Raw genomic sequence first — 56,906 nt, forward strand, 5'->3', positions numbered from 1 at the left:
GACGGCGGGTGACCGGGCGGTCGAGCGGACGGTCGCCGTCGACCCGAACGCGACGCGGCGGCTCGGGACGGCCCTCCGGGTCCGCCCGCGCAACGTGAGCGAACTCACGGCGCCGACGGCGACGGTTCGGCTCTCGAACCCGTGGAACCGGACCGCCCGCCGGACGGCCGCCGTCCGCGGCCCCGGCGACACTGCCGAGCGGGCCGTCGCGGTCGGGCCCGGCGAGTCGACCGCGTGGTCGGTCGCGCTCCCGCGGCGCCCGCGCGGGGAGTACGCCGTCACGCTGGCGCTCAACGGTAGCCGCGTCGACGGGACGACCTACCGGGTCGTCGGCGGCGACGGCGTCTCGACGGTCGCGCTGCGCAACGCCGACGTCGCCGAGGGCGGCGGGCTCGGCGTCGCGATCGCGACGGTGTTCGGCAACCTGCAGGTGATCGTCGCCGCGCTGGTCGCGCTGGCGGGGCTGATGGTCAGCGGGACGCTGGTCGCCGCCTTCGCCCGGACGATCCACGCCCGCGAGCGGACGCTGGGGATCCACCGCGCGACCGGCGCCTCGCCGCGCCAGGTGGTCGGCCTCCTCTGTCGGGACGGCCTGCTCGTGGGCGTCGCCGGCGTCGCCGCGGGCGTCGCCGCGGGCGCGGGGGCGCTGCTCGCGCTGTCGGCCCGGGGGATGCTCGTCTTCTTCGGGATCAGCGTCACCCCCTCGCTCACCCCGGCGCGGCTCGCCCTCGTCGCCGGCGGGGCGCTCGTGCTGGTCGCCGTCGGCGTCGTCGTCCCGGCGCTCGCTCTCGTCCGCCGCCCGCCCGCGTCGCTGTTCGGCGGCGACACCGGCGCCCCCGCCGACTCCGGCGCCGGTATCGCACTCCCGGGCGACGACGCCGTGGTCGGACCCGGTGACGACGCTGCGGTCGTGTCCGGCGACGACCGCGGCAGTTCGGAGGGGAGCGAGCCGTGAGCGAGCGCTGGACGCCCCGTCGGGCGGCCGCGGCGCTGGCGGCCGTCTTCGCGGTCGGGGTCGCGCTCCGCGCGCTCCCGCTGTGGCAGTCGCCGCTCCCGTTCAACCCCGACGGGCTCGTCCACGCGCGCAACGCCCAGCGGGCCGTCCGGACGGGCCGCTTCCCACTGGCGGTCATGGCCACCGACGACCTGGGGTTCGGCGCCCTCCTCGCGGTCGCCCAGTCGGTCACCGGCGTCCGCAGCGTCGCGCTCGGCCAGCCGCTGATCGCCGCCGTCGGGACCGTCCCCGCGCTGGTCGCCGGCGCGCTCGCTGCGCGGACGGGCCGGCGGCTCGGCCTGGCGCCCGCCCGCGCCCGGTTCGCGGGCGTCCTCGCGGCGCTGTTGCTCGCCGTCGAGGGGATCTACCTCTACCGGTCGATGCCCGTTGACGAGCAGACGCCCGGCCTGTCGCTGCTCGCGGTCGCCGTCCTCGCCAGCGCCCTCGCGCTGTGGTCGACCGACCGGCGCTGGTTCCTCGTCGCGCTCCCCGCCGCGCTCGTCCTCCCGCCGCTGCACAACCTCGAAGGGTTCGTCCTCGGCCTGTCGCTGCTGCTCCTCGCCGGGCTCGCGGCGTCCCCGCGGACCCGGGGTCGGGCCCCGGCGGGCGTCGCCCTCGCGCTCGCGGTCGGGTTCTGGGCGTACTTCGCGGCCTACAACGTCGGCCTCGCGCGGCTCACGCCGGCGGAGATCATCCAGACCGGACGGCTCACGGCCGCGCCCGGACTGCTCGTCGCGTGGCTGGTCCTCTCGCTGGTCGTCGTCGTGCTGCTGTCGCGGTCGCGGCCCCGCTCCCAGCGACTCCTCCTCGCGACCCCGTTTCTCGCGCTGTTCGCGCTGCTGGCCGTCAACCTCCTCGGCCCGGTGTTCCCGGGGACGCCCGAGACGGCGCGAGGGACTCTCCTGCCCGCGCTCCCGTTGCTCGTGCCGACGCTCGTCGCCGTCTGGGCCTCCCCCTTCCTCCGCCGTGCGCCGGACGCGAACGCCGCGGTGGTCGCGCTCACCGCCGGGCCGCTCGCACTCGTCGGGTTCGCCCTCTCGGCCGCGCTGACGCCGGCGTACCTCGACACGGCGGTCCGCACCCACTGGTTCCTGCACCTCCCGGTGCTCGCCGTCGCGGCGGTCGGCTGTGCCGTCGCCCTCCGGTCGGTCGCGCCCGACCGACAGACCCTGCGGACCGTCGCCGTGGTCGGGCTCGTCGTCGCCGTCGCGGTCAGCATCCCGGTCGCGTTCGCCGGCCTCTCGCTGCACCCCTACAAGGGCGTCACGACGACCGGCGAGCTCGCCGCCTCGACGTTCGCCCACGACCACGTCGACGGACCGTGGACGAGCGACAACCACCTCGTCAGGATCACCCGCTACCACGGCGCCCGGATCGACGGGACGGAGACGCCGCTGTACGACTGGGTCCACAACCCCGGCGCGGCGCCGCCCGGCTGCCCGGTCGTCACGAAGTCCACCTGGACCACGGTCGGCGCGCAGTTCTTCCCGCGGCCGCCCGCGACCGTCGCGGCCGACCGCTTCGCCGACCTGCAGCGGGGGTCCCACCGCGTGTACCACGGCGGGTCGACCCGGTCGCTGGCCGTGCTCGCCCCGCGGACGCCGGGCGGCGCCGACTGCTGAAGCAGGGTGACACCGGGCGCTGACGGGCGGGTGGCGCCAAGTGCCGACGGGCGGGGGAGTCTACCGGGCCGTCCACTCCCCGTCGTCGAACTCGAGGACGGTGTCGAACACCGCGCTCAGTTTCGCGATCGTCTGCTCGTCGTGGGCTTTCGGGTCGATGTGGTAGTGGGCGACGGCGTCCGTCGCCGCGCAGCGGTCGGTGACCGCGTCGAGGAACCCGACGGCGTTGTCGACGTCGACGTACTGCAGCAGCGTCGTGAGCGACTGGAAACAGACGGCGACCGTCTCGGGCGCGTCGTCCCACTCGTCGAGACAGCCCGTGACCCTGACCCCGAGGCGCGTCAGGTTGTGCGGCGAGTTGACTCGCTCGACCGCACGGTCGGTGTCCCCCTCTCCCCCGGGGTCGTCCGGCGCGTCGGCGCCACCCCCCTGACTTCCCTTCGAGGGGGCGCTCGCGTCGACGGTGACGATCCGCATCCGGGTCGGGTAGGCGCCCGCGAGCCGCTGCCAGGTGTCGACGTACTCGCCCGGTGACTTGGTGAACAGCACCGAGAGCGCGTACACGTCGGTCGATCCGTCGGGCGTCAGCAGGTCCAGGCAGACGCGCGGCTCGTCGCCCGTGAACGACGGGCAGCAGACGAGGACGTTGTCACCGGGTCGTATCGCCACCTCAGACTGTTCGGTGACGGAACACATGTGCGGGTGGTCGTTGGTACCCGGCTGTCGGTCATAAAGCTACGTGTCCCCGCAGCGAGCGTGGCCTGGTCGACCATGTTCGGGCGCCGGTCTCGCCGGGCGCGCGGTGTCGAACCCGTCCGGCCGAGCCGGTCGCCCCGGGCGGCCGCGCGGTCGCCGTCGACTCAGGAGTTGCGGACGAGCGGTTCGTACCACTCGCGGTTCGCCCGGTACCACTCGACGAACGCCTCGACGCCCTCGCGGATGGTGTAGGTCGGCTCGTAGCCGATCAGCTCGCCGGCCTTCGACACGTCGGCGTGGCTGTGGTCGGCGTCGACCTCGTAGGCGTCGGTGTACTCAAGGTCGAGCTCGGGCGCCAGCTGGTCGCGGATCTCCTCGGCGAGCGTCTCGATGTCGATGTTGTCGGTGCTGCCGACGTTCATCACCTCGCCGTCGGCGGCGTCGGTCTCGAGCAGCGTCCGGTTGGCCGCGAGGATGTCGTCGACGTAGGTCATGTCGCGGGTCTGGGAGCCGTCGCCGTAGATGACCGGCGGCTCGCCGTTCATGCAGCGCGAGACGAAGTTCGAGATGGCCATGTTCGGGCGCATCCGCGGGCCGTAGACGGTGAAATACCGCAGCGCGACCGCGGGGACGCCGTAGCGCTCGGCGTACACCATCGCGTAGCGCTCGCCGGCCAGCTTCGAGGTGCCGTAGGGGCTGATCGGCGTCGTGAGGTGGTCCTCGTCGTAGGGGAGATAGCGCGGCTTGCCGTACACCGACGAACTGCTGGCGAACACCAGCCGTTCGACCCCGTGGTCGCGGGCGGCGTCCAGCACGTTCAGCGTCCCGTCGACGTTGACCTCGTCGTACTTGCGGGGGCTGTAGTCGGTGCGGACGCCCGCCTGGGCGGCCTGGTGGTAGACGTACTCGGCGTCGGCGACGAGGTCGTCGACCAGCTCGGCGTCCCGCACGTCGCCCTCGACGAGTTCGTAGCTGCCGTCGCTCTCGGCGGCGGCCTCGCGGGCTGTTTCGACGTTGTGCTCCTTGATCCGCGTGTCGTAGTAGGGGTCGAAGTTGTCCAGCACGACCACGTCGTGGCCGTCGCCGGCGAACGTTTCGGCGAGGTGTCCGCCGATGAAGCCGGCCCCACCGGTGACCAGGATTCGCATTATCGTATCGCTCGCGCGACGGGAGAAAAAGTCATCGGCATGGTGCGGACCTGTACCGAAAGCCCGTCCCACCGACCCGTACTTTAGCTACCGCCGGTGGCCCGGTTATTAAATAGAGCCGACGCGTCAAATACACGTATGAAGCGCATCGGGGACCTCGATCGGGAGTCTACCGTTCCGGTCCAGCGGCTTCGGTCGCGGCTCGACGAGGCGCCGGTACGAGTCGCGATCCTGTTCGGTTCTCACGCGACCGGGCGCGCTCACGCCCGGAGCGATGTCGATATCGCAGTCGAGTTCGAGGACATCGAGCCGGGCGACACGGAGTACAACGAGACGTTCTTCGGTCTCAGTGCGGACCTGAGCGGGTTGCTCGGAACCGACGACGTCGATCTCGTCGATATCAGGTCGCTGTCGCCGTCGCTCGCTCGCTCTGTCTTCGATACCGGTGTGCTTCTGGTGGGGTCCGAGGAGCGGGTCGAGACACTGCGTGCGGCGCTGGCGAGCGACGACCCGGACGAGCGCTCACCGCACGAACGGTTCGACGACGCGCTTCGCCGGATCGACGAACACCTCGCATGAGCGGTGGGCTCCCCGCGGACCGTCTCCAGCGGATTCTCGACGCCGTCGACACCATCGAGGACTCGCTGGGCGTCCTCGCCCGGAAACGCCGGACAGTCGACCGCGAGACGTACAGAAACGATTCTGACACCAGAGATGTCGTCGAACGCCGATTCGTGAAGACGACCGAAGCCGCGCTCGACATCGGGACCGTACTCGTCGTCCACGAACGCGGTCACCCGCCCGAGAGCAATCCCGAGACGATGCAGGCCCTGAGCGACATCGGCGTCCTCTCGGAGGAGTTGGCCGTCGAGATGGCCGCCGCGGCGAGGTTCCGGAACGTGCTCGCGCACACGTACGGCGATGCCATCGAGGACGATATGGTGTACGACGCACTCGAAGATCTGGAACGGTACCGGTCGTTTCTGGTCTCCGTCCGAGAATATCTCGACGCGATCGGTGCGTTCGACGAGTAACCGGAGCGTCCGACAGAGCGCTTACTCCGCGGTGGCGTCGGCCTGGTCGGCGTCGCTGGTGTCGACGACGCCGGCCTCTTCGAGCCGCTGTTCGGCTTTGTCGCGGTCCTCGGGGTAGCCAACGTCGGTGCGCCAGCCGTCCATGCGGATGGCGTCGATGGTGCGGCCCGAGTGGATGAGCAGGTCGATCGCATCCGAGATCTCGTACTCGCCGCGGTCGGAGGGCTGGACGAGGTGGCAGGCGTGGAGGATCTCGGGGGTGAACGTGTAGAAGCCGGTCATCACGAGGTTCGAGGGGGGATCGTCGGGTTTCTCGACGACCTCGGTGATCTCGCCGTACTTGTTGGTGTCACAGACCCCGTAGCGACTCGCTTCCTCCCAGGGAACCTCCTCGACGAGGAAGGCGGCGTCGGCGCGGGACTCGGCCTGGCGGTTGACCACGTCCTGGAGGTTGGCCTGGAAGATGTTGTCGCCCAGCATCAGCATGAAGTCGTCGTCGATGTGGTCCTCGACGGTGAGCAGCGCGTGGGCCAGGCCCTCCTGCTCGCGCTGGTGGGCGTAGGTGATCGGGACGCCCTCGAACTCGTCCTCGTAGTGCTCGATGATCGCCTGTTTCTTGTAGCCGACGACGACCAGCAGCTCGTCGGCGCCCAGTTCGACCAGTTGCTCGAAACAGTGCGTGAGGATGGGCTTGCCCGCGACCTCGACCATTCCCTTGGGTTTGTCCTCGGTCAGCGGACGCAGCCGCGTCCCCTCGCCGGCGGCCAGCACGACGGCTTGCATACTACCGACTGGTTTGTCATCGCGTAAAACTCTTGCCTGACAGTATCCGGTTCGATACTGGGCGCTCCGTCCCGCGCCTCCGGCGAGTTCGCGCCGGGGAACGGCGCTCGCTCCCGCGCTCGCGCCGGGACCACGCAGTTTCCGGCACCAGCGCCTTCGGCGTCGACGGACAAACGAGGGCGATGGCTGGCCTCGACGACCCGGGCTTCGAGCGCTCGCGGATCGGCTGGTGGCTGTTCGTCGCCCTGCTCGCGGCCGCCGCGGCCTACGTCGCCTGGCAGTTCGTCGGGCTGGTCGTGCTCGGCGTGTTCGGCTACTACGCGACCCGGCCGATCAACGACCGCGTCGCCGCGGTCGTCGACACCGACTGGATCGCCGCGGCGCTCACCGTCCTCGTCGTCCTCGTGCCGGTGATCGCGCTCTCGCTGTACGCCGGCTACCAGCTCCTCCTCGCGCTCCAGGGGCTGGTGGCCGGGAGCGTCGACCCCGTCGCACTGCTGGGCCAGTACGTCGGCCTCGGCGAGGTCCCGAGCGCCGAGCGCCAGTCGCTCGCGAGCGCGCTCGAAGACCCCGGCGAGTCGCTCTCGAACCCCCGGCAGACGGCCACGACGGTACTCCGGACCGGTCGGACCCTCGTCTCCGCGGTGGCGGGCACCGCCCTGCTGCTCGCGCTCTCGGTCACCCTCGCATACTTCCTCCTCAAGTACGACGACGACATCGCCGCGGCGCTGGAGCAGCTGTTCGGCGGGAGCAACACCGTGGGCTACGCGTACGCGACGGCCGTCGACGCCGACCTGGAGTCGGTCTTCCACGGGAATCTCCTGTTCGTCGCGGTCATGGCCGTCGTCGCGGGCGTCGTCTACCTCGGGACGAACCTCCTCGCGCCGGCCGGGCTGGCCGTCCCGATGGTCGCCGTGCTCGCCTTCCTGACGGGCGTCGCGAGCCTGATCCCGCTCGTGGTCGGGAAGATCGTCTACGTTCCCGTGCTCGCGCTGCTCGCCCTCCAGGCGGTCCGGTCGAGCGAGGTCGCCCTCGCGTTCGTCGGCGTCGTCGCCGTCGTCTACTTCCTCGCGCTGGATTTCCTCCCGCAGACGTTCCTCCAGCCGTACATCTCCGGCCGCCACCTCGACGGGATCATGCTCATGTTCGCCTACCTGCTCGGGCCCGTCCTGTTCGGCTGGTACGGCTTCTTCCTGCTGCCGATCCTCTTCGTCGCCGTCCTGGAGGCCGTCCGGATCGTCCTCCCGGAACTGCTCCACGGCGAGCGGCTCACCCTCGACGCCTCGATGGGCGGGTCGGTCGGCGCCGACCCCCAGTCCGAGGGGGACGTGCCCGCCGACGAGTTCGCGAACAACCGCTTCGAGGAGCGTGACCCCCGGTCGTCCGACGACGCCGACGACGGCACCCCCTCCGACTCCTCGCCGAGCAACTGACCGCTACCTCGGTCGTTCGCTCGGCGTCACGGGCGGCTGTCCGCCCCGGTGCCCCCCCTCGACGGACAGTGCTCCGTACAGGCGGGAGCGGTTGCGGCGAGCGGTTGCGATGAGTGGTCGCGGTCGGCGTGCGCTGTCGCGGCCTCCGTGCCGCGACGGAATCGCGCGAGGGATGAAGGAGCGAGCGCAGCGAGAGAGCGAATCGGCTGGGGAGGCTCGTGGCTGTCTGCGGTACTGTACGGGGCGGTCGCGGTCCGTGCCGTGCGGTCGCGGTCCCTGGCGGACTGAAAGGGCGAGGCGCGCTCGCGCTCGTTCAGTCGTCTGAGCGACCCCTATCCGCGCGGGCTGTGCGGAGAGCGCGGATATGTCGCTCAGCGACCGCGAGCGCGGCGAGGGCTTTCAGCGCCTGCCGTCAGCTGCGGTAGACACGATAGCTAGCGAGTGGGCCGAGGGCTTTCAGCGCTCACGGTCGACTGCGGTCAAGACGACTGCTACCGAGAGCGATCGGTGTTCACGACCGACGACGAACGCGGGAGGAACGACTCCACGGGCTGTCTCGACCGGTGCGTTCAAGCGGTGACGGGCCTACCCGACGGTATGGACGGGACGCGGATCGCCGACGTGAGCGACCTCTCGACGGACGACACCTTCCTCTTTCGCGTGCGGTCGGTGGACGAGAACGCCGTCGCCAGCGGCGACGCCGCCCTCCGATCCGACGAGCGGACGGCCGACGCCGCCGACGAACGGGCGGCCGAGGCGGTCGACGATGCCGAGACGGAGACCGACGGCGGCGAGGTCCAGAACGACGCCACCAACGACGACGGGATCGCGATGCCCGACGACATGCAGGACGACGATGACGACGTTCGAGAAGCCATCCTCCTGAAATTGGGCGGCGAGGACGACGCCGCCGAGGCGGTCGTCTGCTGGCTGAACTACTGCCAGCACATGACCCACATCAAACTCGACAAGGGGTCGGGCGCGCCGGTCCGCGACGGCGAGGTGGTCTGCGCCAACCACGGCGCCTTGTTCGCCGCCGACTCCGGCGAGTGCACCTACGGCCCCTGCGAGGGCGCCTTCCTGAACGAGGTCGAGGTGCGGGTCGCCGGCGGCGGCGTCTACCTCGCCGACGACGAGTACGAGTACGTCGGTGAGGGGCCGGTCGAGAGCGACGACGGCGACCTGTCGTCCTCGTCGAACGTCATTCTGTAGCGGGCGGGGACACGACCGGGACCCGACGCCACCGGGGTCACTCGATGACGAACGAGGGTTCGGCGACGGCCTCGCTCTTGCACTCCGGGCAGCGCGCCGGGCGGTTGACCAGGTCGTCGAACTCCTCGAAGCCGCAGTCCTCGCAGGTCGGCGGCGCGACGAGCAGCGTCTCGTCGGTCGGTTCCAGTGACTGGGAGATGTGTTCGACGTGGTCGAGCGCGTCGGCCGCCCGCACGTCGAACTCGCGGGCGAGCGCGCTCGCGGGCAGCGGTTCCTCCCGCAGTCGGTCGGCGATCCGCTGGCGGGTCGTCCGGCTGGCCTCGCGCATACCGGACCAACGACGAGCGCCCACAAATCGGTTCCGCCGCCGGAGTCGGTGGTGACTCCCCGCCCGCGGCCGGCGACGCGACCTGTCGGCAGTCCTTGCAATGAAAAAGGCCTTCACGGGGCGCTGTGCAGGGAGTCGTATGGACGCAGTCGTACTCGCGGGCGGTTACGCAACGCGGCTCTGGCCGATCACGCGCCACCGGCCGAAGATGATGCTGCCGGTCGGCGAGACGACCGTCATCGACCGGGTGCTCTCGGAGCTGGAGTCCGACGCCCGGATCGACGACGTGTACGTCAGCACGAACGAGCGGTTCGCCGACGACTTCGAGCAGTTCCTCGCCGACCGCGACTACGAGAAACCGCGGCTGTCCGTCGAGGACACCACCGGCGAGGACGAGAAGTTCGGCGTCGTCGGCGCGCTCGGCCAGCTGGTCGACCGCGAGGGCATTGACGACGATCTGTTCGTCATCGCCGGCGACAACCTCATCAGCTTCGACGTGAGCGACTTCATCGACGCCTACGAGGCCAACGAGGCGACGACGCTGGCGGCCTACGACGTGGGCTCGCGCGAGAAGGCCAAGTCGTACGGCCTCGTCACGCTGGACGGCGACGAGGTCGTCGACTTCCAGGAGAAGCCCGCGGACCCGGCGAGCACGCTCGTCTCCATCGCCTGCTATCTCTTCCCCGCCGACCAGGTCCGCTTCGACGAGTACCTCGAAGACGGCAACAACCCCGACGAGCCCGGCTGGTTCATCCAGTGGCTCGTCGACAACGACGAGGTCTACGCCTACACGTTCGACGAGGCGTGGTTCGACATCGGCACGCCCGACAGCTACCTGGAGGCCGTCGCCTACTACCTCGACGGCGACAACCGCGTCGCCGACGGCGCCACCGTCGAGAACTCGACGCTCGGCGAGAACGTCCACGTCCTCGACGACGCCGAGGTCGTCGACTCCAGCCTCGACAACTCCATCGTCTTCCCCGGGGCGACGCTGCGCGACTGCGACATCCGCGAGTCGATCATCGACCGCGAGACCACGCTCGAAGACCTGGACCTCGCCGGCGCGCTCATCGGCGCCCACACCACCATCACCAACGGCGACGAGCGCTGAGGCCCGGGACGGTGAAGCCCGGGACAGGAGCGAGCGACTCGCTTCCGCCGTTTCTCCGCCGTGGCGGCACCGCTCAACAGCAGTCGCACTCGACAGCGGCCGCCCCGGTTCGGCCGTCCGGGTCGGCGTCGAACAGCGTCCCGGCCAGTGCCCGCGCGACCGCCACGCCGACCGCCGCGGGGACGGCCGTCGTCGCGGCGTCGACGCCCTCGGTCCACCGCTCGTACTCCGCCCGGTCCTCGAAGGTCTGGATGTAGCCGCAGACCTCCCGATAGACCGTCTCGACTGGGGCATCGTCGACCCGGTCGGGATCCGTCGACACGCCGATCGAGACGACGGCGTCGTCGTGGGAGACGGCCACGCCGTCCTCGCCGATCTCGAAGGCGACCTCCGTCCCGCGCACCGGCGTCGTCGAGCGGACGGTCCCGGCCTCACCCGTCAGGAACGGGTAGACCAGCGGGTCCAGCACGCAGATGTACGCCTGTTCCGTCTCCTCGCCGACGAACGCGTGGTCGCCGTCGGCGGTCGCACAGAGGTCGTCGACGGTCGGCGCCCGGCCGCGCTCGGCCTCGACCACCGCCCGCATCGTCTCGGTCCACTCGCCGACCGTCGCCGGCGGGTCGGTCCCGTACAGCCGTCCGAACGCCTCGCCCACGTCCGCCGGGAGCGACACGTCTGCGGCCGGTCCATTCTCTCCGCTATTGTCATAATCGCCTGCTTCGAGCCACATGCGTCTACGCTTTCGAGAGCAAAGTTATTAAGCTGTCAAGTCCAAAGCATCGAACAAGATGGGCGAATCCGAAGCGCTGGGCGAGGAGGGCTGTGCGTGCGAGGACCCGGCGTGTCACTGTCTGCTCGCGGAGCCGATGGCGCTGCTGGGCCGGAAGTACGTGATGGACATCGTCTGCGTCGTCGCCAACCACGGGACGGTCCGGTTCGGCGAGATCGAGGCCCACCTCCCCGGGGCGAGCACGTCGACGCTGTCGACGCGGCTGGACGAACTCGTCGAGGCGGGGCTGGTCGAGCGCGAACGCTACGCGGAGATCCCGCCGCGCGTCGAGTACGAACTCAGCAACGAGGGCGAGGAACTGGGCGAGCGACTGGAGCCGCTGGTCGAGTGGGCGATCGAGCGCGGCGCGGAGTGCTGTTAGCGGTAGTTGGAGATCTAATGTTTTGGTGTGGAAGGAAATCGAACAGCGGTGGCCGCACTCGCCGGTGAGCGTTGAAAGCCCTCGGCGCGCTCGCTACGAGTCGACTCGACCGCAGAGGACAGCGAGCGATGAAAGCCCTCGGCGCGCTCGCGGTCGCTGTCTCCGAAAATCGAAGATTTTCGGGATGACGAGAGAGCTCCGCTCTCTCGAACCAAGCGGGATATCCGCGCTCTCCGCACCGCCCGCGCGGATAGTGGCCCGCTCAGGCGACTGCACGAGCGCGAGCGCGCCTCGCCCTTTCAGTCCACCAGGGACCGCGACCGCACGGCACCGCGACTGCCCCGCACAGCACCGCAGACGGCCACATACCTCCCCAGCCGATTCGCGACACGCGAGTCGCGAATCCCTCGCGCGGCTATTTCGAGCGGCCCGCCAGGCGGCGGGCACGCTCGACAGCACGCGCCGACCGCACCGCAACCGTTCACTGCAACAGCTACTGCCTGTACCGAGCATCCGCGCCGAACGAAGTGAGGCACGGGTCTACCACGAGCGCTAGCGCTCGTGGCCTTTACCCATGTTTTTGCCGCGAGTGGTGCCCGCAGCGAGCGAGGACACGCGAGCGGGAAAATCATGGGACAGCGCGGTCGCTCGACGAGTCGAGACGGCTGAGGGGAGTAAGCCCCCTTCTGTTCGGCCCGGCATTCGGCTGAGCGTCCGCGCTTGCGTCCGGGCTACCTTGCCGCGCGGACTTGCACCGGTGAGGATTCGCCGTTCCATCCGTTCTCCACCGTCGGACGCGGAGCGCCCGACGAGCCCGCGAGTCCGATGGACTCGCGGATCCCGTCGACCCTCTGTGGGTTAGCTCCCCCTCGCTTCGGCGAGGCCTCGCTCGGGGTTCGCGCACGTCATCGGTCGGGGAGAGGGGTCTCGTTTCTGTTCCAGCGCCAGCGGTCTCCCGCTCCGGGTTTGCACCCGGTCACCTGCCCGGACGGTGGGGGGACTTTCCTCATGCCCCTGGCGCGCCGACGAGGTCGACGCGGGCCGGGGCACGGAGGCCGGGCTCCCTCTGCCGGTGAGAGGTAGCGGACACCGACGATTAAGCCCGTCGGTCCGCGCGCCGGCGTCCGCCGCCAGTGGGGCGATTTTTATGTCCGCCACCCCATGCTTCCGGTAGTCATGCGTTCCGCCCTCTCGGCAGTCGTCGCCGGGCTGGTGGTGCTGTCCGCGGTGGCCGCCGTCCCCGCCGCGAGCGCCGCCGACCCGGCCGACGCAGCGACGACGGACCGGTCCCCCACTACCGCGGACGCGTCGACCGCGAACGCGTCGACCGCGGACCGCGCCCAGAGCGACGACGCCTGCGCGCCCCTCTCGGAGGGGTCGCCGCCGGACAACCCCGACGGCGACCCGCTGGGCTGGGAGAACGGCTGCTGGTACAACGAGTCGATCGACGTGGACCGCTCGGACGGGCTCAACGAGACGGAGCTGGACGCCGTCGTCGCCCGCTCGATGGCCCGCGTCGAGCAGGTCCGCGAGCTGGAGTTCAACGAGACCGTCCCCGTCCGGGTCGTCTCCCGCGAGCAGTTCCGGGCGGGCAACGCCACCGGCGGGAACCACACCGTGAACAACACGCTGCACCAGAACGTCAAGTGGGAGGCGATGCTGATGGTCGGCGAGGACACCGACGCCATCTCCGTCCAGGAGCGGAACACCGGCGCGACCGTCGGCGGCTACTACAGCCCGCGCGAGGAGCGGATCGTCGTCGTCTCGGAGAACGCCACCGCGCCGAAGATGAACGAGATCACGCTCTCCCAGGAGCTGTTCCACGCGCTGCAGGACCAGCGCTACAACCTCTCGGCGTACGACCAGTACACCCGCGAGCTCCACAACGCGAGGGACGGCATCATCGAGGGCGACGGCAACCTCGTCGACCGGCTGTACAGCCAGCGCTGTGCGAGCGAGTGGGACTGCCTGATGCCCCAGACCCAGCCCGGCGGCGGGGGCGCGGCCTCGATCCACTACGGGATCTACTTCGTGACCTACCAGCCCTACAGCGACGGGCCGAAGTTCGTCGAGGGGATCTACCGGGCGGAGGGCTGGGAGGGGGTCAACGCCGTCTACGAGAACCCCCCGGCCAGCACCGAGCAGACGATCCACCCCGAGAAGTACGGCGAGGACCCGCCGACGAACGTGAGCTTCACCGACACGTCCGGCGAGGCCTGGACGGTCCCCCACCTGGAGAACGGCACCGTCGACTACGCCCAGTTCGGTGAGGCCGGGCTCGCGACGATGCTGTTCTACCCGACCTACGCCTCCGGCGGCGAGGCGTCGCCCGTCGTCGGCGTCCGCTCGTTCTTCAACTACACGGCCGCCGGGTCGCTCAGCACGTACGACCCGTTCAACTACACGACGCGGTACACCGACGGCTGGGACGGCGACCGACTCTACCCCTACGTCACCGACGACTCCGCCGAGACCAACGAGACGGGCTACGTCTGGAAGACCGTCTGGGACTCCGAGGGCGACGCGGCCGAGTTCGTCCAGGGGTACTCGATGCTGCTCGACTACTACGGCGCCGAGCCCGTCGACGACAGCGCGAACACCTACCGGATCCCCGAGGGCCCCTACGCCGACGCCTTCTACGTCAACCACACCGGGACGACCGTGACGCTCGTCAACGCCCCCAGCGTCGAGGAGCTGAGCGAGGTCCGCGCCGGCGCCGCCCCCGACGACAGCGGTGGCGAGACGGAGACGCCGACCGACACGGCGACCGACGAACCCGGTGACGGGGAGACCGCGACCGACACGGCGACCGACGAACCCGACGACGGGGAGACGCCGACCGACACCGCGACCGGCGAGCCCGGCGACGAGGGGACCGACACGGCGACCGAGACGCCGCTCCCGGCCGACGGCGATGCGGGCGACGGCGGTGACGACGGCAGCGACGGCGAGGCGACCGACGCGCCCGCCGAGACCACCGCGTCCGGGGGGCCGGGCTTCGGGCTCGCCGGCGCGCTCGTCGCGCTCGCGCTCGCCGGCCTTCTCGCGGGCCGGAGGGAGTGAGCCCCGTCGATGGACCGGCAGGGACCCGGCTCGCGCCGCCTGCGCGTCGCCGTCGCCGCGGTGGCCGTCCTCGCGTTGCTCGCGGGCTGTACCGCCCTGGAGTCTGGCGGCCACCCCGAGGGCGACCCCGCCAGCGACCGCCTCGGCTGGGAGAACGGCTACTGGTACGACGACCCGGTGAACGTGACCGCGAGCGACGGCTACAACGCCACCGAGCGCGAGGCCGTCGTCGCGCGCACGATGGCCCGCGTCGAGCGGATCCGCGAGCTGGAGTTCAACTCGACGGTCCCGGTCGACGTCATCAGCCGCGAGCAGTACCTCGCCAACCGGAGCGGCGGGGGCGGCAACGCGACGTACTCCCGGTGGAACGACCAGGTCTGGGAGTCGATCTTCGTCGTCGGCGAGTCGTCGTCGTACTCCAACAGCTCCGACGACACCCTGGGTCAGACCGTCCAGGGCTACTACTCGCCCGGCCGGGACGCCATCGTCCTCGTCAGCGACTCCGAGACGCCGACCATCGACCGGACGACGCTGGCCCACGAACTCGTCCACGCGCTGCAGGACCAGCACTTCGGCCTCGACGCCGACGGGGAGACCCAGGACCAGCAACTCGCCAACCGCGGTATCACCGAGGGCGACGCCCGCTACGTCGACATCCTCTACGAGAACCGCTGCGAGGGCGAGTGGCGCTGCATCCCCCCGCCCGACAGCGGCGACGGCGGCGGCGGGTCCGCGGGAGCCGACTACAACCGCGGGCTGTTCCTGACCATCTACACGCCCTACGCCGCGGGCTCGCAGTTCGTCGACCAGGTGCGCGCCCAGAGCGGCTGGGACGGCGTCAACCAGCTCTACGACGCCCGCCCGGAGAGCACCGAACAGCTCATCCACCCGCAGCTCTACCCCGACGAGGACCCCGTCGAGGTGACCGTCCCCGACCGCTCGAACGGCGAGTGGCGCCGCTTCGACGTCGACCCCGTCGCCGACACGGTCGGCGAGGCGTCCATCTACGCCATGTTCGTCCACAACGACGTCGTCGACCCGGAGAACCGCTACGGCTACGAGTCCGAGCCCTCCGCGGGCTGGGGCGGCGACAGCGTCGTCCCCTACACCAACGGGACCGCGGGCGGCTACGTCTGGGAGACCGCCTGGGACTCCGAGCGCGACGCCCGGCAGTTCCACGAGGCGTATCTCGACGTGCTCGACAGCCACGACGCCCGCAACCCCCGCGGGAACGTCTACGTCGTCCCCGACGGCGAGTTCGCCGACGCCTTCCGCGCGGTCCGGTCGGGTGACACGGTTCGGATCGTCAACGCGCCCACCGTCGACGGGCTCGACGCCGTCCACTCCCGGTCCGGATAGCCCGGGGGCGGCCGCTCGGTCACCGGTTGGCGGGCGACCGCTCGGTCGACGGCCGGCGGCGACTCTCGATCCGCAGTCGACACGTGGCCCGGTCCCGGTCCGGTCCCCGGGCGAAGCGAACGCGGACAGTTTTTGGCGCTCGCCCCGGAAGTCCACTCCATGACCGACGAGTCGGGCTTCGACATCGTCCCCCCGGAGGCCATCAGGGAGGGGCGGGCCACGGACGCCTACTTCGACCGGACGGTCGAGACGCTGGAACACGCCGACCGAAACCCGCGCGTCGTCGCCGAGGTGACCGCCGACCAGTTCCCCACCGGCGGGTGGGAGCTGCTCGCCGGCGTCAAGGACGCCGCCCAACTCTTCGAGGGCCGCGACGTGGACGTGGACGCGATCCGCGAGGGCCGCCTGTTCGACGGCGGACCAGTCATGCGCATCGAGGGCCCGTACCTGGAGTTCTGCCGGCTGGAGACCGCGCTGCTGGGCTTTCTCTCGCACGCGACCGGCGTCGCGACCGCGGCGCTGGAGGCCCGCCGCGCCGCGCCCGACTCGACCGTTCTGAGCTTCGGCTCGCGACACGTCCACCCCTCGATCGGCGCGATGGTCGAGCGGTCGGCGCTACTCGGGGGGCTCGACGGCTTCTCGAACGTCGCCGCGGGCGAGGTGATCGGCCGCGAGGCCGGCGGGACGATGCCCCACGCGTTGCTCATCTGCTTCGGCCGCGGCGAGCAGGAGGCCGCCTGGCGGGCCTTCGACGAGGCCGTGGGGCCGGACGTACCCCGGGTCGCCCTGGTCGACACCTACAGCGACGAGGTCGACGAGGCGGTGCGGGCCGCCGAGGCCGTCGACGCGCTCGACTCGGTGCGGCTCGACACCACCTCCTCGCGGCGGGGCGACTTCGAGCACATCGTCCGGGAGGTGCGCTGGACGCTCGACGCCGAGGGGTTCGAGGACGTGGGCATCTTCGTCAGCGGCGGGCTCGGCCCCCGACAGCTGCGCGAGTTGCGCGAGCACGTCGCGGGCTTCGGCGTCGGCAGCCACGTCAGCAACGCCGACCCGACGGACTTCGCGCTCGACATCGTCGAGGTGGACGGCGAACTCGCCGCCAAGCGCGGGAAGCTCACCGGGACGAAGGAAGTGTACCGCACCGACGACGGCGGCCACCACGTCCAGCTGGCCGACGCCGACGCGCCCGCCGACGGCGAGGCGCTGCTCGAACCGCTCGTCCGCGGCGGTGAGGTGGTCCGGGAGTTCGACCTCGACGCCGCGGCCGAGCGGGCCGTCGCCGACGCCGACGCCGTCGGGTTCGACGCGCCCGACGGCGAGTAGCGCCGCGTTCGGGCGATTCCGGCGGTCGCGCCGTCGGAAACGGTCGCGAGGATTTTTATTCCGGCGTCGCCTCCGTCGATCCGTGACAACCCTGGTCGTCTGTATCGACCGCGCGGGCGACCTCGTGGCCGGGACGGACCCGCCGGTCGTGGGTCGGGACGCCGTCGAGTCGCTCGTCGTCGACGTGGGGGTCGAGGACCCGGAGGACAGCCAGGTGAACTGTCTTCTCGAAGCGCTCCGCGTCTCCCGCGACCTGTCCGACGGCGGCGAGGAGACGCTCGTCGCGGTGCTGGCAGGGACCGACGACACCGTCGGCGCCGACCGCGCCATCGCCCGCCAGGTCGAACGGCTCATCGACGACCACGGCCCCGACTCGGCCGTGGTCGTCGTCGACAGCGCCGAGGACGAGCGGCTCGTCCCCATCGTCGAGTCGCGGCTCACCGTCGACGCCGTCGACCGCGTCGTCGTCCGCCAGGCCCGTGACATCGAGTCGACCTACTACCTGCTCAAGCAGTTCCTCGCCGACGAGGAACTGCGCAAGACCGTCCTCGTCCCCATCGGCGTCGCGCTCATCGCCTACCCGGTCCTCTGGTGGGCGGCCACCCCCGCCGTCGCCACCGGCGCCATCGTCGCCGTCGTCGGCCTCTTTCTCCTCTACAAGGGCCTGGGCATCGACGCCTACCTCGCCGCCCTGCCCGGCCAGGTCCAGCAGGCGCTCTACTCGGGCCAGGTCGCCCTGGTCACCTACGTCGTCGCCGCCGGCCTCTCGCTGGTTGGCGTGTTCGCCGGCGCCATCAGCGTCTCCGAGCTCGGCTCGGAGGGCACGCTCATCCTCGCCAGCCGCTTCGCCTTCGACGCCATCCCCTGGCTGACCGGCGCCGCGCTGGCCGCCAGCACCGGCCGCCTGCTCGACGAACTCATCCGCCGCGAGGGGGTCCGCAGCGCCTACCTCAACCTCCCGTTCGGCGCCGTCGCCGTCGGCCTCGTCGTCCGCGGGTTCTCCGCGTACTTCCTCGAACTCGCCGACGTGTTCGAGCCGTTCCGCGTCCGGGCGTTCGAGGCCGGCCCCGTCGCCTTCGAGGGCGCCACGCTCGAACCCCCCGGGACCAGGCTCGCGCTGTTCATCCTCGCCGGCGTCCTCGTGAGCCTCGCGGGCGTCCGGTTCGCCGCGTACTTCAGCGGGACCACCGTCGAACAGGAGTTCGCCCACGGCCGCGAGGGCGGGGACTAGCTGTCGTCTCCCGCACTCGACTCGATCGCAGGAGACAGCAGGCGCTGAACGCCCTCGGCGCGCTCGCGGTCGCTGTCTCCGAAAACCGGAGATTTTCGGGATGACGAGAGAGCTTCGCTCTCTCGAACCAAGCGACATATCCTCGCGGCCGGGGCCGCTTCGGATAAGGGTCGCTCAGACGACTAAACTGGACGCGAGCACACCTCGCCCGTTCAGTCCACCAGGGACCGCCTCACACAGCACCGCAGACGGCCACGAGCCTCCCCAGCCGATTGCGCTTCTCGGCCTGCGGCCTGCGATGGCTCATCCACCGTCGGAGCACGCTCTGACGAGCCTTCGGTCGCACGCTCCCGAAGACCTCGCGCGATGTTGTCGCGGCACGGAGGCCGCCAACGGCAGAGCAAGCGCTGACGACCCATCGGAATCGCAAGCGATCCCGAGACGACAGCGCGCGCCGACCGCACCGCACTGGTCGTGTCGTCCGCACTGCACTCGCCGTGTCGTCCGGACCGGTTCCCGTCGCGTCGGAGCGCCGAGACTTAACTGGTGGGCGTTCGTCGTCGGGGACATGACGAAGACGGCGCTGATAACCGGTTGCTCGTCGGGGATCGGGCGGGCGACCGCCGTCGACTTCCTGCGGCGGGAGTGGACGGTGTACGCGACGGCCCGGGACACCGACGACGTGGCCGACCTCGCGGAAGCGGGGTGCGAGACGGCCGAACTCGACGTGACGAGCGACGCCGACGTCGAGCGGGTCGTCGACCGGATCCTCGAGGAGACGGGGCGCATCGACTGCCTGGTCAACAACGCGGGCTACGCTCAGTACGGCCCGGTGGAGGACGTGCCCGTCGACGCGCTGCACGACCAGTTCGACGTGAACGTCTACGGGCCCCAGCGGCTCACGAGGGCCGTGCTCCCGAACATGCGCGAGCGGGGGACGGGGACGGTCGTCAACGTCTCCAGCGTCCAGGGGCGGATCGCCACCGCCGGCTCTGGCGCCTACAGCGGGTCGAAGTTCGCCCTGGAGGCGATGAGCGACGCGCTCCGCCAGGAGGTCGACGACAAGGGGGTCGACGTGGTGCTGGTCGAACCCGGCCCCGTCGCCACCCAGTTCGGCGACCGCGCCGACGACGAGGTCGACCGCCTCGACCGCTCGGCGGGCTACGGCGACCTGTACGCCCTCTTCGAGGACACGGATGTCCTCGCCAGCGGGAACGACTTCGGCGTCCACCCCTCGGAGGTGGCGGCGGTGATCGCCGACGCGGCCTGCGCCTCCGACCCCGACGCCCGCTACCCCGTCGGCACGCTCGCGACCGCGATGATCGCGACGCGGCACCTCCCCGACCGGTGGCGCGACGCCGGCTACCGGCTGGTGCGGTGGGTGCTGTCCTGAAGCGCGTGGACGACCCGACCGCCAGGGGACTACCGGCGGTCACACGGCCGGTAGCTTTTCGTCCCGTTCGCGGGAATCGTCGGTGATGACCGATTCCCTGGGAATCCTCGCCTTCGAGGGGTTCGAGGAACTCGACGCCGTCGGCCCCTACGAGGTGTTCCAGCAGGCGCGAGCCGCGGGCGCCGACTGGACGGTCGAGTTGCTCGCGACCGCCGAGACCGACCGCGTCGCCGCCGCCTACGACCTCCGGATCGAACCGGACGGCGTCCTCTCGCCCGACGCGGACCTGGACTACCTGGTCGTCCCCGGCGGCGGCTGGAACGACGGCGACGAGCGAGGTGCCCGGGCGCTCGCCCGCGACGAACGAATCCTCGACGCGCTGCGGACGCTCCACGAGGGCGGGACGACCCTCCTCTCGGTCTGCACCGGCGCGATGGTCCTGTCGGCCGCCGGGCTACTCGACGGCCGACCCGCGGTCACCCACCGGAGCGCCCTCGACGAGTTACGCGGGACCGACGCCGAGGTGGTCGACGCCCGCGTCGTCGACGACGGCGACGTCGTGACCGCCGGCGGCATCACGGCCGGCATCGACGCCGCGCTGTGGCTGGTCGAGCGCGAGTGGGGCGTGGGCGTCGCGGCCGCCGTCGCCGAGACGATGGAGTACGAGCGCAGTACGGACGTGTATCGAGCCTGACGCTGCGCGGTCACTCCTCCAGACACGCGGCGACGACCCGCAGCGTCCGCTCGCCCTGGACCTCCTCGGCGAACAGCGGGACGCGGCGCACGTCGTGGCCCCGGAAGACCTCCTGGGAGCGCGCGAGCGCGTCCCGTTGCACGTCCCAGCGGCGCTGGCAGAACTCGCAGTCCTCCAGATCCGGGGAGACGAACCAGTCGGCGTCCACGTCGGCCACGTCCGCGAGATCCTGCATCACCCGGTTGACGACGACCGTCCCGACGGGCACGTCGAACTCGTCGAGCCGGCCGAGCAGCCGCTCGGATTCGAGCACCGACAGCTCCTCGGGCACCATCACGACGCGGAAGTCCGTCTGTGCGGGGTCCTGCAGCACGTCCCGCAGTTGCTCGATGCGGACGGAGAGCACCCGCAGGTCGTCCAGCCCCTCCTCGGGGTCGACCTCCTCGTCGTCGCCGCCGAACATCCCGCCGAGGTTCTCCATCATCCCGCCCATCCGCTCGCGCATGGCGAGCACTTTCCCGAGCATCGAGTCCATCACGTCCGGGAGTTCGAGCAGCCGCAGCGTGTGGCCGGTCGGGGCGGTGTCGACGACGACGCGGTCGAACCGCGGGTCGTCCATGTAGCGGATGAGCAGCCTGATGGCGGCGGCCTCGTCGGCGCCGGGCATCGACCCGCCCAGCGGGTCGACCATCTCCTCGCCCGCACCGCCGAGCACCTCGCCCAGGCCGCCGAGCGCCCCACCGGCGCCGCCCATCCCGCCGCCGCCCTCCGCGAAGGGACCGTCCTCCAGCGCGGCCTCGGGGTCGATCTCCGCCGCGTAGAGTGGCACGTCCTCCCGGATCTGGGCCGGCTCGGCCGGGATCTCGGTTTCGAGGGTGTCCGACAGCGAGTGGGCCGGGTCGGTGGAGACGACGAGCGTCGCGGTGCCGTCGCGGGCGCTGGCCAGCGCCGTCGCGGCGGCCATCGTCGTCTTCCCGACGCCGCCCTTGCCCCCGTAGAGGACGTACTCCGGCGCGTCGACCCCCGTCGGGACCGCCTCCTCGTCGATGTCCTCGACCGCCTCCACGTCGATCTCGCTCATGCCTCCACCTGAAGCCGGCGGGCGGATGTATCCGTCGGACCGCCGCTCGCGCTCGGACGCTCCCGCAGTTGCGACGGTCGTCACTGGGTGAGCGGGTGCGGTCGGCGCGCGCTAGAGCGCGCGTTCATGCGCGCGACCGTAGCCGTGCGAGGGATGAGCACCGCAGCCTGCGAGGAGCGCAAGAGGCTGGGGAGGTGTGAGGCCCGCTGCGGTGTGGGTGCGGTCGTGGTGCTGTTGCGGTCGCGGTCCTGGCGGACTGAACGGGCGAGGCGCGCTCGCGCTCGTGTAGTCGCCTGAGCGACCCCTACCCGAAGCGGCCGTAGGCCGCGAGGGAATGTCGCTCAGCGACCGCGAGCGGGCCGAGGGCGTTCACCGCTTGCTGTCCCCTGCGGTCACAGTCACTGTGAGCGAGCGCGCCGAGAGCGTTCGACGTCTGCCGTCGAGTGCGGTCACCCGGAACGCGCAGACGAGTGCGGCGGCTGTCGAGCGGCGGCCACACCCCACGAACGGCGATCGATCGACCGTCCCCCCGGACGGCCGGCACGAGCGGTGGACAGGCGCGATGCCTATGACCGCGACGACCGAGCCTCGCGCACCTCGGCACCGTCGCGGAGTTTGTCTTCGCAGAACGGACAGACGCGGGGGCCGGTGTGACCGTCGGGCGTGAATACGCGCACGTACGCCTCTGTCACGAACGACCCACAGTTCTGACACTCTGGCATCCCTTGAGTAACTGTAATCATCCGCCATATGCTTTCCGGCCGTCGACGGCGGTATAGACCGATTAACTCCCCCTCCCGGCTCGGCAAGGCACCGCTTCTGACGGGTACCACCGCGCTACCAGTAATACGACTGATACAACGCGGCGACCGCTAGACGGCGAGCCGACCGGTACCGACGAGACGGCGATCCGACGGGTGTCGAGGGCGGTCACGACGACCGCGGGTCACTGCGACCGATCTTCCCAGAACCGGTCGAGCTGGCCGTCGAGGAACTCCGCGGTCATGCGGACGAACTCCTCGCGCTCGGCCGGCGAGAGGTACTCGTGGACCGAGCGGGGGGCGCCCGCCGTGTACCGGCGGTCGGCGAACACGCGGACGCCCACCTCGTCGGTCCCGCGGATGACGCGGCCGATGGCCTGGCGGGCCCGCCGGACCGCCGGGACCGTCAGCGCGTACGCGAAGGCGTTGTCCTCGCCGAACTCGTCGGCGTATGCCCGCTGGACCGCCCGCACGCGGGGCGAGCCGACGTTGACGAGGGGGACGCCGATCACCAGCGCCGCCGCCAGCTTCTCGCCGTCGTAGTCGACGCCCTCGGTGAGCGTCCCGCGGGTGCTCGTGACCAGCACCTTCCCGCCGCCGCGGAAGAACTCGGCCTTCAACTGTTCGGTGGCCTCGTTGCTCGAACTCTCGTCGACGAGGACGGGTTTGTCGACGGCGCCGTCGAGGTAGGCGCCGGCCCACTCGGCCTCCCGGTAGTTGGGCATCGCGACGAGGACGTTCCCCGGCGAGCGGGCGACCGACCGGAGGACGTGGGCGTACTCGTCGCGGGTGCGGTTCCAGCCGTCGCCCAGCGGCTCCATCTCCGCCGGGTTCCCGCGGTTCCGGGCGGTGAACGGCTCGGCGTCGACCGTCCAGCTCGCGCGGTTCTCCTCCGGGAACCGCAGCGGGTAGCTCTTCGCCTCGACCGGCCGCCCGTGGTCGCCGTCGTCCGGCGTCGGGCCGGGGTTCGGGTCGCCCTCGCGCAGTGATTCGAGGCCAGAGACCTCGGTGAACACGTCGAGCGGCGAGAGCGTGGCGCTCATCAGCACGCCCCCGCCCAGCGAGTCGAAGATCTCCTTCAGCGACTCGGCGGGCATGCAGTCGAACAGGACCAGCCCGGGCGTGTAGACGCGCTGGTAGTCCCTGTCTACGGCGTCGGCGGCCTGCCCCGTCTTCGGGGCGTACTCCAGTTCGATCTCCCGGAGGTAGCGGTCGTGGCCCCGCTCCCACCAGTGGCCCATCACGGCGCCGACGGCGGCGCAGACCGGCTGGCGAGCCAGCCCGAGGCCGTCGATGGCGTCCTCGACGGCGGCGCCGACGGTCGCCAGGGTCCGCCACACCTCGCCGTCGTAACCCTGCCGCTCGGCCCAGCGGGTGAGTTCGTCCGGTTCGGGCTCCTCGGGGTCCCGCAGCGGCACCTCCACGTCCCGCTCGGGGACGCTCTCCGTCGGGTCGCCGACGCGCCAGTCCCGCTCGACCTCCTCGTCGAGGTAGCGCTCGACGCGCTCGTCGAGCCACCCCAGCAGGTCGTCGTAGAACTCCCTCGCCTGGTCGAGTGCCGACAGGGGCACGTCGTGGCTCGCGAGGCGGTCCCGGACCTGCTGTTTCCTGTCCCGGCTCTCCCGCGCCCGCGAGAGGAGGTGGTTGCAGTCGTTGCGCGCCCGCTTGATCGTCGAGCGGCCCACGCGGTCGGAGAGCAGGTCGCGGACCCGCTCCTCCAGCCGGTGGGCCTCGTCGACGACGAGGAAGGTCGAGGAGTCCAGCGCCGCGGAGACGAGCGGGCGCGATCCGGGGTCGAAGACGTGGTTGTAGTTGCCGACTATCACGTCGGCGTGTTCGAGCATGACGCCCATCGCCCGGTGGGGACAGGTCCCCCGCTCGACGCTGGCGGGCAGGTAGTCGTCGGCCGTCACGACTCGCGACTCCCCCACCGAGAAGTCGACGGGCGAGCCCTTGTTGCGGGCGAACCAGTCCGCCTCGAAGGGGCAGTACAGCGGCTCGTCGTCGCCGGCGGTCATCGACTCGGGCGCGCTGGGCTGGCTCCGCGGGTAGGGCGACTCGGCGCCCGCCGTCTCCAGCGCGCTGTCGAACGTGCGGTAGGTGTCGGCGTCCATGCGGGCCTCCCGGACGAGGTCGCTCGCGAGGCTCGGGTCCCACCACACGTCCTCGGGATCGGCGGCGAGCGCGGCGTCGGCGGCTGGTTCGTCGCCCGACCGGCGGTCGGCCTCGACGAGGTCCGCGGTGGTCTCCCGGAGGTCCTCGCAGCGGTCGTGGGTCGAGGCGTCGTCGGGGAACGCGCCCTCCCGGCCGTAGGGACAGAGGTCGCGCTTCCCGACGAGGGCGACGCCGTCCAGCGGGTCGGGCCGGTCGGGGTCGGCGGCGAGGCGGGCGTTCATCGTCCGCAGGTCCTCGACGAACTGGAGCCGCTGCTGTTTGACCGGCGTGACGACCAGCACGCGGTCGTACTTGCGGGTCGTCCGGACGAGCGTCGCGCCCGCGGTCAGCGCGGCCATCGTCTTGCCGGTGCCGCAGGGCCCCTCCATCGCGAAGTAGCCGCCCCGCTGGCCCACCTCGATCGCCGTCTCGATCGCGTCCGTCTGGCTCTCGTAGGGCTCGGCGAAGCCGAACACCTCCCGCCAGGTCTCGGCGGGGTCGCCCGTCGACCACTCCTCGGGACCGGCACTGTCCGGGGCGCCGCCGTCTTCCGACTCGTCGCCGCTCCCGGCGGCGGACCCGCTCGCGGCGTCGACACTCCTCCCGGCGTCCCCCCCGCCGTCGCTCGCGGCCCGGTCGTCGGCCATCGTCGATCCCTGTGTCGTCCTCGCCTATGAACGCACGGATGCCACGACGGGCACGGGGGACGCACGGACGCCACGACGGGGCGGGAAACGCACGGACGCCGCGGTCGGTCCGGGTCGGCCCGACCACCCTCCGCCGCGTTTCCGCCCGCCGTCCGGCGGTCAGCCGCCCGCCGCCGCGGGAGACTTAAGTTGGTGGAGACTGCACGTCCGGCACCACGGTCGATGACACGGGTTGTCAGGGGAGTTCGACGGCGGGAACCGCGGGGGTCGGAGAGATGACGGCGTCCGACCCCGACGACCCCACCGACGGGGACGGCGCGGACACGGGTGAGGACGGCGGCGAGGACGACGGGCCGGTCGTCCGGGTCGTCCACTACGACCCCGACGAGACGGTGCTCTCGCGGCTGGACGCGGAGACCGGCGAGGCCGACGGGGTCGACTACGAGGGGGCGAGCGACCCCGAGCCCGCTCGCGAACGGATCGAGGCCGGTGACGCGGACGTGTTCGTGGTCGAACCGGACGCGCCGGCGGACGTGGCGGACCTCGTCGAGGCGGCCGACGCGGCCGACGCTGCGGTCGCCCTCTACACGCACGTCGACCCGGGGGACGTGGACCCGGCGGTGTTCGACGCGGTCGACACGCTCGTCGAGAAGTGGACCGCCGAGGAGGGGCTGGACTTCGTCGTCGAGAAGCTGCTGCGGGCGGCCCGGACGCCCGACGCCGCCTCCCGGTTCGCCCGCGCGTTCGAGCGGACCGACCCGGACGCCCGGTCGTCGACCTCCTTTCTCGTCTACGAGGACGGCACGGTCATCTGGGAGGCGACGCCGCTGGACGAGTACTTCGAACACCGCGAAGTCACCGCCGCCGTCCCCGAGACGCCGAACTTCTACCGGCAGCTCACCGCCGCGCTCTCGCAGGACCCCGACGCCATCCGGACGATCCGCGGCCCCGACGTGCCCGACGAGCCGACGGAGTTCGCCGTCCCGACCGCGAGCGGGGAGGCTCGCTTTCGCTACACGGAACACGAGTTCCCCGAGACGGTCGGGCCGCTCCGGCTGGTCGTCGTCGAGGACGTGACCTGGTCGACGCGGTCGAACGCCCGGCTGGAGCTGCTGAACCTGCTCGACCGTCACGTCCAGGACGGCATCTCCGTCGTCGACGCCAACGGCCGCGTCGAGTACCACAACGAGTCGTTCGCCGACCTGCTGGGCTACGACGACATGGTCGGCGAGCACACGGCGGCCTACATGGCCGAGGGGGAACTCCAATCGGGCCAGCGGACGCTCCAGCAGCTCCGTCGGGACGACCGCGACAGCGCCGTCATCGACATGACCTTCGAGACGGCCGACGGCGAGGAGCGGACCCTGGCCGTCCACTTCTCGGTCCGCGACGGCGAGGACGGCTACGAGGGGCTGGTCAACGTCGCCCGCGACGTGACCGACCGCCGCGACCGCGAGCGCCGGCTCGAACAGTACCGCCGGCTCGTCGAGAGCGCCGGCGACCCGATGTACGTCCTCGACGCCGACGGCCGCGTCGAGATCTGCAACGACGCGCTCGTGGAGCTGTTCGACGCCGACCGCGCGGCGCTCGAGGGCACCCCGCTCTCCGAACTGCTGCCCGGGACGGCCACCGAGCGGATCCGCGACGCGCTCGACCGCGCGACCGCGAGCGGCGCGAGCGGGACCTGCGAGTTCGACCTCGAGACCGCGGCGGGCGAGGTCCGGCAGTTCGAGGCCACCGTCGCCGGGCTCGACGCGGCCGACGACGCCGACGGCTCCGTGGGAATCCTCCACGAGGTGACCGCCCGCGAGCGCCGCGAGAGCGAGCTCGACCTGCTCAAGCAGGTGCTGACGCGCGTGCTCAGACACGACGTGCGCACCGGCCTGACCGTCGTCCGCGGGCAGGCGGAGGTGCTGGCCGAGCGGACCGAGGGCGAGCAGCGGCGGATGGCCGAGACCATCGTCGAGCGCAGCGAGCAACTCGTCGAGACGACCGAGAAGGCCCGCGCCATCGAACGCGTCATCGACAGCGACGAGGGCCGGGTCACGCTCGACCTCCGCTCGGTGGTCAACCGCTGTGTCGCCAACGTCGCGGCCGCCAACGGCGACGCCGAGTACGACGTGCGCATCACCGAGCAGGTGCCGGTGCGGGCCCACCGCGCGCTCCCCTACGCCGTCGAGAACCTCGTCGAGAACGCCGTGGAACACAGTTCCACGAGCCGTCGGCTGGGGGCCGACGCCGTTGAGCACGGCTCGACGAACCCTCGATCGCATGCTCGCGAGGACACCGACGGAGCAAGCTCCGTCGACCCTTCGGGCGCTGATGCCCCCGAAGACGCCGCGGAACACGGTTCCGAGAGCCCCGATTCGCAGGCTCGACCGGACGCCGTCACCCAGGACGCGGCGCCGTCGGTGACGATCACGGCGACCGACGACGGCGAGGGGACCGTCGAACTCCGGATCGCCGACGACGGCCCCGGCATCTCCCAGGCGGAACTGGACGTGCTCGCCGACCGCGAGGAGACGCCGCTGAAACACGGCACCGGCGTCGGCCTCTGGCTGGTCTCGTGGGTCGTCGAGCGCTCCGGCGGCGAACTCGACTTCGACACCGGACCGGACGGGACGACCGCCACCGTCCGCCTCGACGCCGGCGACCCCGCCGACCTCGGCTGAGTCGCCCGCGACCGGACGGCGCCGGTCCGGGAGATCCCCGGACCCGCCGACCCGCGCCTTTTTCCCGCCGTTCGTCGTCGGTCCGGCAATGACTACCCACCGAATCGCCGTCGCCGGCGTCGGGAACGCCGCCGGCACCCACATGCGCGCCTACGAACAGCTGGACGACGCCGCCGTCGTCGCCTGCGCCGGCCGCGAGGAGTCCCGGGTCCGGTCGTTCGCCGACGAGCACGGCTGCGACCCGTTCCTCGACGTGCCCGGGATGCTCGACGCCGTCGAACCCGACGTGCTCGACATCTGCACGCCCAGCGGCGCGCACCTCGACCCGGCGCTGGCGGCCGCCGACCGCGGCGTCGACGTGTTCTGCGAGAAGCCTCTGGAGATCACGACCGAACGGATCGACCGGATGATCGACGCGGCCGACGAGGCGGGGATCCGACTCGGCGGCGTCTTCCAGCGGCGGTACAAGCCGGTCGTCCGGACGGTCCGCGAGGCCGTCGCCGAGGGGCGGTTCGGGCCGCTCGCCGTCGCCTCCGCCGCGCTCCCCTGGTGGCGCGACGACGGCTACTACGACGGCACCTGGCAGGCCGAGCCCGACGTTGCGGGCGGCGGGGCGGTCATGAACCAGGCCATCCACAGCGTCGACGCCGTCCAGTGGATCGTCGGCGCCGGCATGGACCTGGCTCCCGACGCGAATCCTGTCGCCGAGGTGTCGGCGTTCACCGGCGTCCGCGGTCACGACGCAGGTCTCGACGTGGAGGACACGGCCGTCGCGACCCTGCGCTACCGCGACGGGACGCTCGGGCAACTGCTGGCGACGACGGCCACCTACCCCGGCGGGGAGATCCGCTACGAACTCGGCGGCCGCGACGGCTCCGCCGAGGTCCGCGGCGAGGAACTCGCGGCCTGGCAGTTCCGCGAGGAGCGCGAGGCGGACGCGGCGGTCCGCGAGCGCTTCTCGGGCCCCGACGCCGGCGCCGACGAACCCAGCCCCCTGGAACTCCCCAACGTCCGCGAGTTCCTCGACGCCCGCGCGAGCGGCGACCCGTTCATGCTCGACGGCTCCGAGGCGCGGAAGGCCGTCGCCATCGTCGAGGGGGTCTACGAGTCCGCCGAGCGGGGCGAACCCGTCGCGGTGGAGTGACCGGGTGCGACCGTCGCGGTGGAGCGCTCAGCCGAGGTAGTCGGCCAGCCGCTCGGCCGCCTCGTCGACCCGCGGCGTTACGAGGGCGAACCGGATCCACTCGGCGCGGGACTCGCCGAACGCCTCGCCGGGCATCCCGGCGACGCCCGCCTCGTCGATCAGTCGCTCGACGTTTTCCATCGTCCCCGGGAACCCGTCGAAGCGGGCCATCACGTAGAAGGAGCCGCCCGGCGTCGTGTACTCTGCGCCGGCCCGGTCGAGCGCCTCGGTGAACCGGTCGATGCGCTCGCGGAGCCGCTCGCGGTTGCGCTCGTAGTACTCGGGCGGCGTCTCCCGCAGCGCCCGCAGCACCGCCGCCTGGGCCGGCCGGCTGCCGGTCACGTTCTGGATCATGTGCCGCGTCCGCGCCCGGTCCACCATGTCGCCGAGCGGGCCGTCCTCCGGCGGGAAGACGGCGTAGCCGACCCGCAGGCCTGTGATCGCCAGCGTCTTCGAGAAGGAGTTGGTGGCGACCACGTGGTCGGACCCGGTCGCGAGCGCGCTCTCGAACGCGCCGGTGAAGTCGTAGTGGTCGTACACCTCGTCGGCGACGAGGACGGCGTCGTACTCCTCGGCGATCCCCACGATTGCCTCGACAGTCTCCGGCGGGTAGACCGCACCCGTGGGGTTGTTCGGGGAGTTGACGACGATGGCGGCCGTCTCGTCGCTCGCGGCCGCGCGCACGTCCGCGGGGTCGAGCTGGCCCGTCTCGTCGGCGGGGACGTACGTCGCCTCGGCGTCCAGCAGGTTCGCCCGGCCGGCGTAATAGGGGTAGACCGGGTCGGTCATGGCCAGTTCCGACCCGCTCCCCTCCCGCTCCAGCGCGCCCGTCGTCGCGAGGTGGTTGGCCTCGCCGGCGCCGTTGGTGACGAGCACGCGCGAGCGGTCGACGCCGCGGCGCTCGGCTATCTCGGTCCGCAGCTCCGCGAGGCCGACGCTCGGCGGGTACTGGAACTCGCTCACGTCGCCGTCGGCGTAGTCGCGCAGCCCCTCGCGGAGCGCCCCGGGGGGCTCCCAGTCGGGGTTGCCGCTCACCATGTCCACCACGTCGCGGTCGGCGCGGGCCGCGTACTGCATCACCCGGAAGAACTGCGGCGTCTCGTAGTCCATCGATTACCGGCCGTTGGCCGCCCGCGACGTAAACCCTGGCGCTCGGCGAGGCCGGCGGGCCGGCCCCGTGGCCCGGCCGCCAGCCCCCTCAGAACAGCTCCGCGACCCGCCGGTGGGTCGCGGCGAGGGCGCCGGAGTTGTCGACGGTGGCGTGGTCGCGTTCGAGCGGTTCGAACCGCTCGCGGGCGTTCTCGTAGACGGACACGTCGGCGTCGCTGGGGTCGTCCTCGCGCTCGCGGATCCGCCGGCGGGCCACCCCGCTGTCGCAGACCACCCGGACGAACCGCAGGTCCGCGCCGACCTCGTCGGCGAGTTCGGCCGCGTCGTCGCGGTGGGTCCGGCGCTCGAAGGTCGCGTCGAGGACGACCGACTCGCCGTCGGCCAGGGCCTCGCGGGCCCGCTCCAGCATCGCCCGGTAGACGCGGTCACGCTCGGCGCGGCTGTAGGTCGGGTCGTCGACGACCTCCCGACGGACGGCGTCGCTGCGGATCCGCTCGGCGCCGAGGCGGTCGGCGACCGCCCGCGCGACCGTCGACTTCCCCACCCCCGGCAGCCCGCACTGGACGACGAGTCGCGGCGTCATCTACCCCCATCTCGAACCCCCCGCCTCATCAACGTGGGTGTCCCGCCGTCGCCGTGTTTCCCCTTCCGACAGATTTTTATAGAACCGCGAACAACGATCTACCGAGCCGAGGTGAGAAGCCATGGCTCTCCCGGATCGACCAGTCAGTTCGTGGTTCCAGGGTATGGACCTGCCGAACAGGCTGTTCGAGACCGGCGGTAACGACTACGAGCTCTACGAGGAGGACGAGGAGTTCGTACTGAGCGTCGAGCTGCCGGGGTTCGACCCCGAGGAGATCGACGTGACGTGGCACGAGGGCGTACTCAACGTCGCCGCCGAGCACGACGACGAGACGCGCGGCACGCGCCGGACCTACCACCGGCGGTTCCGCTTCCCGAAGGGCGTCGACGACGAGGAGATCGCCGCCGAGTACCGCAACGGCATCCTCGAAGTGCGCCTGCCCATCTACGAGGGCGCCACCGCTCGCGGCACGCAGATCGAGGTCCAGACCTGACGACGGTCGAAAGACTGTCAGGCTTCCGCACGCGACCGTCGTCGGTACCGTCGCTCGCGCGACGCGAGTTTTTTCCTGCCCCGCCCGGTAGCGGCGGGTATGTCCGACGACTCGCGGACGCTCTCGCCGGACGAGGCCTTCGAGGTCCTCGGGAACGAGACGCGGGTCGCCATCCTCAGCGCGCTGGGCGGCGCCGACGAACCGGTGTCGTTCTCGGCGCTGCGCGACCGCGTCGGGATGGCCGACTCCGGCCGGTTCAACTACCACCTCGACCGGCTGACCGGCCACTTCGTCCGCAACCGGGAGGCCGGGTACGAGCTCCGCAGAGCCGGCGAACGCGTCGTCGAGGCGGTCCTCTCGGGGGCGGTCACCGCGGCGCCGGTCCTCGAACGGACCGAGATCGACCACCCCTGTCACTTCTGCGGCGCGCCGGTCGCCGTCCGCTTCCGCGAGGAGCGCGTCGAGGTGTTCTGCACCGAGTGTCCGGGCACCTACAGCCGGACGAGTTCGCCCGATGACTCCGCTGACGCGGGCAAGGCGGCGGCCGACGGCTATCTCGGCTACCACCCGCTCCCGCCGGCCGGCGTCGCCGGGCGCGACCCGGCGGCGGTGTTCCGCGCGGCCTGGACCTGGGGCCACCTCGAACTGTTCGCCGCCGCCGCGGGCGTCTGTCCCCGCTGTTCGGCCGCGCTCGACCGTCGCCGCCGCGTCTGCGAGTCCCACGACGCCGACGCTCGTGATGCGGATGCTCGCGACGCCGACGGCGGCCTCTGTGACGCCTGCGGCCGCCGCTACGCCGTCGCCGTCGACCTGGACTGCTCGAACTGCATCTACGAGGAGAGCGGCGCGGCCGTCGTCGGGCTGGCGGACTCGCCCGCCCTCCTCGCCTTTCTCCTCGACCACGGCCTGAACCCGCTGGCCCCGACCGACGAGACGCTCCCCGCGCTGTCGGCCGCGTACAACGACTTCGAGGAGTCGGTCCGGTCGACCGACCCCTTCGAGGCGCGGTTCACCTTCGCCGTCGACGGCGACGAACTCGCGCTCACCGTCGACGACGACCTGCGGGTCGTCGACGCCGAGCGCCGGTGAGCGGGTCCCCTGCGTTTTTCCGGCGGCCGCCCGTCCGGTCGGTATGCGCGAGTTCGCCGACGACCCGCCGGTCGAGGAGCGGGTCGGCGACCTGCTGGGGGAGCGCGCCGAAACCGTCGCCGTCGCCGAGACCGCGACCGGGGGACTCGTCGGGGCGCTGCTGACGAGCGTCCCCGGCGCGAGCGACTACCTCGACCGCGTCGTCGTCCCCTACGACTACGACGCGCTCCGGACCGTCCTGGCGGTCCCCCGCGAGACGCTCGACGAACACGGCGCCGTCAGCGAGCCGGTCACCCGCGCCCTCGCCCGCGCGGCCCGCGACACCGCCGACGCGACCTGGGGGGTCGCCACCGCCGGCGTCGCCGGCCCCGGCGGCGGCACCGAGGAGAAACCGGTCGGCACCGGCTTCGTCGGCGTCGCCCACGCCGCCCCCTGGGAGTCGGGGGACTCGACCGCCAGCGTCTCCCGCTACGCGTTCGACGGCGACCGCGGCGCCGTCCGCGAGCGGCTCGCCCGCCGCGCGCTCCGGGACCTGGAGACCGCGGTCAGCTCGCACGACTGACGCCGCTCCCGGTATCGCGAGCCCCGCGGGGCTCGCCGCTGGGTGATCACCGACGGGGTTCGCCGGTCGCCGAAGGGCAACACTTGTGACCCGCGGGTCCATCGCATCGCTCCATGGACAAGCGCGGACACGTGTTGAACGCGGTCTTTCTCGCCGTGGGCCTGGGGTTCATCCTCGAACCCGCGGGCGACGTGGCGACGTTCCGGACCATCGCCGCGGTGTTCGTCCCGCTGGTGCTCGGGGCCCTGTTCCCCGACGTGGACACCCACTTCGGGAAACACCGCAAGACGCTGCACAACCTTCCGATCCTCGGGATCGTCGCCGCCTATCCGATCTACTTCGGGAACCTTCACTGGGTGTGGCTCGGCGTGCTCACCCACTACGTCCTCGACGCGCTCGGGACGACCCGCGGGATCGCCCTCTTCTACCCCCTCTGGGACGAGGAGTTCGGCGCCCCCATCGGCGTCCCCGTCAGCAGCGACTACGCCGACGCCATGATGCTCGCCGTCACCGCCTTCGAACTCGTCGTCGCCGCCGGCCTCGTCCACGTCCTCCCCGCCTACCTCCCCGAGGGCGTCACCCTCCCGTTCTGAACCGATTTCGCCCCCCGTTCTCCCGGTGTGATCGAAGTGAACGGTGCTGTGCAGTGCGGTCGGCGCGTGCTGTCGAGCGTGCCCGCCGCCTGGCGGGCCGCTCGAAATAGCCGCGCGAGGTATTCGTGAACTGTGTGAACGAAGGCTCGTCGGAGCGTGCTCCGACGGTGGATGAGCGACGCCAGGAGCGAATCGGCTGGGGAGGTTCGTGGCCGTCTGCGGTGTGGTGCCGTGCTGTGCTGTCCTGGCGGACTGAACGGGCGAGGCGCGCTCGCGCCGACAGTCGCCTGAGCGACCCCTATCCGCGCGGGCGGTGCGGAGAGCGCGGATATGTCGCTCAGCGACCGCGAGCGGGCCGAGGGCTTTCAGCGCATGTTGTCCGGTGCTGTCGATCCAATTCAGAGCGAGCGGGCCGAGGGCTTTCAGCGCCTGCTGTCGAGTGCGGTCACGATAACTAGCAGACGTGATCAGGAAGTCACGCGAGGGGGGAGGGGGAACGTTTTTACAGAGCGGCGGGCATGACTCGGGTATATGGCCTCCTGGGAGTGTGCGATCGACGGCGACGACGAGCAGTTCGACCGGGTCGAGGACCTGATCGTCCACCAGTCGACGGCACACGAGCGCATCGAGTGCAAGGTCTGCGGGACCGTCCTCCCGGACGGCTACTTCGCGATCCGCCACGCCTTCGACGAGCACAGCCGCGCCGAGTACGTCCGCGCCTACGACGCGACCGCCAAGGAGGTCCGGCGCCGCGAGAACGTCAAGGAGAACATCGAGGAGGAGGCCGACATCCGCGAGGTCATCGACCGCCTCGAAGGCGGCAACGGCGCTATCTGAGGGCGTCTTTTCAGCTATCGGTCCCCTGGCGGTAGCGTCGCGGATCCGCCACCGAAAGAACCGCACGAGAGCGACCCTACTTCGAGGAGAGCAGGTAGCCGCCGACGCCCATCGAGAGGACGGCGAGCAGCACCGAGGCGAGCCGGATCAGCTGCGGGGTCGCGCCCAGCGGCGGCTCGCTCGTGGCGGTCGCCATCGCGTCGTAGCGCTGGGTCGTCTCCGCGCGCCGTTGTTCCTCCTCGCTCGCGTTCTCTCCGGGCCGCGGACCGAAGTTCGGTTCGTCTGCCGGCGGGAGGTCGCCGCCGTCCTCGGGGCGCTCGATGACGACCGCCCGGACCGCGCTCACGTTGTCGTTCTCGAAGGCCTGTCGGCGCTCGGTCGCATTGAGGTAGCTGAACTCCGGCGCGCCCTCGCCGACGGGGACGCGGTACTCGCCGTCGTTCTCCAGGGTCGTCCGGTACAGCTCCTGGCCGCGCGCCGAGAGGTTCTCGTAGGCGATCACCTCGTGGCCTTCCTCGCGGAGCTCCTCGGGGGTGCCGGTCGCGTACGACCCCGTGTCGTGGACGAGCATCGCCTGGACCGGGAAGACGGCCGGGACCGTGAACAGGACGGCCGCCAGGACGACCAGCGCCGTGCCGACAGCGTTGCGTCGGTTCATTCCAGATCAGCCCTCTCGAACAGCAGATAGCCGACCAGCAGCGGTACCACCAGCCAGAACGCGAGCACGACCAGCGAGAACTGGTCCTGCAGGTAGACCGGGAGCGCGTCGTTGGCCCCGGCCGGCTCGAACCGCAGGTCCTCCGGCAGGCTCGACCGGAAGACGTTCTGGCGCATCTCCGTCGGCATCACGAGGTTGACGGCCTTGCGGTAGGCCAGGTAGGGGCTGGTGTACTGGACGGCGTTGTACAGGTCGGGGTTGGCGTCGGCGCCCAGCAGCGTCGTGTGGAGCCAGCGGGCGATGTCGCCGACCGACGCGACCGGGAAGACGTACAGGATGACGAGCACGAAGTACGTCCCGAACGCGCCCGCGATGGCGCGGCTCCGCGACGCGGCGGCCGACGACATCGCCAGCGCGATGCTGACGAACGTCGACCCGTAGACGAGCGTCACCAGTAGCGTCCCGAAGATCACCGCGGCCGGGAACGCGCCGTGACGGGCCAGCGCCGTGCTGACCGCCGCGACGTACATGAACGCGACGCCGCCGGCGACGATGCCGTTGCGGCTCAGCAGCTTCCCGACGAAGACGCTCCGGCGCGTGTTCGGCAACGAGAGCAGGAACTTGATCCCGCCGCCCTCGCGCTCGCCGGCGATGGCCAGGTAGCTCGCCACCAGCGCGACGATGGGGAGGAGGACGGCCAGCAGCATCGTCAACACCCGAAAGAGCGCACGCACCTGCTCGGCGTCCGGCCCGGGCGCGCCGCCCGAGACGTAGCCGACGAACGCCGCGATGAGTCCCAGCACGACCGCCGCCGCCCACAGCAGTTTCGACCGGCGCGCGGCCTTGAAGTCCTTCTTCGCGACCGTGACCGTGCTCATGCCGACGCCTCCCGGGAGTCGTCCAGTTCGACGCTCTCGCCGACGGTCCCGTCGGCGTCGCGGCCGCCGCCGGTGAACTGGTTGAACAGCTCCTCCAGCGAGGTGTTGTCCGCGAGGATGTCGACGACCTCGGCCCGCTCGTCGACCCGCCTGACCACGTCGACCTTCGCGCTCGGGTCCGAACACTCCGCGACGAGCGTCGTGTCGGTCACGTCGACCGCCGAGACGCCCGTGATGTCGCCGATGCCGTCGACCCGCGGCGGCTCCGCGCACTCCAGTTCGATGGTGGCCTGGCCGGTGGCGCTCTCGCGCAGCCCCTCGATGGAGTCGACGGCGACCAGCTCCCCCTCGTTCATCACGCCGACGCGGTCGCAGACCGCCTCGACCTCCGAGAGGATGTGGCTGGAGAAGAAGACGGTCGTCCCGTCGGCGGCGCGGTCGCGGATGACCGACCGCATGTGCTGGATGCCGTTCGGATCCAGCCCCGTCGAGGGCTCGTCGAGGATCAGCAGGTCGGGGTCGTCGGCCAGCGCCATGCCGAACGCGAGGCGCTGTTGCATCCCCTTGGAGTAGCCCGACGCGACGCGGTCGGCGTCGTCGGCGATCCCCACGAGATCGAGCAACTGCTCGGGGTCGTCGTCGGCGTCTTTGGTCTCGACGGCCCACTCCATGTACTCGCGGCCGGTGAGGTAGTCGTCGAAGCCGTACCCTTCCGGGAGGACGCCGATGCGCTCGCGGATGGCCGCACACTCGCGCTGGGCGTCCATGCCGAACACCTGCGCCGACCCCGCGGTCGGCCGGATGAAATCGAGCAGCATGTTGATCGTCGTCGACTTCCCCGCGCCGTTGGGCCCGAGAAAGCCGAATATCTCCCCCTCCTCGATGGTCAGATCGAGGGAGTCGACGGCGACCACGTCCTCGCCGAAGGTCTTCGTCAGTCCGTTCGTCTGGATGGAGGGCATCTGTCGTACTCGTCCCCCGGAACACGGGGCCGATGTAAGTGTCTTGTCGTTGGGGAGAGAGCCCCCGACGGCGGACCCGGACCACGCCCGAAGCTAAGTGCCTCGGCGCACAGGTCGGCGTATGCGACGGCGCTGGCCGGTCACCGCGGTCGCGCTCGCGACAGTGGCAGTCGCAGTGCTGCTCGCCGGACCGGTCGCCGGCGGCGGGTCGGACCCGGTCGCCGGCACCGCGACAGCGAGCCCGGCGGACTCGCTCGACCGCGACGCCGCGGCCCCGTTCGACCCCGGCGCCGCGGCCCCGTCGGCGGAGCGGCTGGTCTCGCCGGTGGAGGTCGAGGGGGCGGTCTGGCCGTACACGAGCAAGCGCCGGTCGGTCGCCGGCCGGACGCTGGCGCTGAACGTCGTCGTCCGCGGCGACGCCGACCGCGTCCGGCGGGCCTTCGAGGACCGCTCGGGCCGCAACTGGACGAGCGTCGACGGCGAGGGGAACGTGACCGAACCCGTCTGGGACGGGGGCGACGTTCCGGGGCCCGAGTGGGGACGGGCCCGCGGGAGCGCCCGCTACACCTACGTCGCGGCGGCCGACGGCCGTCGCGGCCAGTGGGTCGAGTCGACCTACCAGCTCGGCGTCGGCACCTACCTCGGTCAGCGGACCCACGTCCGGGCCTACCCCGCCCACGTCGGGAACTGGACGGCCCTGCAGGCCCACACGGAGTACTGGGACTGGTACCGGCTGCGCCACACCGTCACCGGCGTCGAGGCCGGCGCCGAGGTTGTCGAGCGCGACCTCCGCGACGAGCGGTTCGTCGACGGGCTCACTCGCGAGTACCACGGCCACGGCGGCGGCGGGAGCGACGGGTGGATCACCGTGGTCGAGTTCGCCCCCGCGGTCCTCGTCGGCGCGGCGCTCCCGGTCGCCGTCCGCCGGCGCCGGCTCCCGCTGGCCGAGACGCTGATCCCCGCCGCGCTCGCGGGGGCCGTCCTCGGCGTCCGGAGCGCCGGCGTCGCCGCGGAGCTGCTGTTCCCCGCGGTCGACCCGAACCTGATCGCCGCGGCCCTGTACCCCACCCTCGTCGCCGGCCCGCCGCTGGCCGTCCGCGCGCTCGGGCGCGACCGCGACCCCGACCGGGTCGCGCTGCTCTCCGCCGGCGGCCTCGGCGCCGGCTTCCTCCTCGACTTCGGGCTCGTCAGCGTCCAGGTCGTCCCGATCCGCCTCGTCGTCCACCGGCTCGCGCTGCTGGGGGCGATCGCCGTCTTCGCGTACGGCACGGCCCGCGGCGACCGCCGGACGGCCGCCATCGGAATCGTGACGTGGGTCCTCGGGCTCGCCGGGGCGGTGCTCGGCGTCTTCTGAACGAGCGGCCGGGACCCGACGAACTCTGTTTCCGACCGGGGCCTTTGAATATCAGCCGACCACTGAACCGGAGTTCTCGTCGCACTCCACGACGCCGTCTGTCGGTCCCGATATCCCGTCGTGAGACGGTCGTTCGGGTCATCTCTGCGGCGACTGCGGGCTGTGAACACGGTACCGTCGGTACCAGACGGGAGTGTCGGACCGATGCGGCGTCACACTACCGTTCGTCGCCCGATCGACCGCGCTGGTCCGGCACTCAGAGAGCGACCACCGCCGCGACGTACGCCGGGGCCAGGAGGAAGACGCCGACCTGTACGATTCTGAACTGCTTCTGATAGTCCCGCGGGAAATCGAGCGCTTCGATGGTGTTCTCCACTTCGAAGACTTCCCACTTGTCGCCGAGGTACTCGTACTGTGCGACAGTGACCGGTATCTTTCTGGTCTCCTCCTGTTTGCGGTACAGACCGCTCTTGCTGGGATTTCTGTCCGTGTCTCTGCTGACTCGCTTCCCGTCCGCGTCGGTCAGTAACTGCTTCGGGACGCTCTTGGTCCGGTAGGAGACGTCCGAATCCGGGGAGTACGACCGCTCGACGTACTCATACTGAACGAGTTTCCCGCTGCCCTGACACTGCCCGCAGGTGTGTTTCCCGCTGCCGGAACAGCTGTCGCAGGTGACCTTCCCGCGGCCAGCGCAGGTGCCACAGTCCACCTCGCCGTAACTGCAGTCCGGGCAGTTGTGACTCTCTTCGGTGTAACCGTCGCCGCCACAGCTGCTACACCAGACGCCCTGTTTGCTCTCGCCGCTCCCGCCACAGACACTACACTTGCGGGTCTCGATGATCCGCCCTTCCCCGCTGCACCGTCCGCAGGCCGCTTTTCCGTTCCCGTTGCAGGACCTGCAGGTCACGCGACCGCTCCCCGAGCAGGACCCACAGGTCAGCGTTCCCGACCCCCGACAGTCGCCGCACGTCTGCTCGGCGCGGGAATTGGGAACGAAGAACGTGTACGTCTTGCTCTCGAATCCGCTCGGCGCGACCTCGCTCCGGCTGTTGTAATCCGTCCGGTGTTTCCGCTTTTCGTCTCGGTAGGCCGGTTTCGGAACGGTCTTCTCATAGAGCGTCTCTTCGACCCAGAGCCCCCTGACGATGTCTCGGAACGGCTCGATCGTCCGCGTCCGATCGATCTCGCTCCCCGTCGCCAGATCGTCCGGCGTCATCCAGGACTGTTCCTGAAATGACTCCAGTATCGACTGCCCCTTCGAATCGCTGACCTCGGTCCCCTTACTGGCTCGCGTCCGGATGTGGGACTGCGATTCATCCTTCTCTCCCTCGCGCTTGGACTCCTGCTTGTACTCTTCGCACTTGACCGCGTACCCGTTGCCGGCCATCGAACCGAGGAGGAAGGGCAATCCCGCACGCAGCAGGTACTCCGGAGACCCGACCAGGCTAGCCGCACGGTACCGGAAGACCGCCTGTAGCAGACCCGCTGCGACGAGGACGTAAGCGACACCGATAGCGGTCGCGTACCCGGTCCGCCTGAGAAACGCTCGGTCGATCCCCTTCGCGTGATACAGGTATGTGACGACGCCCGCGCCCGTGACGAGCCCGAGTCCGAGCAACACCCCGTCCGCCGGGGCCGCCATGGTGGGCACCGCGTAACTCGCCACCACTCCGCCACCGAAGAGGACGAATCCGTACACCACCGCTGGAAACCAGAAGTCCGCCTGCAGCCCGGGGACCGCCGTCATCGGCGACTGATCGAACCACGTTTCACCCTCCTCGTTTCGGTGCCGCAGGTACAACAGCGGATACAACGTACTCATCGGTAGTAACAGAATCACGAGCCCGACGCGTCGCAACACGCCCGTCGGTGCCCCGTTTTCTCCACTCGCGACAGATGTGATCCGTTCGAACATTGCCCGACGAGACAAAGTGGTATTATCTGTCAAAACAGTTCCGCGGCTTTTCACTGAGTGATAACGCCGATCACGTGTTCGATTTCAGTCCGATCACGTGACTACCCGTGGTGGTTCGGTCCCTCACCACTGATTTCGGCCGTCGCGCGTCCTTCGGGGACCCAGACGCGTTCCGAACTAGCCGGACGGATCACCGTAACCGACCGCCCGGTAGACGACGACGCCGTCGGTTTCGTAGACGCGCGTCCAGCCGTCGGCGACCGCGAAGGAACGTTCGAGCGTGCCGAACTGGACGACGGTCTCCCCGCGGACGGTGTACCGGCCCTTGGGGACGAGGACGTACTCGGGGTCGGCGTCGACGGTCGCGGCGGCCGCCTCGACGCAGGCCGCGCTGTTGCACGTCGAGGCGTCCTCGAACGCCGTCAGTTGCCGGTCGTACGCGCCGGCGCTGGCCCACTCGACGCCCCACGGGCCGACGGCGATCGACCGCCCCGACAGCGCGGGGAACCACTCGGCTGCGTCGCCGAGCACGAGGAACCGGGCGTCCGCGGGCGTCTCGGCGGCCGCCCACTCGGCGGCCGCGACCGACTCGTCGTCGAGGAACGAGGGCGTGGTCCCGTCGGTCGTCGAGGTCGTCTCGGCGGCGAGATACGCGCCGCCGACCGCGCTCGCGAGGACGACGAGGGCCGCCGCGGCCCCAGCCCGCCGCCGCGGCGAGGAGAGCGCCGCGGGCCAGCCGCCGGCGGCGACCCGCTCGGCGGCGCCGACGCCGGCGACCGCGAGGGCCAGCGCGCCGACGGCGTAGGGGAACCGCAGCTGGAAAAAGAGCAGCGTCGCGGCGACGGTCCAGCCGGCGACGACGGCGTCGCGGCGGGCGGCGAGCGCCGCGGCGGCCGCCGCGAACGGGGCGAGCCGGTAGACCGAGGGACTCTCGACGAGCTGGTCGAGCCCGCCGCCGATCCCGCCGTGGGTCCCGGCCGCCGCGGTGAACACCCCGGGGCCGTGGGTCGTGACGACCCACGCGAGCCAGGGGCTCGCCAGCGCGAGCGCCCCCAGGCCGACGGCCAGTCCGCGCGCGAGCCCCCGGATCGACCGGTCGAGCCCGGCCCAGAACACGAGGTAGCTCGCGACGACGAACAGCGCGTAGGTCGGGTGCGTGAGGCCGGTCAGCGCGACCGCGACGGCACCCGCAGCGATCGCCCGCCGGCCGTCGCCGGTAAAGACGTGGTAGCCGGCGTAGACCGCGGTCAGGGCGTAGAGGAACGCGAACCCGCGGACGACGCCGCCCGCGGAGACGTGCCACTCCAGCACCTGCGGGTTCAGCGCTATCAGCGCCGCGGTCGCGGTCCCGGCCGCCCGCGAGCCGGTGTAGTCCCGCCCGAGCAGGTACGCCGGCACCAGCCCCGCGACGACGGCGACGGCGGGCAGGAACCGGGTGACCGTCAGGGGGCCGAGCCCGAGGTCGAGGGCGAGCGCGAACACGTAGAACTGCAGCGGCGGGTACGCGAAGGGGACGGGGAGGGCGTATCCCGGGACGGTCGCCGGCGGCGCGTACCCGTTCGCGGCGATCTCGGCGGCGATCTGTGCGTACAGCCCGCCGCCGTAGGCCGGGTAGGGGTTGGTCGCCAGGTAGACGACGACGGCGACGACGCCGGGGAGGACGGCCAGTCCGAGCCAGCGCGCGTCCCGCCCGTCCAGCGGCGCGGTGCGCCGCAGCCAGCGGACGGGCGCGAGCGCGATCGATCGGTCCCTGGCACCGCTCGCCGTCATTTCCGGTCGATCCGGAGGGGGTTACGGACCCCGACGGACACGTCCGACCAGCGGTACTCCAGGCGCGCCCAGAGCGGGACGGCGACGACGAGCGCGAGGATGGCGATCCCCTCGACGACGCCGACCCAGCGCGGGAAGACGTAGGCGATCCCGTTGGCGACCGACGGCGGCAGCGCCGCCATGACACGGCCCGACAGCGACAGGTTCCCCGGCTCCGGCTCGCGGCTCGGCAACTCGAGCGCGGCCGCGCTCTCGCCGTCGGCGCTCTCCTCGCCGGTCCCCAGCCGCTCGGCCTCGTAGGGGAACCCGATCGTGGCGGTCCAGACCACCTCGCCCGACCGATCCACCTCGAACACCCGGTCGCCGTTGGAGTCGGTGACCAGCGTGTGGCCGTTGGGCAGGCGGTCGGCGTCGCGGGGCCACTGCATCCGCGCGTCGCTCCAGGTCCACGACCGGTTCCAGGTCCCGTCCTCGCGCTGGTACTCGACGACGCGGCCGTTCTCCGAGTCGGCGACGAGCAGCGCGGGCCCGCCGTGCTCGGGCGGGATGTAGTCGGGGTTGTGCTGCTCGTAGAGGGTGTCGTGGTCGCCGTCGGACCCGAGCGTCCACTCCTCCAGCAGTCCCCGCTCGAAGTCGATGAACGCGACCTGGTCGTGGTTGCGGAGGCTGACCATCGCGGCGTCGCGGCCGTCGATCTCGACGTGTTCCACGTCGTTGAGGTGCGTCCAGTCCTCGGGGAACGGGCCGCCGCTGTCGACGTCGAAGGCGGCCTGAGCCGACCACTCCCAGGTGATCAGCTCGGTCGTCGTGTTGACGACGAAGACGCGGTCGCGGTCGATGTCGGCGACGAGCAGCCGCTCGTCGTCGATCCGGTCGACGTCGTGCCACCGGGTCGAGTGCTTGCCGGGCGTGACCCGGCTGTACACCTCGGTCGACTCGCCGGTGGTGAGGTTGACGCGCTCGACGCCGTTGCGCGTGCAGACCGAGCCGTCGCACTCGTCGGCGTCGAGGTGGTCGGCGTAGACGAACTCGACGGTCGATTCGGTCCCCGCGACGGGGTCGACGTCCCAGTAGCGGGTGTGGTCGTTCTCGTGGTAGTAGATCCCCCCGTCGCGGGCGAAGGCGACGAGTTCGGCCTGGGCGCGCGGGCCGTCGTTCTCGTCGCTGACGAAGGCGTTGGAGTCGGTCGCGACCACGGTGCGACCGTCGCGCGGTCCGACGACCGCCCCGCGGTCGCCCGAGCGCAGCGCCTGTTCGACCGACGGGTCGCCGGTCACCCGGTCGTTCGACCGCTCGGCCGCGACGTAGCCGACCGCGACCGTCGCCGTCGCGAGGACGACGACCGCGGCCAGCAGCAGGCGGAGGTTCCCTCGGCGTGACACGGTCGGTGAATCGGGTCCGCGGTACATAGGGTGATCGTTGCGCCGGTCGTCGCAGCCGGTCGGCGCCGCCCGCGTTCGACGGACGCCGCCCGCGCTCGCCGACGCGAAGGTAGTCGCGGTCGCCGGACGACGGTGATCGCGACCGCCGAACGGCGGCGGGTCCCGCGTTCGCCCGACGGCAGCCTTTCCCAACAGATAATGCCGTCGGTGCCGAACTGGCGGAGAGATGGGGGATCGACCGGACGCGCCGCCCTCGAACCGGCGGCGCAAGCTGCTGGGTTCGCTCGCGGCCGGGGCCACCCTCGGGACCGCCGGGTGTATGCGCCGGCTGCGCGCGGCCACCGGCTGGGAGTCGGTGTCGCCGGTGTCGGTCGGGATCAAGACGCTCCCGGCCGACGCGGACCCCTACGCCCTCCGGGTCGCCCAGTCGGTCGCCGGGTGGTTCCGGGCGGCCGGCCTCGAAGTGTCGGTCACGCCGGTCGCCCCCGAGGAGCTGTACCGCCAGGTGCTCATCCGGAACGACTTCGACGCGTTCGTCGGCCGGATCCCCGCCCGCCTCCGGGACGGCGACGGGCTCTACCCGCTGTTGCACTCGCGGTTCGGCTCCGAGCCGGGCTGGCAGAACCCGTTCGGCTACGCGAACCTCGACGTCGACGACCGGCTGGTCGAGCAGCGCACCGCGACCGGCGAGGCGCGACGCGAGGCGCTCGCGGCCGTCCAGCGCAGCGTCGCCCGCACCCAGCCGTTCTCGCTGGTCGCGTTTCCCGACGAGATCCGGGCCGTCCGCGACGGCCGCTTCGACGGGTGGCACGGGATCGACTTCGAGTCGCCGCTGGGCTACCTCTCGCTCGACGAGGGCTCCCGGGAGGCCTCGCGCGCGACCGCCACAGCGACCGCCACGGCGCCCTCCGACGACCCCGCGACGCTACGCGCCGTGATCACCGACCGGCGACCCACCGAGAACCTCAACCCGCTCGCCGCGGAGTTCCGGTGGACCGGCGTCCTCACCGGACTGCTGTACGACTCCCTGGGCTACGAGGCCGAGACCGGCGGGGTCGAGCCCTGGCTGGCCGACACCTGGGAGTTCGAGACGGTCGACGGCCGGCCGCGTGCGCGCGTCCGGCTCCGCGACGGGCTGACCTGGCACGACGGCGAGCCGCTGACGGCGGCCGACGTAGCGCTCACGTACGCCCTGCTCTCGGACGTGACGCTCGGGCGGACGACAGCGGGGACCGACACCGCGACCGAGGACGACGCGGCGGTGGCCGCCCCCCGGTTCCGCGGCCGGAGCAGCCTCGTCGCCGACGCTGAGGCGCTCGACTCGCGGACCGTCGAGATCCGGTTCACCGAGTGTACCGCCGGGGTCGCGGCGCGCGCGCTCACGGTCCCGGTGTTGCCCGACCACGTCTGGCGCGAGCGAGCGAGTCCGGCCTCCGTCGGCGGCGTCGACTTCGGCGCGACCTCCGAGGCGCTCGTGACCAACAACGTCCCGCCGGTCGGGAGCGGACCGTTCGCCTTCGAGCGGAACGTCCCCGGCGACCGCCTCGTGCTCGAACGCTTCGACGACCACTTCCTCGCGGCGGACCCGCCGGCGGATCTGCCCGCCGACGTGGACGGGCTCCCGCCGTTCGAACGGGTGGACGTGACCGTCGTCGGCACCGACGAGACGGCCGTCTCGATGGTCGCGAGCGGCGACGCGGACGTGACCGGGACCGCCGTCGGCGCCGGAACGATCCCGCGGATCGGCCGGTCGGAGGGGGTCGACCTGGTCGTCGGCCGGTCGCCCTCGCCGTACGTCGTCGGCTACAACGCCCGCCGGCCGCCGCTGACGAACCCGCGGTTCCGGAACACGCTCGGCCACCTGGTCGACCAGCGGGCGCTGGTCGACGACGTGTTCGACGGCTACGGCTGGCCCGCGGCGAGCCCTCTGGCCGGGACCGACCTGGTTCCTCCGGACCTCCGGTTCGAGGACGAACACCCGGTGACGCCCTTCTTCGGGTCGAACGGCGCGGTCGACGTCGACGCCGCGCGGGACGCGTTCCGCGAGGCGGGGTACGAGTACGACGACGGGGCCCTCGTGGAGCGTGACTGATGGGGCTGGCAACCGTCCTCGCGCAGGTCGCCGCCGGCGTCGTCGCCCTGCACCTGCTCGGACTGGTCGCGGTCGTCGGCCGCGACGGCCTGGCCGGCGCCCCCGGACGGGTGCGGGCGAACCTCCGCGCGGTCGCGCCGACGCTGGGGCTGCTCGTCGTCGTCCTCGCCGTCAACGGCGTCGTCCGCGACGTGGGCGTCGAGCTCTCCTGGCTCATCGGCGTCAACATCACCGGCGCGATCCACGCCCTGGAGGGCGGGTTCGTCGCCTGGGTCCAGTCGCTCGCGACGCCGCCGCTGACGACCTACTTCAGCGCCGTCTACGTCTTCGGCTACGCCTTCCTGCTGACCTTCCCCGTCGTCGCCTACCTCGCCTGCCGGAGCGACCGCCCCGTCCGGACGCTGCTCGTCGCCTACGCGGTCAACTACGCCCTCGGGCTCGTCTGTTACGTCCTGTTCGTCTCCTACGGCCCCCGGAACGTCACGCCGGAGGCGGTCGACTCGCTGCTGTACGCCCACTGGCCGCAGGCGCAACTGCTGACCGGCCGGGTCAACCGCAACACGAACGTCTTCCCGTCGCTGCACACCTCGCTGTCCGTGACGGTCGCGCTCGTCGCCTACCGCTACCGCGAGGTCTACCCCCGGTGGACGCCCGTCGCCGCCGCCCTCGCGGGGTCGATCGCCGTCTCGACGATGTACCTCGGCATCCACTGGGCGACCGACGTGGTCGCCGGCGCCGCCCTGGCGGCGGTCGCCGTCGCCGTCGGCCTCCGGGTCACCGCCCCCGCCGGAGAAAGCGCCGACCCCGTCGACGGGGCCGACCCCGCCGACGGGGCCACCGGCCGCTGGACCGACCGGGTCGCCGACTGGATCCGGGAGTGACGCCACGCCCCGCTCGGCGGGTCTCCCCGTCGCCGTCGCTCACCGTCACTCCGCTCGCTGCAGATTCCGTGAAGGGACGAGTCAAAAAGCCGCGACTCGCTCCGCTCGTCGCGGGGAACCGGCGGCGCGGCCGCCGGATGCCGGACCGCTAGCCTACCGCTCTTCCGAATCGAGGACCCGGATCTGGTCGCCGCGGACGGTGACGGGGATCGGGACCGTCGCCTCGTACAGTTCGACGGTGACCTGGTCTTTGCCCTCGTCGATGCGCTGGACCTGGGCCTTCTCGCCCTTGAACGGGCCGGCGATGAGCTCGACGATGTCCCCCTCGGCGATGCCCTCGACGTCGGGCTTGGGCGAGAGGAAGTGCTCGACCTCGCTGAGCCCGGACTCGCCGGGGACGACGCCGCGCATGTGAGGGATCTCGTCGGAGATGCGCTCGAAGACGGCGGAGTCGTCGGCCTCGACCATGACGTAGGAGGTCAGCGAGTCCGGCGCGAGCGCGGCGTGGATCTCCTCCTCCTCGCGGTTCATGATCATGTCCGCGACGGTGCGCTCCTGGCTGGCCGTGGTCTTGACGGCGAAGATACCCATCTCAGGGCCCCCCCGGCACGAAGTTCATGATCACGAAGATCAGGAAGCCGAGGATGCCGACGAGGATGATCCCGGCCCCGGCGATCTTCGCGACTTGCGAGAACTCGTCCCACGACGGCGTGCTGGCCAGCTTCAGCACGCGGACGTAGGAGCTCAGGTCGTAGGGAACGTTCATATCGGGCAGTTGCTCCCCCGGACTTTTCTATCTATCCATGTTCGGCGATCGGATCCCGCCGTCGCCCCGGGCGGCGGCTCGCGGACGAATCGGTCGGACCTCACGTCGATGGGCCGTGCGAGGACCTGCCGAGCGCGACCCGAATGGCGGTTATACGGTGCCTACTCCGTCGAATACGATTGATAACTAATTGTCGCCCCGTGGGATCGCCTCGGCAGGTGAACACCTTGCAACTGTCGCGACGCAACTTGATCAGGCTGGCGATCGGGGCCCCCGTCGGAACGGGACTCGGCGAACTGCGGTCGAACGGACGCGACCGGGGGTCCGCTGGGACCGGGTACGGTGCTGTCACGGCCGGTCGGCCGACGAGCGCGACCGGGGTCGGGACGCGGCCGGACGCGGACGCGGTCGGCGCGGTCCCGGGCACCGGCGAGACCACGGATACCGATGCCGGGTCCGCCGACACGGCGGGGAGCGATCGAACGAACGGTCGGTCGGGGTACGGCGCCGCGACCTACGGCAGTCCGACGGGGCGATAGCGATGGTCGAACGCACTCCCAATCACGACCTCCACCGGTACGAGCCGGGCGAGACCGACTGGACGCACTCGCCGGACATGGCGACGATCGAGGAGCGGCTGGTCGTCAGGGACGAGGAGGCGAACCTCGGCAACTACACGCCCCACGAGGCGGCCACGTTCGTTGCGACGGACACGGGCGCCGTGTACGACGGCGACGGCGACGCCTGGACTCCCGCGACGCGGGAGGCCGACCAGATCAACGCGAACCAGGTCCGCTCCACCGAGGGGTACGTCCACGGCTGCTCGCTCGACGAGCGGGCGGCCGGCCGCATCGCGAGCCCGGCGCCGCCGAGCAGGCCGATGGAGATGCCCCGCCACATCGCCACGTATCCGACCCGCGAGACGCCGGTCGTGATGATACACAGCGAGGGGAGCCACATCGCCGAGTACGAGGAGCTGTACCCGCGGATGAAGGAACGGGGCCTCCCCTGGATGATGGGCGCGACCCCGGCGCGCATCGAGAAAGACGACGCCGAGGGCCTCGTCAGCACCGACCAGCTCAAGGAGATGCTGCTTGACGGCTGCGAGGTCGGCCTCTACACCGGCAGCGGGACCGTCGACGAGGGCGGTCGGCTGACCGAGCCCGGGAACAACAGCGACGGCGTCGAGGAGATGTCGGACCTGCTGCGGATCGTCCGCGAGCAGAAGCGGGACCTCGAAGCCAAGGGGTTCCCCGTCACGCACCTCCAGCCCAGGCAGGGCCGGGGACTGAACATGGGCGAACTCGACGAGCCGCAGTTCTACGCCGTCCGGTCGCTGTTCGCCGCCTCGGGCCACGGCTGGGCGACCAACGGCGACGACTACGCCGCGACCGCGACGACCGCCAAGCACGGCCAGAGTTCGGCGCTGATCGAGCGACCCGACCAGCACACGGCCGCCGAGGCCAAGGCGATGATCGACCGGCTGACCGAGCGGCCGAAGGGTCGCCTGCGGCTGTTCTTCCACAGCCACAAGGTCGACGACTGGCCGCGCCTCGAGGAGATCTTCGACTACCTCGTCGAGAAACGGGAGGCGGGGGAGTTGCACGTCGCCTCCTCGACGGGGGGGCTGCTCATCCCGTGGACGCTCCCGGAGGGGGACATCGTCCAGGAGTCCTCGCCGAAGTTCGACGACTTCGCGGACAGCTTCTGGCTCCCGATGGGGAACGAACCCGTCGTCGACAACGCCCGCGCCGACCCCTTCTGGACGATCGGGTCGTCGACCGGCGACGAGGTCTTCGGCGGGCTGCGGACCCGCGACATCCAGCTGAACCCCCAGTTCACGACGATGATGGTCCAGTTCGACGCGCGCGTCCCCGACAGCGTCAGGGACGTGACCGTCCGCGCCGACTCCTTCGACGACTTCCCCCGCGCGGAGACGAGCTTCTCCGTCGGTCCGAACTGGGAGACGGTGTACTGCCCCGTCGGCGTCCCGCGCGCCGACACGGGCCGGGCCGATGTCAAGACCAAGTGGGAACTCGACATCTGGACGACCGCCGACGAGATGAACCTCAAGAACGTCCGTATCTACCCCTGCTGAGCGCGGTCGCGGCGATGCCGCGTTCGGCCCTCCGTCGGTCGGACACCGATCTCGGGAGCGCACGGAGACGGGAGTCCGCACCGTTCGACTCTCGGAGAACGAGCCCGCGGGGAACACGTGTAGATTCTACGCAACCGTGGATATTACTCGGGTATCTGAGACTGAGTCACTCCCCAGCTGTTAGAGGGTCCGTGAAAGTAACAATGGACCTAGAACCAATCAGCCCAGAACGGGCCGTAGAACTGTACCTTGACCATCGACGAAACGAAGTTGCGAACGCGACGCTACGATCCCACAGATCCCGGCTCAATCAATTCAGACAATGGTGTCGAGAGGAAGAAATAACGAATCTAAACGAACTCAGTGGACGCGACCTATACCAATATCGGACCTGGCGAAAAAACGAAGGTGACCTTTCGAAGGTCTCGCTGAAAACACAGCTGGTAACTCTTCGAGTCTTCGTGAAATGGCTGGAATCAATTGAAGCTGTGAAGGCGGATCTACATACGAAAATCCTGCTTCCGAGCCTCAGCACCGAAGAACAGGTTCGGAATCAGATGATAGAGTCCGACCGGGCCGAGGAAATTCTCACATTTCTCCGGAAATACGAGTACGCCTCGAACCGTCATCTGGTCATGGAGCTAGCCTATACAACAGCCATGCGGCGAGGCGCACTCCACTCCCTTGACGTAGCCGACTACTACCCAAAAGAGAGGTATATCGAAGTAACGCATAGCTCTGAGACCCCACTAAAGAATCAAGAGAAGGGAGAGCGCCATGTATCCCTGAATGAGCGCGTTTGCGAGCTGCTGGATGACTGGTTACAGGATAAACGTCCTGATGTAGTAGACGATCATGGACGTAAACCTCTCCTTGCATCTGAATACGGTCGACTTCATCCGAGTACCATCCAGCAGATAATCTATCGGATCACTCGCCCCTGTGAGTTCGCCGATTATTGTCCTCACGACCGTGATATCGGTTCCTGTGAAGCGACGGAGCGTCATGCTGCTTCGAAGTGTCCCTCAAGTATACCTCCTCACGGTATTCGTCGAGGGGCGATTACGAGTTGGCTTGCTGAAGATGTCCCAGAGAAGGTGGTGAGTGATAGAGCAAACGTTGGAACAGATGTGCTGGAGAAGCACTACGACCAACGCGATGAGCATCAGAAGATGGAACAGCGTAGAGAATATTCGGACAAATTCTAAATCACGGTCCTCCAGCAGATCTTTTGGTATCAGAGGGGTCTAACTTCTGAACGACAATCTGTATTGTAGGTTCATCAGGCTCGGGAAGTCCTCTTACCAGCTGAGCTTGCAACAATGGTACACCATTATAGTCGACAGTATTGAGGATTTTTAATTCTCTAATTTAACAGAATGCAAAGAGTCGAGTTCCTCCTCAGTCAGAGCCTGTATCCGCCTGGCACGAGCAGCCGCAATCGATCGCTCAATTTCTTCCGTCTCGCCGTAGCGGCCACGGATATCATCGGCATCGAGCACTCCTCTTCGAAGTGCCGCAAGCTCCTCACGCAAGGTCTCAAATTGGTCACCCTTATCTGCCATATTGCATCCATCTCCTTTAAGGAATAGAACTATTCATAAACAGTTTGAGGATTAGAGACTATTTACAGGATGGTTGCTTTCATTGTAGAGCGGATTGAATACGCTGGTAAGTAGACATACGAAGTTATGACTGTGAGCCATACCAGATACGGATACGTTCCTGGAGTCGTGCAAGATACAAGACGCCAACATACAGCAGTAGATCCTACTAAATAGCGTTGATGTTCAGCGCGACGTGCTGAATACATAGCGCGTATCGGTTAATCCTCAATCCCACTGCACCCTATTCACCCAAAAACTAACAATCAAGTGCCTCAATGACTCTCGGAAATGGGACGAGGGACAGGTGTGGCCTACATCCAATTCCTGTGTGTCTTTTTAAGGAGGTGGTGGTATGCGTGACCAGATACCTGTCCCCAGCTTACGGCTTCCGCGGATCTACAAGTACGTAAAACAAACGGCCAAGAACCGCGTTCAGACCTACCCAATCTGGCCAGCTAATTTGTTTCAACTCGAACTCGAAGGCGCGGGCGTCTATCAGGACTTTTCGGGTCCAGCCCTCCTCGAACTCGAAGAACGTGGTGAACTCGAAAAAATTACTTACGGCGGACTGCCGTACATGGCGTCGTCGGACACGGCCCGCCCCGATTCAGCTATCCTGGAACCGACAGGAGTGGTCTATGACTTTCTCACGGGAGAAGATGATGCCTCTGGTTATATTGCCGAACTCGCTCTCTATGTCGCCCTTTCCAAGATTGAGGGAGAACTCTCAGATGGAGTAATCGACGATATTGGACCGACTGGAAGCTACTATCGGCGTTTCCGGGGTCTCCCGAATCCTGTGGATGGTCTGCTCGAAATCAACGGTGAACTCTTTCCCATAGAAGTCTACAATGGGCTGGATTACATCAACGAATCTCATAGTAAATTAGATCAGGTTGCCAATTATTCCTCTGACGGTGACCCTGCTTTGAACCCGATTTTAGTAACCCGGCTTTCTGGTAAAAAGGCAAAGGACAGGGTCCGGAAACAGATGAACGGGACCATAATTGACACACGCCGCATCTTCGCGTGCGAACCGGTGCGCCCTAATCTGGAGGATGCGGTAAATGCATTAAATCTGCAAGGGCAGTTTGAGCTAATTCCGTGGCTCACGACGGAGGAGGGTCTCGGCTTAGAGGGGAGGCGGTATCACGAGCTGGCTGAGAATCGGGAGCATTTTGAAAAAATCGTTCCGAGCAGGGTGGCCGCTGCGGCAGAGGACCTCTCTAATGACTATATCGAACGGGTTCGAGGTGGCGTGTATCTCCTCTACGTCAACACTCTCTACCGCCAAGCGCCGGAACGACTCGGGCGTCAGGCGTCACTCATGCTCCAGTCATGTTTCCATAAACTCATGCGGAACCCCGGGGTGGACCGCGCCTCACTTCTCGATATAGGATGGGAGGATGCAAGAGAACGTTACAATCGCATTATGCCCGCAGATGACAGACGTCAGCGGGATGTTCAAGATAGAACGCGCTCGCTCCTTGAGAACCTCCGTGACAAAAACATCGTCTACAGAGATGGTGATAGCCTCTACGCACGGAAGGCGAAGCACCCCCACGCCTCACTCGATCCACCGACTGCACAGGGGGTAACCGAGAGAACTATCTGACCTTCCACTCTGACTGTTCGCCACAGCGATTGCTACAGATACCCTCTGTGTTGAGCGTTCTGTATTCCCCCTCCATCTGTCGACGACTCTCTCGCCTTTCGGTTTTAAAATATTACAGGAGAGTTTCCGGACTGGCAATCAATTCGTTCTGTGTACCCTGGATGCCGGTGTCCAGTTTATCTTTCCACTGGTATCGCTCGGCTCCATGGCTGAGAGCATCAGTTTCAGACGAGATGTCAGGCGGTGAAATCTCATCCGGTGGTTCGTCTGGAGCAAACTGGTTTGCCTGCCGATTAGCCGTGAGGAACATTTGGTGTGGCTGGGGGAAGTCGTCTACGTCTGGTTCTTTGAGGGGCTGCCCGTCGATGTCGGAGAGATCGTCATAGCCGGGAACAGTAGTCACATCAGTGACCTGAATAGTATAGTCATTGCCGACGTAGAACCAGTCATTGTCGAAGGCCCAGTGGTGGAACTGGCAGAGTGGGAGGAGATTTTCCCGAACGTACAATCCATCGTCGCTTTTTGCTTTGATGTGGGCCACCTCAACTTCCGGGTCACCGGTCGGTGAGTGACGGCGACTGCCACATACTGCACACCGTTCGTCATATGCGTCTCGAACGGCTGTTTTGACAGCTTCGGCCTGTGCTGTTCCTCGCCCGTCTTCTTCGAGTTGTCTGAATGTCGATTCGATGTACTCAGCCATTCGTGCCTTCGAGTGGTGCTTCGAGGAGTCCGCATACAGTCGACGGGCTTCCCAAAACCGCTCGATTGCTTGTCGGAAGTTTCCCTGTTCGCGGTATTTGTGCCCAAGTATTGCTTTCTGTTCGGCTTCTAGCCGTGTAGATATCTGTTCGTAATCCGGTGCGTCATCATCTAGTATCTCGTCGAGAGTGTCGAGGGCCTCATTCAGTTCGTCAAGTGCCTGATCGAATTCATTCTGTGCCGTGAAGCGTCGGACTGCCATTGCTGCTGCACTCTGACGCGTCTGGGCAGCGAGAGAGGGTTGCGGTGAGAATTCGTTTGTTTCAGTACGGGCTAGCCTGCAGGCGCTCCGGTAGTGCTCTTCAGCAGATTCGTATCGCTCTTGCTGGCCGATGGTATCATCAATGTCGTGGTCGAAGCGGAACTGGAGTGCTTTTTGTTGATTATAAAATATTTTTGCCTTCCGGTGGTAGACGGGAATATCCAAATGGTCTGAATCACACAGCAGTGCAGTAGCTTCAAATAAAGTCTGTGCCCAAGTCGGATCGTCGGCATTGATCCCCTTCCGATAACAGTAATTCGAGAGGATATATTCGAATTCGTGTGTGTCGAGTGTTGCTGCGTATCGGATAATCTCTGCCAGAAGGTTAGCACGTTCTGAAAGGGACAGATCACCGTTCAGTGCTTGCTCTTTCTGCTTTTCGTACCACTCTTTGATGTCTGCTTCACCATCACCTTGCCCAATAAGTGATTGGCCCTCATCCGAGATGAGGTCTAAAAGTGCTTCCTGAACCCGTTTAGGGCCATGTTCAACGACCCCCTGTGCGAGTTTGTAGGCTCCCCAGTCAGTGTAGAGAATTGCAGATGGAGTCTTGTCGAAACCGTAATCTGTGGGAGTCGTTTGTGGATCGTCAGCAGTGCAATACCGTCTGAGATATTCTGACTGGATGAGGTCAGTATTAATTGACGGAAGACCAGGGTATGTTTCTGAGTGGAAACGTTCGAGGACATCATCGTATGTGTCTGAATCTTTCAGACACCGTTCCTTCTCCGGCCTTCCGAGGAGTGATTTTGCGAGAAATCGTTCGATCGAATTCGAGAGGCTCTGTTTGAGCTGTTCTGAATGGAGGCAGAGCTTGTTTACTAAATCTAGATACGAGAAAATATCGGATACCTGGGCGATATCGCTTCGGAACTCGTTGAGTTCATTGTATGGTTTATCTTCGTCGTAGGTGTCGTGTATAGCTTCGATGAGATCATAGGACGGTTCTGAGTCCGGAGCTTCATCTAAAAGCCGGTGTGCTATCGTGAGAGGGCCGGCAGCGGGAACGGTAACCTGAACTGGAACAGAATTTCTGTCGGTATTGAAATCTGTATCAGTCTCCTGCACTAGTTCGGCTTTAATCGTGCCCCGGGTGGCATCGGTGTCCGAGTCGGCGATTGTAAATGTTGCAGACCGCTTTTGTGGGTTATTCTGTTCCAGACCCACGAAAGAAGGAATTGAACCGATGGTAAGATTCCACTCGTCAGTCGTTACGGTGTCAATGTCGTCTTTTCTTGACGAAGGTTCAGCCTCGATGTGGGCAACGTAGTGATTTTCTTCGGGTTCTACCCGGATATCGTAGTTGAACCAATCAGTGTACTTCGTCCGGGTGAATGGAGTGGGCATATGGCAATGTATGTGTCAGCACAGAAAGAAAGTATCGACGACGACGACAGTATGTGGTACTGTGGAGAATTGTCTCCGTTGTGCGGATCACGTAGGTAAATCAGACAAGTCCCTCAGAGAGTCGGATGGATTCTGGATACTAACCAGCAGTGCTTTGTTGAATCCACTGCTCTATTGAATCCACGGAAGGTGTAGGAACCACCCTTTGATGGCTTGTTCAACGTTGTAGACAGTGGCAATGAGCACCTGTTCACGAAACTCTCGGTACCAAGCGCTCAGCCTATTGTTCAAGCACAATTTTTTTCGCTGCTGTATCGACTACAGTTGACACGCAGAACTTGACATAGAGCACATCTGTTTCTCTCTCATTCACTACTCCAAGGACCGCATTAATTTAATTATATTTATATCTTCAACCACCCCTCACTCCGCTAACGCATATATAAGGGGATTTTAGTTTAGGTCCATTGTTGTTGGAAAACGAATTTTTGCGTGTTCAGCACCCCTATTTTTGAAGGCAACTATATTTGCGTCGGCAACAGCTAGTAATTCAGACGCCAACCAACAGATAAGGCACGAGACCACTCTCCGAAATCATCCCATAGAGCCCCCAATGCGGAGTTTTATGGATACAGAGCCATATGATTATGATAGAGTGATCGACGACAGAAGGATGAAATAATCGTGGTGGTCCGAGTCTGAGAAGGACCTTCGCAGGCCACCTCTGGATCATGGGAAACCAGAGATTTCCCATTCGGTGAAAGCACGGTGATAATGGGCAGTCACCTTCCAAAGTAACCCCATTATCACCGAACCGTGGACACTACGCGTGCCCGACTGTGGGTAGCTGTTCCACAGACAAAGGGTTTCTGCGTCAGTGTCTGGGGCCAGTAGATACATCACAAACCAATGCAAGAATACGAAGCAGACAGCCCGCGTGCGTCGGGAGAGCTTCAGGAGGTGCTCCGAGAAGCTCTAGAAGCGGAGCTTGAACCGCTTCCTCCCGATAAAGCACTGAAGAAGTACTTGCGCGATAAGAGTCGAAATGCTCGGCAGCTGACGGTACAGACTCATCAGCAGCGACTGAAATGGTTCATCCAGTACCTCAAAGAACAAGAAGTTGAACTCAACGAACTCACTGGCCGTGACCTGCAGGACTACCGGAGATGGCGGCTTGAGCAGGGAAACCTGAACAAGACTTCCGAACATGCGAGCCAGGTTACGTTGAGAGTGTTCCTCCGGTGGTGTGAACGGATGAATGCTGTCAAACCTGGTCTGCCTGACCGGGTTGAAATCCCGCTCCTCAAGAAATCGGAAGAAGCGCGTGAAGATGCAATAGTGAAGGACAGAGCTGAGCGAATAATCGAGCATCTCGAGAAGTACGAGTACGCATCACGCGCCCATGTGACGTGGCTAATTCTCTGGTCGACAGGGATCAGAACGGGATCTCTCCATGGAACCGACGTAGAGGACTATCATCCCGAAGCTGACGTCCCACACATTGAATTGCATCACCGGCCTGAGCAGACTCCACTGAAGAATGGAGCACAAGCAGAGCGGTGTGTCTTCATTTCAGAGGCCACGTGCGAATGCATCGATGATTACCTCGAATCGAATCATCCCCAGGTTAAGGATGAAGAGGGCCGGAAACCGCTAATCGCCACCCCAAAGGGTCGAGCTGCAAAGACGACAATCCAGCGTGATGTCTATCGATGGAGTCGGCCCTGTGCGATTGATCAAAGTTGTCCGCACGATGTCGAGGTAGCCGACTGCGAAGCCAGGATAGAAGCGAACAAGGCCTACGACTGTCCGTCCTCGCAGAGCCCTCACACTCTTCGGAGAGGCCAGATTACCGAGTCACTCCGTAAAGGAGCCCCAGTTGATGCTGTCTGTAGAAGGATGGATATCACAAAGAAAGTGATAGATATCCACTACGACCGGCGCGACGAGAAAGAGAAGATGGAGTTACGGAAGCAGCAACTCCAGCAGACCAACCAACAGGACTGGGGAGGGACATAATTTTGTCCAGTACAGAACAGCCGTCTCAGTCGCAACTGCCCGCCGTCCCTGGGTTTCGGCCCTTTATATACGGCACTTCCGGTGGTCAGGTCTGGAGGGTTCAAATCCCTTCACAGGTCATCACCGGAGGGTCCGTATATAAACGTATGATGAAGCACCTGCTCCTGAAAAAAAGAGAAAGATGACGGATCACGC

Annotated in this window: 49 protein-coding genes and 1 other RNA gene (1 of these 50 only partly in view); 29 read left to right on the forward strand and 21 right to left on the reverse strand. The window is 68.5% G+C overall.

Features of this window, described 5'->3' with window-relative positions; translation table 11 throughout:
- Both E3328_RS19300 and E3328_RS19305 read left to right on the forward strand, forming a co-directional pair.
- Positions 1-955 carry the final stretch of an FtsX-like permease family protein gene (locus E3328_RS19300; RefSeq protein WP_135366268.1) on the forward strand. Its footprint begins 2,174 nt before the window's first position, so 955 of the gene's 3,129 nt are visible here — the last part of the coding sequence; the start codon falls outside the window, past its left edge; the stop codon is at positions 953-955.
- Positions 952-2,616, forward strand: coding sequence for a hypothetical protein (locus E3328_RS19305; protein WP_135366269.1), 1,665 nt, complete (start codon positions 952-954; stop codon positions 2,614-2,616). Before E3328_RS19300 ends, E3328_RS19305 begins: the two co-directional genes overlap by 4 nt.
- Before the next feature lie 60 nt (positions 2,617-2,676).
- Here E3328_RS19305 and E3328_RS19310 read toward each other — a convergent pair whose 3' ends face one another.
- Positions 2,677-3,285, reverse strand: a complete 609-nt coding sequence (locus tag E3328_RS19310) for a DUF7504 family protein (RefSeq protein WP_135366270.1) — start codon at positions 3,283-3,285, stop codon at positions 2,677-2,679.
- A gap of 191 nt (positions 3,286-3,476) precedes the next feature.
- The gene (locus E3328_RS19315; protein ID WP_135366271.1) at positions 3,477-4,460 is read right to left on the reverse strand and encodes an NAD-dependent epimerase/dehydratase family protein; all 984 of its coding nucleotides are present in this window, start codon (positions 4,458-4,460) and stop codon (positions 3,477-3,479) included.
- Positions 4,461-4,598: 138 nt separating this feature from the next.
- On the opposite strand from E3328_RS19315, the gene mntA reads away from it, so the two are divergent.
- Entirely contained in the window at positions 4,599-5,039 is a 441-nt protein-coding gene (gene mntA, locus E3328_RS19320; RefSeq protein WP_135366272.1) for a type VII toxin-antitoxin system MntA family adenylyltransferase antitoxin, read from the forward strand.
- The gene (gene hepT / locus E3328_RS19325; RefSeq protein ID WP_135366273.1) at positions 5,036-5,494 is read left to right on the forward strand and encodes a type VII toxin-antitoxin system HepT family RNase toxin; all 459 of its coding nucleotides are present in this window, start codon (positions 5,036-5,038) and stop codon (positions 5,492-5,494) included. The genes mntA and hepT overlap by 4 nt, the downstream gene beginning before the upstream one ends.
- Before the next feature lie 21 nt (positions 5,495-5,515).
- Here the strand turns inward: hepT and aglF are convergent, their stop codons facing one another.
- Positions 5,516-6,277 carry a UTP--glucose-1-phosphate uridylyltransferase AglF gene (gene aglF / locus E3328_RS19330; RefSeq protein WP_135366274.1) on the reverse strand — a complete coding sequence of 254 codons (762 nt, stop codon included), beginning with the start codon at positions 6,275-6,277 and terminating at the stop codon, positions 5,516-5,518.
- A 182-nt stretch (positions 6,278-6,459) separates the two neighbouring features.
- Between aglF and E3328_RS19335 the strand changes: the two genes are divergently transcribed.
- The gene (locus E3328_RS19335) at positions 6,460-7,710 is read left to right on the forward strand and encodes an AI-2E family transporter (RefSeq protein WP_135366275.1); all 1,251 of its coding nucleotides are present in this window, start codon (positions 6,460-6,462) and stop codon (positions 7,708-7,710) included.
- A 597-nt stretch (positions 7,711-8,307) separates the two neighbouring features.
- Positions 8,308-8,922: a Rieske (2Fe-2S) protein gene (locus E3328_RS22630; protein ID WP_246023059.1), complete on the forward strand. Its 615-nt coding sequence runs from the start codon at positions 8,308-8,310 to the stop codon at positions 8,920-8,922.
- Positions 8,923-8,959: 37 nt separating this feature from the next.
- Here E3328_RS22630 and E3328_RS19345 read toward each other — a convergent pair whose 3' ends face one another.
- On the reverse strand, positions 8,960-9,250 hold the full coding sequence (locus tag E3328_RS19345) for a transcriptional regulator (RefSeq protein ID WP_135366276.1): 291 nt from the start codon (positions 9,248-9,250) through the stop codon (positions 8,960-8,962).
- Positions 9,251-9,389: 139 nt separating this feature from the next.
- On the opposite strand from E3328_RS19345, the gene E3328_RS19350 reads away from it, so the two are divergent.
- The gene (locus tag E3328_RS19350; RefSeq protein ID WP_135366277.1) at positions 9,390-10,361 is read left to right on the forward strand and encodes a nucleotidyltransferase family protein; all 972 of its coding nucleotides are present in this window, start codon (positions 9,390-9,392) and stop codon (positions 10,359-10,361) included.
- A gap of 73 nt (positions 10,362-10,434) precedes the next feature.
- Here the strand turns inward: E3328_RS19350 and merB are convergent, their stop codons facing one another.
- On the reverse strand, positions 10,435-11,034 hold the full coding sequence (gene merB / locus E3328_RS19355; RefSeq protein WP_167837483.1) for an organomercurial lyase: 600 nt from the start codon (positions 11,032-11,034) through the stop codon (positions 10,435-10,437).
- Between the two features lie 115 nt (positions 11,035-11,149).
- Between merB and E3328_RS19360 the strand changes: the two genes are divergently transcribed.
- Positions 11,150-11,512, forward strand: coding sequence for a winged helix-turn-helix transcriptional regulator (locus E3328_RS19360; RefSeq protein WP_209452238.1), 363 nt, complete (start codon positions 11,150-11,152; stop codon positions 11,510-11,512).
- 663 nt (positions 11,513-12,175) lie between these two features.
- Here E3328_RS19360 and rnpB read toward each other — a convergent pair.
- An RNA gene (rnpB, locus tag E3328_RS19365) (RNase P RNA component) lies at positions 12,176-12,583 on the reverse strand.
- Between the two features lie 105 nt (positions 12,584-12,688).
- Between rnpB and E3328_RS19370 the strand changes: the two genes are divergently transcribed.
- From E3328_RS19370 to E3328_RS19395, 6 genes are all read left to right on the forward strand, one after another.
- Complete coding sequence (locus E3328_RS19370) at positions 12,689-14,575, forward strand: Hvo_1808 family surface protein (RefSeq protein ID WP_209452239.1); 1,887 nt, start codon at positions 12,689-12,691, stop codon at positions 14,573-14,575.
- A 9-nt stretch (positions 14,576-14,584) separates the two neighbouring features.
- On the forward strand, positions 14,585-15,934 hold the full coding sequence (locus E3328_RS19375; RefSeq protein ID WP_167837484.1) for an Hvo_1808 family surface protein: 1,350 nt from the start codon (positions 14,585-14,587) through the stop codon (positions 15,932-15,934).
- A gap of 159 nt (positions 15,935-16,093) precedes the next feature.
- On the forward strand, positions 16,094-17,260 hold the full coding sequence (locus tag E3328_RS19380; RefSeq protein WP_135366279.1) for a nicotinate phosphoribosyltransferase: 1,167 nt from the start codon (positions 16,094-16,096) through the stop codon (positions 17,258-17,260).
- Between the two features lie 82 nt (positions 17,261-17,342).
- The gene (locus tag E3328_RS19385; RefSeq protein ID WP_135366280.1) at positions 17,343-18,491 is read left to right on the forward strand and encodes a DUF373 family protein; all 1,149 of its coding nucleotides are present in this window, start codon (positions 17,343-17,345) and stop codon (positions 18,489-18,491) included.
- 568 nt (positions 18,492-19,059) lie between these two features.
- Complete coding sequence (locus E3328_RS19390; protein WP_135366281.1) at positions 19,060-19,884, forward strand: SDR family oxidoreductase; 825 nt, start codon at positions 19,060-19,062, stop codon at positions 19,882-19,884.
- Between the two features lie 85 nt (positions 19,885-19,969).
- Positions 19,970-20,578 carry a DJ-1/PfpI family protein gene (locus E3328_RS19395; protein WP_135366282.1) on the forward strand — a complete coding sequence of 203 codons (609 nt, stop codon included), beginning with the start codon at positions 19,970-19,972 and terminating at the stop codon, positions 20,576-20,578.
- A 10-nt stretch (positions 20,579-20,588) separates the two neighbouring features.
- Here E3328_RS19395 and E3328_RS19400 read toward each other — a convergent pair whose 3' ends face one another.
- The 3 genes from E3328_RS19400 to E3328_RS19405 all read right to left on the reverse strand — a co-directional run bounded on the left by E3328_RS19400 (position 20,589) and on the right by E3328_RS19405 (position 25,221).
- Positions 20,589-21,659, reverse strand: coding sequence for an ArsA family ATPase (locus E3328_RS19400; protein ID WP_135366283.1), 1,071 nt, complete (start codon positions 21,657-21,659; stop codon positions 20,589-20,591).
- Between the two features lie 566 nt (positions 21,660-22,225).
- Positions 22,226-22,381: a DUF7563 family protein gene (locus E3328_RS22910; RefSeq protein WP_425484368.1), complete on the reverse strand. Its 156-nt coding sequence runs from the start codon at positions 22,379-22,381 to the stop codon at positions 22,226-22,228.
- 224 nt (positions 22,382-22,605) lie between these two features.
- Positions 22,606-25,221 carry an ATP-dependent DNA helicase gene (locus E3328_RS19405; RefSeq protein WP_246023060.1) on the reverse strand — a complete coding sequence of 872 codons (2,616 nt, stop codon included), beginning with the start codon at positions 25,219-25,221 and terminating at the stop codon, positions 22,606-22,608.
- 275 nt (positions 25,222-25,496) lie between these two features.
- On the opposite strand from E3328_RS19405, the gene E3328_RS19410 reads away from it, so the two are divergent.
- Entirely contained in the window at positions 25,497-27,893 is a 2,397-nt protein-coding gene (locus E3328_RS19410; protein ID WP_135366284.1) for a PAS domain-containing protein, read from the forward strand.
- An 88-nt stretch (positions 27,894-27,981) separates the two neighbouring features.
- Positions 27,982-29,037, forward strand: coding sequence for a Gfo/Idh/MocA family protein (locus tag E3328_RS19415; protein ID WP_135366285.1), 1,056 nt, complete (start codon positions 27,982-27,984; stop codon positions 29,035-29,037).
- A 27-nt stretch (positions 29,038-29,064) separates the two neighbouring features.
- Here the strand turns inward: E3328_RS19415 and E3328_RS19420 are convergent, their stop codons facing one another.
- Positions 29,065-30,186, reverse strand: coding sequence for a pyridoxal phosphate-dependent aminotransferase (locus E3328_RS19420; RefSeq protein ID WP_135366286.1), 1,122 nt, complete (start codon positions 30,184-30,186; stop codon positions 29,065-29,067).
- An 88-nt stretch (positions 30,187-30,274) separates the two neighbouring features.
- A complete protein-coding gene (locus E3328_RS19425; RefSeq protein ID WP_135366287.1) occupies positions 30,275-30,769 on the reverse strand; it encodes a P-loop nucleotide/nucleoside kinase family protein in 495 nt (164 codons plus the stop codon).
- Between the two features lie 121 nt (positions 30,770-30,890).
- Between E3328_RS19425 and E3328_RS19430 the strand changes: the two genes are divergently transcribed.
- The 6 genes from E3328_RS19430 (at position 30,891) to E3328_RS19455 (ending at position 34,343) form a co-directional block, all read left to right on the forward strand.
- Positions 30,891-31,262, forward strand: coding sequence for an Hsp20/alpha crystallin family protein (locus tag E3328_RS19430; RefSeq protein ID WP_135366288.1), 372 nt, complete (start codon positions 30,891-30,893; stop codon positions 31,260-31,262).
- Between the two features lie 99 nt (positions 31,263-31,361).
- Complete coding sequence (locus tag E3328_RS19435; protein WP_135366289.1) at positions 31,362-32,351, forward strand: winged helix-turn-helix domain-containing protein; 990 nt, start codon at positions 31,362-31,364, stop codon at positions 32,349-32,351.
- 43 nt (positions 32,352-32,394) lie between these two features.
- The gene (locus E3328_RS19440; protein WP_135366290.1) at positions 32,395-32,913 is read left to right on the forward strand and encodes a CinA family protein; all 519 of its coding nucleotides are present in this window, start codon (positions 32,395-32,397) and stop codon (positions 32,911-32,913) included.
- Between the two features lie 113 nt (positions 32,914-33,026).
- Positions 33,027-33,506 carry a metal-dependent hydrolase gene (locus E3328_RS19445; RefSeq protein ID WP_135366291.1) on the forward strand — a complete coding sequence of 160 codons (480 nt, stop codon included), beginning with the start codon at positions 33,027-33,029 and terminating at the stop codon, positions 33,504-33,506.
- A 330-nt stretch (positions 33,507-33,836) separates the two neighbouring features.
- On the forward strand, positions 33,837-34,028 hold the full coding sequence (locus E3328_RS19450) for a hypothetical protein (RefSeq protein ID WP_135366292.1): 192 nt from the start codon (positions 33,837-33,839) through the stop codon (positions 34,026-34,028).
- A 9-nt stretch (positions 34,029-34,037) separates the two neighbouring features.
- Positions 34,038-34,343 (forward strand): DUF7565 family protein, encoded by a 306-nt coding sequence (locus E3328_RS19455; RefSeq protein WP_135366293.1) that lies wholly within the window; start codon positions 34,038-34,040, stop codon positions 34,341-34,343.
- A 76-nt stretch (positions 34,344-34,419) separates the two neighbouring features.
- On the opposite strand, the gene E3328_RS19460 is transcribed toward E3328_RS19455, so the two are convergent.
- From E3328_RS19460 to E3328_RS19470, 3 genes are read right to left on the reverse strand one after another with little or no spacing between them, the layout of a single operon-like run.
- Positions 34,420-35,001, reverse strand: a complete 582-nt coding sequence (locus E3328_RS19460; RefSeq protein ID WP_135366294.1) for a hypothetical protein — start codon at positions 34,999-35,001, stop codon at positions 34,420-34,422.
- Positions 34,998-35,879 (reverse strand): ABC transporter permease subunit, encoded by an 882-nt coding sequence (locus E3328_RS19465; protein ID WP_135366295.1) that lies wholly within the window; start codon positions 35,877-35,879, stop codon positions 34,998-35,000. The genes E3328_RS19460 and E3328_RS19465 overlap by 4 nt, the downstream gene beginning before the upstream one ends.
- On the reverse strand, positions 35,876-36,841 hold the full coding sequence (locus E3328_RS19470) for an ABC transporter ATP-binding protein (protein WP_135366296.1): 966 nt from the start codon (positions 36,839-36,841) through the stop codon (positions 35,876-35,878). The genes E3328_RS19465 and E3328_RS19470 overlap by 4 nt, the downstream gene beginning before the upstream one ends.
- A gap of 121 nt (positions 36,842-36,962) precedes the next feature.
- Between E3328_RS19470 and E3328_RS19475 the strand changes: the two genes are divergently transcribed.
- Positions 36,963-38,195: a hypothetical protein gene (locus tag E3328_RS19475; protein ID WP_135366297.1), complete on the forward strand. Its 1,233-nt coding sequence runs from the start codon at positions 36,963-36,965 to the stop codon at positions 38,193-38,195.
- A gap of 256 nt (positions 38,196-38,451) precedes the next feature.
- Here E3328_RS19475 and E3328_RS19480 read toward each other — a convergent pair whose 3' ends face one another.
- From E3328_RS19480 to E3328_RS19490, 3 genes are all read right to left on the reverse strand, one after another.
- Positions 38,452-40,110 (reverse strand): hypothetical protein, encoded by a 1,659-nt coding sequence (locus E3328_RS19480; protein WP_135366298.1) that lies wholly within the window; start codon positions 40,108-40,110, stop codon positions 38,452-38,454.
- Between the two features lie 177 nt (positions 40,111-40,287).
- A complete protein-coding gene (locus tag E3328_RS19485; RefSeq protein ID WP_135366299.1) occupies positions 40,288-41,880 on the reverse strand; it encodes a glycosyltransferase family 39 protein in 1,593 nt (530 codons plus the stop codon).
- Positions 41,877-43,289 carry an arylsulfotransferase family protein gene (locus E3328_RS19490; protein ID WP_135366300.1) on the reverse strand — a complete coding sequence of 471 codons (1,413 nt, stop codon included), beginning with the start codon at positions 43,287-43,289 and terminating at the stop codon, positions 41,877-41,879. The genes E3328_RS19485 and E3328_RS19490 overlap by 4 nt, the downstream gene beginning before the upstream one ends.
- A gap of 199 nt (positions 43,290-43,488) precedes the next feature.
- Between E3328_RS19490 and E3328_RS19495 the strand changes: the two genes are divergently transcribed.
- Together E3328_RS19495 and E3328_RS19500 are read left to right on the forward strand one after the other, a co-directional pair.
- A complete protein-coding gene (locus tag E3328_RS19495) occupies positions 43,489-45,354 on the forward strand; it encodes an ABC transporter substrate-binding protein (RefSeq protein WP_135366301.1) in 1,866 nt (621 codons plus the stop codon).
- Complete coding sequence (locus tag E3328_RS19500) at positions 45,354-46,235, forward strand: phosphatase PAP2 family protein (protein WP_135366302.1); 882 nt, start codon at positions 45,354-45,356, stop codon at positions 46,233-46,235. Before E3328_RS19495 ends, E3328_RS19500 begins: the two co-directional genes overlap by 1 nt.
- Before the next feature lie 153 nt (positions 46,236-46,388).
- Here E3328_RS19500 and E3328_RS19505 read toward each other — a convergent pair whose 3' ends face one another.
- Complete coding sequence (locus tag E3328_RS19505) at positions 46,389-46,826, reverse strand: transcription elongation factor Spt5 (protein ID WP_135366303.1); 438 nt, start codon at positions 46,824-46,826, stop codon at positions 46,389-46,391.
- Between the two features lies 1 nt (position 46,827).
- Positions 46,828-47,001: a protein translocase SEC61 complex subunit gamma gene (locus tag E3328_RS19510; RefSeq protein ID WP_135366304.1), complete on the reverse strand. Its 174-nt coding sequence runs from the start codon at positions 46,999-47,001 to the stop codon at positions 46,828-46,830.
- Between the two features lie 541 nt (positions 47,002-47,542).
- On the opposite strand from E3328_RS19510, the gene E3328_RS19515 reads away from it, so the two are divergent.
- Positions 47,543-49,099: a polysaccharide deacetylase family protein gene (locus E3328_RS19515; protein ID WP_135366305.1), complete on the forward strand. Its 1,557-nt coding sequence runs from the start codon at positions 47,543-47,545 to the stop codon at positions 49,097-49,099.
- A 203-nt stretch (positions 49,100-49,302) separates the two neighbouring features.
- The gene (locus tag E3328_RS19520) at positions 49,303-50,307 is read left to right on the forward strand and encodes a tyrosine-type recombinase/integrase (protein WP_135366306.1); all 1,005 of its coding nucleotides are present in this window, start codon (positions 49,303-49,305) and stop codon (positions 50,305-50,307) included.
- 150 nt (positions 50,308-50,457) lie between these two features.
- Here the strand turns inward: E3328_RS19520 and E3328_RS19525 are convergent, their stop codons facing one another.
- Positions 50,458-50,664: a hypothetical protein gene (locus E3328_RS19525; RefSeq protein ID WP_135366307.1), complete on the reverse strand. Its 207-nt coding sequence runs from the start codon at positions 50,662-50,664 to the stop codon at positions 50,458-50,460.
- 394 nt (positions 50,665-51,058) lie between these two features.
- On the opposite strand from E3328_RS19525, the gene E3328_RS19530 reads away from it, so the two are divergent.
- The gene (locus tag E3328_RS19530; protein WP_135366308.1) at positions 51,059-52,321 is read left to right on the forward strand and encodes a THUMP domain-containing protein; all 1,263 of its coding nucleotides are present in this window, start codon (positions 51,059-51,061) and stop codon (positions 52,319-52,321) included.
- Positions 52,322-52,433: 112 nt separating this feature from the next.
- Here the strand turns inward: E3328_RS19530 and E3328_RS19535 are convergent, their stop codons facing one another.
- Positions 52,434-54,692, reverse strand: coding sequence for an HNH endonuclease (locus E3328_RS19535; RefSeq protein WP_135366309.1), 2,259 nt, complete (start codon positions 54,690-54,692; stop codon positions 52,434-52,436).
- 909 nt (positions 54,693-55,601) lie between these two features.
- Between E3328_RS19535 and E3328_RS19540 the strand changes: the two genes are divergently transcribed.
- The gene (locus E3328_RS19540) at positions 55,602-56,711 is read left to right on the forward strand and encodes a tyrosine-type recombinase/integrase (protein ID WP_135366310.1); all 1,110 of its coding nucleotides are present in this window, start codon (positions 55,602-55,604) and stop codon (positions 56,709-56,711) included.
- Positions 56,712-56,906 lie beyond the last annotated feature (195 nt).

The organism is Halosimplex halophilum, assembly GCF_004698125.1.
GTDB lineage: Archaea > Halobacteriota > Halobacteria > Halobacteriales > Haloarculaceae > Halosimplex > Halosimplex halophilum.

What these genes read in the sequence shown, in the direction of transcription:
- E3328_RS19315 (WP_135366271.1), bottom strand. Translation starts at nt 4,460, where the DNA reads ATGCGAATCCTGGTCACCGGTGGGGCCGGCTTCATCGGCGGACACCTC.
- mntA (WP_135366272.1), top strand. Translation starts at nt 4,599, where the DNA reads ATGAAGCGCATCGGGGACCTCGATCGGGAGTCTACCGTTCCGGTCCAG.
- hepT (WP_135366273.1), top strand. Translation starts at nt 5,036, where the DNA reads ATGAGCGGTGGGCTCCCCGCGGACCGTCTCCAGCGGATTCTCGACGCC.
- aglF (WP_135366274.1), bottom strand. Translation starts at nt 6,277, where the DNA reads ATGCAAGCCGTCGTGCTGGCCGCCGGCGAGGGGACGCGGCTGCGTCCG.
- E3328_RS19335 (WP_135366275.1), top strand. Translation starts at nt 6,460, where the DNA reads ATGGCTGGCCTCGACGACCCGGGCTTCGAGCGCTCGCGGATCGGCTGG.
- E3328_RS22630 (WP_246023059.1), top strand. Translation starts at nt 8,308, where the DNA reads ATGGACGGGACGCGGATCGCCGACGTGAGCGACCTCTCGACGGACGAC.
- E3328_RS19345 (WP_135366276.1), bottom strand. Translation starts at nt 9,250, where the DNA reads ATGCGCGAGGCCAGCCGGACGACCCGCCAGCGGATCGCCGACCGACTG.
- E3328_RS19350 (WP_135366277.1), top strand. Translation starts at nt 9,390, where the DNA reads ATGGACGCAGTCGTACTCGCGGGCGGTTACGCAACGCGGCTCTGGCCG.
- E3328_RS19360 (WP_209452238.1), top strand. Translation starts at nt 11,150, where the DNA reads ATGGGCGAATCCGAAGCGCTGGGCGAGGAGGGCTGTGCGTGCGAGGAC.
- E3328_RS19370 (WP_209452239.1), top strand. Translation starts at nt 12,689, where the DNA reads ATGCGTTCCGCCCTCTCGGCAGTCGTCGCCGGGCTGGTGGTGCTGTCC.
- E3328_RS19375 (WP_167837484.1), top strand. Translation starts at nt 14,585, where the DNA reads ATGGACCGGCAGGGACCCGGCTCGCGCCGCCTGCGCGTCGCCGTCGCC.
- E3328_RS19380 (WP_135366279.1), top strand. Translation starts at nt 16,094, where the DNA reads ATGACCGACGAGTCGGGCTTCGACATCGTCCCCCCGGAGGCCATCAGG.
- E3328_RS19390 (WP_135366281.1), top strand. Translation starts at nt 19,060, where the DNA reads ATGACGAAGACGGCGCTGATAACCGGTTGCTCGTCGGGGATCGGGCGG.
- E3328_RS19395 (WP_135366282.1), top strand. Translation starts at nt 19,970, where the DNA reads ATGACCGATTCCCTGGGAATCCTCGCCTTCGAGGGGTTCGAGGAACTC.
- E3328_RS19400 (WP_135366283.1), bottom strand. Translation starts at nt 21,659, where the DNA reads ATGAGCGAGATCGACGTGGAGGCGGTCGAGGACATCGACGAGGAGGCG.
- E3328_RS22910 (WP_425484368.1), bottom strand. Translation starts at nt 22,381, where the DNA reads ATGCCAGAGTGTCAGAACTGTGGGTCGTTCGTGACAGAGGCGTACGTG.
- E3328_RS19405 (WP_246023060.1), bottom strand. Translation starts at nt 25,221, where the DNA reads ATGGCCGACGACCGGGCCGCGAGCGACGGCGGGGGGGACGCCGGGAGG.
- E3328_RS19410 (WP_135366284.1), top strand. Translation starts at nt 25,497, where the DNA reads ATGACGGCGTCCGACCCCGACGACCCCACCGACGGGGACGGCGCGGAC.
- E3328_RS19415 (WP_135366285.1), top strand. Translation starts at nt 27,982, where the DNA reads ATGACTACCCACCGAATCGCCGTCGCCGGCGTCGGGAACGCCGCCGGC.
- E3328_RS19420 (WP_135366286.1), bottom strand. Translation starts at nt 30,186, where the DNA reads ATGGACTACGAGACGCCGCAGTTCTTCCGGGTGATGCAGTACGCGGCC.
- E3328_RS19425 (WP_135366287.1), bottom strand. Translation starts at nt 30,769, where the DNA reads ATGACGCCGCGACTCGTCGTCCAGTGCGGGCTGCCGGGGGTGGGGAAG.
- E3328_RS19430 (WP_135366288.1), top strand. Translation starts at nt 30,891, where the DNA reads ATGGCTCTCCCGGATCGACCAGTCAGTTCGTGGTTCCAGGGTATGGAC.
- E3328_RS19435 (WP_135366289.1), top strand. Translation starts at nt 31,362, where the DNA reads ATGTCCGACGACTCGCGGACGCTCTCGCCGGACGAGGCCTTCGAGGTC.
- E3328_RS19440 (WP_135366290.1), top strand. Translation starts at nt 32,395, where the DNA reads ATGCGCGAGTTCGCCGACGACCCGCCGGTCGAGGAGCGGGTCGGCGAC.
- E3328_RS19445 (WP_135366291.1), top strand. Translation starts at nt 33,027, where the DNA reads ATGGACAAGCGCGGACACGTGTTGAACGCGGTCTTTCTCGCCGTGGGC.
- E3328_RS19450 (WP_135366292.1), top strand. Translation starts at nt 33,837, where the DNA reads ATGTCGCTCAGCGACCGCGAGCGGGCCGAGGGCTTTCAGCGCATGTTG.
- E3328_RS19455 (WP_135366293.1), top strand. Translation starts at nt 34,038, where the DNA reads ATGGCCTCCTGGGAGTGTGCGATCGACGGCGACGACGAGCAGTTCGAC.
- E3328_RS19460 (WP_135366294.1), bottom strand. Translation starts at nt 35,001, where the DNA reads ATGAACCGACGCAACGCTGTCGGCACGGCGCTGGTCGTCCTGGCGGCC.
- E3328_RS19465 (WP_135366295.1), bottom strand. Translation starts at nt 35,879, where the DNA reads ATGAGCACGGTCACGGTCGCGAAGAAGGACTTCAAGGCCGCGCGCCGG.
- E3328_RS19470 (WP_135366296.1), bottom strand. Translation starts at nt 36,841, where the DNA reads ATGCCCTCCATCCAGACGAACGGACTGACGAAGACCTTCGGCGAGGAC.
- E3328_RS19475 (WP_135366297.1), top strand. Translation starts at nt 36,963, where the DNA reads ATGCGACGGCGCTGGCCGGTCACCGCGGTCGCGCTCGCGACAGTGGCA.
- E3328_RS19480 (WP_135366298.1), bottom strand. Translation starts at nt 40,110, where the DNA reads ATGTTCGAACGGATCACATCTGTCGCGAGTGGAGAAAACGGGGCACCG.
- E3328_RS19485 (WP_135366299.1), bottom strand. Translation starts at nt 41,880, where the DNA reads ATGACGGCGAGCGGTGCCAGGGACCGATCGATCGCGCTCGCGCCCGTC.
- E3328_RS19490 (WP_135366300.1), bottom strand. Translation starts at nt 43,289, where the DNA reads ATGTACCGCGGACCCGATTCACCGACCGTGTCACGCCGAGGGAACCTC.
- E3328_RS19495 (WP_135366301.1), top strand. Translation starts at nt 43,489, where the DNA reads ATGGGGGATCGACCGGACGCGCCGCCCTCGAACCGGCGGCGCAAGCTG.
- E3328_RS19500 (WP_135366302.1), top strand. Translation starts at nt 45,354, where the DNA reads ATGGGGCTGGCAACCGTCCTCGCGCAGGTCGCCGCCGGCGTCGTCGCC.
- E3328_RS19505 (WP_135366303.1), bottom strand. Translation starts at nt 46,826, where the DNA reads ATGGGTATCTTCGCCGTCAAGACCACGGCCAGCCAGGAGCGCACCGTC.
- E3328_RS19510 (WP_135366304.1), bottom strand. Translation starts at nt 47,001, where the DNA reads ATGAACGTTCCCTACGACCTGAGCTCCTACGTCCGCGTGCTGAAGCTG.
- E3328_RS19515 (WP_135366305.1), top strand. Translation starts at nt 47,543, where the DNA reads ATGGTCGAACGCACTCCCAATCACGACCTCCACCGGTACGAGCCGGGC.
- E3328_RS19520 (WP_135366306.1), top strand. Translation starts at nt 49,303, where the DNA reads ATGGACCTAGAACCAATCAGCCCAGAACGGGCCGTAGAACTGTACCTT.
- E3328_RS19525 (WP_135366307.1), bottom strand. Translation starts at nt 50,664, where the DNA reads ATGGCAGATAAGGGTGACCAATTTGAGACCTTGCGTGAGGAGCTTGCG.
- E3328_RS19530 (WP_135366308.1), top strand. Translation starts at nt 51,059, where the DNA reads ATGCGTGACCAGATACCTGTCCCCAGCTTACGGCTTCCGCGGATCTAC.
- E3328_RS19535 (WP_135366309.1), bottom strand. Translation starts at nt 54,692, where the DNA reads ATGCCCACTCCATTCACCCGGACGAAGTACACTGATTGGTTCAACTAC.
- E3328_RS19540 (WP_135366310.1), top strand. Translation starts at nt 55,602, where the DNA reads ATGCAAGAATACGAAGCAGACAGCCCGCGTGCGTCGGGAGAGCTTCAG.